53 protein-coding genes and 1 pseudogene (2 of these 54 cut by a window edge) are annotated in these 56,584 nt (G+C 65.4%); 31 read left to right on the top strand and 23 right to left on the bottom strand.

Annotation, left to right across the window (positions count from 1 at the left end):
• A protein-coding gene (gene arsC, locus XI05_RS37175; protein ID WP_271510991.1) for an arsenate reductase (glutaredoxin) crosses the window boundary here: on the top strand, window positions 1-150 show its final stretch. The gene continues 252 nt to the left of window position 1, outside the view; the window shows 150 of its 402 coding nt (coding positions 253-402); its start codon lies beyond the left edge, outside the window; its stop codon occupies window positions 148-150.
• 28 nt (window positions 151-178) lie between these two features.
• Here the strand turns inward: arsC and XI05_RS37170 are convergent, their stop codons facing one another.
• The 6 genes from XI05_RS37170 to XI05_RS37145 all read right to left on the bottom strand — a co-directional run bounded on the left by XI05_RS37170 (window position 179) and on the right by XI05_RS37145 (window position 6,461).
• Complete coding sequence (locus XI05_RS37170; RefSeq protein ID WP_271510988.1) at window positions 179-943, bottom strand: hypothetical protein; 765 nt, start codon at window positions 941-943, stop codon at window positions 179-181.
• A gap of 263 nt (window positions 944-1,206) precedes the next feature.
• Window positions 1,207-1,431 (bottom strand): hypothetical protein, encoded by a 225-nt coding sequence (locus XI05_RS37165; RefSeq protein ID WP_271510985.1) that lies wholly within the window; start codon window positions 1,429-1,431, stop codon window positions 1,207-1,209.
• Window positions 1,428-1,871 carry a hypothetical protein gene (locus XI05_RS37160; RefSeq protein ID WP_172784193.1) on the bottom strand — a complete coding sequence of 148 codons (444 nt, stop codon included), beginning with the start codon at window positions 1,869-1,871 and terminating at the stop codon, window positions 1,428-1,430. Before XI05_RS37160 ends, XI05_RS37165 begins: the two co-directional genes overlap by 4 nt.
• Window positions 1,872-1,896: 25 nt before the next feature.
• Window positions 1,897-5,319: a CHAT domain-containing tetratricopeptide repeat protein gene (locus tag XI05_RS37155; RefSeq protein ID WP_333940068.1), complete on the bottom strand. Its 3,423-nt coding sequence runs from the start codon at window positions 5,317-5,319 to the stop codon at window positions 1,897-1,899.
• Between the two features lie 175 nt (window positions 5,320-5,494).
• Window positions 5,495-6,256, bottom strand: a complete 762-nt coding sequence (locus XI05_RS37150; RefSeq protein WP_271510983.1) for a hypothetical protein — start codon at window positions 6,254-6,256, stop codon at window positions 5,495-5,497.
• 16 nt (window positions 6,257-6,272) lie between these two features.
• A complete protein-coding gene (locus XI05_RS37145; RefSeq protein ID WP_172784191.1) occupies window positions 6,273-6,461 on the bottom strand; it encodes a hypothetical protein in 189 nt (62 codons plus the stop codon).
• 251 nt (window positions 6,462-6,712) lie between these two features.
• Here XI05_RS37145 and XI05_RS37140 point away from each other — a divergent pair, with 251 nt between their 5' ends.
• The gene (locus tag XI05_RS37140; protein WP_271510980.1) at window positions 6,713-7,690 is read left to right on the top strand and encodes a DUF2336 domain-containing protein; all 978 of its coding nucleotides are present in this window, start codon (window positions 6,713-6,715) and stop codon (window positions 7,688-7,690) included.
• 181 nt (window positions 7,691-7,871) lie between these two features.
• Here the strand turns inward: XI05_RS37140 and XI05_RS37135 are convergent, their stop codons facing one another.
• Genes XI05_RS37135 through XI05_RS37125 form a run of 3 tightly spaced genes read right to left on the bottom strand, consistent with a single transcriptional unit; the run spans window position 7,872 to window position 10,834 of the window.
• The gene (locus tag XI05_RS37135) at window positions 7,872-8,216 is read right to left on the bottom strand and encodes a DUF1491 family protein (protein WP_172784189.1); all 345 of its coding nucleotides are present in this window, start codon (window positions 8,214-8,216) and stop codon (window positions 7,872-7,874) included.
• A gap of 58 nt (window positions 8,217-8,274) precedes the next feature.
• Entirely contained in the window at window positions 8,275-8,991 is a 717-nt protein-coding gene (locus tag XI05_RS37130; protein WP_271510977.1) for a peptidoglycan-binding domain-containing protein, read from the bottom strand.
• Window positions 8,984-10,834 (bottom strand): PAS domain-containing sensor histidine kinase, encoded by a 1,851-nt coding sequence (locus XI05_RS37125; RefSeq protein WP_271510974.1) that lies wholly within the window; start codon window positions 10,832-10,834, stop codon window positions 8,984-8,986. The genes XI05_RS37130 and XI05_RS37125 overlap by 8 nt, the downstream gene beginning before the upstream one ends.
• A 411-nt stretch (window positions 10,835-11,245) precedes the next feature.
• On the opposite strand from XI05_RS37125, the gene XI05_RS37120 reads away from it, so the two are divergent.
• Together XI05_RS37120 and XI05_RS37115 are read left to right on the top strand one after the other, a co-directional pair.
• Window positions 11,246-11,689, top strand: coding sequence for a DUF5330 domain-containing protein (locus XI05_RS37120; protein WP_212256963.1), 444 nt, complete (start codon window positions 11,246-11,248; stop codon window positions 11,687-11,689).
• Between the two features lie 68 nt (window positions 11,690-11,757).
• A complete protein-coding gene (locus tag XI05_RS37115) occupies window positions 11,758-12,186 on the top strand; it encodes a SufE family protein (protein WP_212256964.1) in 429 nt (142 codons plus the stop codon).
• Window positions 12,187-12,305: 119 nt separating this feature from the next.
• Here the strand turns inward: XI05_RS37115 and XI05_RS37110 are convergent, their stop codons facing one another.
• Both XI05_RS37110 and XI05_RS37105 read right to left on the bottom strand, forming a co-directional pair.
• Window positions 12,306-12,722: a MucR family transcriptional regulator gene (locus XI05_RS37110; protein WP_172784182.1), complete on the bottom strand. Its 417-nt coding sequence runs from the start codon at window positions 12,720-12,722 to the stop codon at window positions 12,306-12,308.
• Between the two features lie 145 nt (window positions 12,723-12,867).
• A complete protein-coding gene (locus XI05_RS37105) occupies window positions 12,868-13,737 on the bottom strand; it encodes a DUF308 domain-containing protein (protein WP_271510971.1) in 870 nt (289 codons plus the stop codon).
• 329 nt (window positions 13,738-14,066) lie between these two features.
• On the opposite strand from XI05_RS37105, the gene XI05_RS37100 reads away from it, so the two are divergent.
• Window positions 14,067-15,716, top strand: a complete 1,650-nt coding sequence (locus tag XI05_RS37100) for a glycosyltransferase family 39 protein (RefSeq protein ID WP_172784180.1) — start codon at window positions 14,067-14,069, stop codon at window positions 15,714-15,716.
• Window positions 15,717-15,875: 159 nt separating this feature from the next.
• Complete coding sequence (locus XI05_RS37095; protein ID WP_172784179.1) at window positions 15,876-16,655, top strand: class II aldolase/adducin family protein; 780 nt, start codon at window positions 15,876-15,878, stop codon at window positions 16,653-16,655.
• Window positions 16,656-16,947: 292 nt separating this feature from the next.
• On the opposite strand, the gene XI05_RS37090 is transcribed toward XI05_RS37095, so the two are convergent.
• From XI05_RS37090 to XI05_RS37080, 3 genes are all read right to left on the bottom strand, one after another.
• The gene (locus XI05_RS37090; RefSeq protein ID WP_271510968.1) at window positions 16,948-18,342 is read right to left on the bottom strand and encodes a M20/M25/M40 family metallo-hydrolase; all 1,395 of its coding nucleotides are present in this window, start codon (window positions 18,340-18,342) and stop codon (window positions 16,948-16,950) included.
• A gap of 25 nt (window positions 18,343-18,367) precedes the next feature.
• A complete protein-coding gene (locus tag XI05_RS37085) occupies window positions 18,368-19,696 on the bottom strand; it encodes a glycosyltransferase family 87 protein (RefSeq protein ID WP_271510965.1) in 1,329 nt (442 codons plus the stop codon).
• A 141-nt stretch (window positions 19,697-19,837) separates the two neighbouring features.
• The gene (locus tag XI05_RS37080) at window positions 19,838-21,457 is read right to left on the bottom strand and encodes a helicase HerA-like domain-containing protein (protein ID WP_271510963.1); all 1,620 of its coding nucleotides are present in this window, start codon (window positions 21,455-21,457) and stop codon (window positions 19,838-19,840) included.
• A gap of 337 nt (window positions 21,458-21,794) precedes the next feature.
• On the opposite strand from XI05_RS37080, the gene XI05_RS37075 reads away from it, so the two are divergent.
• From XI05_RS37075 to XI05_RS37020, 12 genes and pseudogenes are all read left to right on the top strand, one after another.
• Window positions 21,795-22,160 carry a DUF2267 domain-containing protein gene (locus tag XI05_RS37075; RefSeq protein WP_271510960.1) on the top strand — a complete coding sequence of 122 codons (366 nt, stop codon included), beginning with the start codon at window positions 21,795-21,797 and terminating at the stop codon, window positions 22,158-22,160.
• Window positions 22,161-22,184: 24 nt separating this feature from the next.
• Window positions 22,185-22,592, top strand: coding sequence for a DUF4332 domain-containing protein (locus XI05_RS37070; RefSeq protein WP_025035066.1), 408 nt, complete (start codon window positions 22,185-22,187; stop codon window positions 22,590-22,592).
• A gap of 192 nt (window positions 22,593-22,784) precedes the next feature.
• A complete protein-coding gene (gene folP / locus XI05_RS37065; protein WP_271510957.1) occupies window positions 22,785-23,645 on the top strand; it encodes a dihydropteroate synthase in 861 nt (286 codons plus the stop codon).
• The gene (gene folB / locus XI05_RS37060) at window positions 23,642-24,010 is read left to right on the top strand and encodes a dihydroneopterin aldolase (RefSeq protein ID WP_025035064.1); all 369 of its coding nucleotides are present in this window, start codon (window positions 23,642-23,644) and stop codon (window positions 24,008-24,010) included. Before folP ends, folB begins: the two co-directional genes overlap by 4 nt.
• A complete protein-coding gene (gene folK, locus XI05_RS37055) occupies window positions 24,010-24,501 on the top strand; it encodes a 2-amino-4-hydroxy-6-hydroxymethyldihydropteridine diphosphokinase (protein WP_271510954.1) in 492 nt (163 codons plus the stop codon). The genes folB and folK overlap by 1 nt, the downstream gene beginning before the upstream one ends.
• A gap of 81 nt (window positions 24,502-24,582) precedes the next feature.
• The gene (locus XI05_RS37050) at window positions 24,583-26,454 is read left to right on the top strand and encodes a methylmalonyl-CoA mutase family protein (RefSeq protein WP_271510952.1); all 1,872 of its coding nucleotides are present in this window, start codon (window positions 24,583-24,585) and stop codon (window positions 26,452-26,454) included.
• Window positions 26,451-26,915 (top strand): GFA family protein, encoded by a 465-nt coding sequence (locus XI05_RS37045; RefSeq protein ID WP_018647959.1) that lies wholly within the window; start codon window positions 26,451-26,453, stop codon window positions 26,913-26,915. Before XI05_RS37050 ends, XI05_RS37045 begins: the two co-directional genes overlap by 4 nt.
• A 30-nt stretch (window positions 26,916-26,945) precedes the next feature.
• Window positions 26,946-27,377, top strand: a complete 432-nt coding sequence (locus XI05_RS37040; RefSeq protein ID WP_271510948.1) for a hypothetical protein — start codon at window positions 26,946-26,948, stop codon at window positions 27,375-27,377.
• A complete protein-coding gene (scpA, locus tag XI05_RS37035) occupies window positions 27,374-29,530 on the top strand; it encodes a methylmalonyl-CoA mutase (protein ID WP_271510945.1) in 2,157 nt (718 codons plus the stop codon). Before XI05_RS37040 ends, scpA begins: the two co-directional genes overlap by 4 nt.
• Window positions 29,531-29,565: 35 nt before the next feature.
• On the top strand, window positions 29,566-29,862 hold the full coding sequence (locus XI05_RS37030) for a nucleotidyltransferase family protein (RefSeq protein ID WP_271510940.1): 297 nt from the start codon (window positions 29,566-29,568) through the stop codon (window positions 29,860-29,862).
• Window positions 29,747-30,207: pseudogene (locus tag XI05_RS39585) on the top strand (HepT-like ribonuclease domain-containing protein). The gene XI05_RS37030 and the pseudogene XI05_RS39585 overlap by 116 nt, the downstream one beginning before the upstream one ends.
• Entirely contained in the window at window positions 30,204-30,977 is a 774-nt protein-coding gene (locus tag XI05_RS37020; RefSeq protein WP_271510934.1) for an RsiV family protein, read from the top strand. Before XI05_RS39585 ends, XI05_RS37020 begins: the two are co-directional and overlap by 4 nt.
• Before the next feature lie 10 nt (window positions 30,978-30,987).
• Here XI05_RS37020 and XI05_RS37015 read toward each other — a convergent pair whose 3' ends face one another.
• The gene (locus tag XI05_RS37015; RefSeq protein ID WP_271510931.1) at window positions 30,988-31,545 is read right to left on the bottom strand and encodes an SRPBCC family protein; all 558 of its coding nucleotides are present in this window, start codon (window positions 31,543-31,545) and stop codon (window positions 30,988-30,990) included.
• A gap of 134 nt (window positions 31,546-31,679) precedes the next feature.
• On the opposite strand from XI05_RS37015, the gene XI05_RS37010 reads away from it, so the two are divergent.
• The 6 genes from XI05_RS37010 (at window position 31,680) to XI05_RS36985 (ending at window position 38,105) form a co-directional block, all read left to right on the top strand.
• Complete coding sequence (locus tag XI05_RS37010) at window positions 31,680-32,672, top strand: tripartite tricarboxylate transporter substrate binding protein (protein WP_271510928.1); 993 nt, start codon at window positions 31,680-31,682, stop codon at window positions 32,670-32,672.
• Window positions 32,673-32,835: 163 nt separating this feature from the next.
• Window positions 32,836-33,327, top strand: a complete 492-nt coding sequence (locus XI05_RS37005) for a tripartite tricarboxylate transporter TctB family protein (protein ID WP_271510925.1) — start codon at window positions 32,836-32,838, stop codon at window positions 33,325-33,327.
• Between the two features lie 4 nt (window positions 33,328-33,331).
• Window positions 33,332-34,843, top strand: a complete 1,512-nt coding sequence (locus tag XI05_RS37000) for a tripartite tricarboxylate transporter permease (protein WP_271510923.1) — start codon at window positions 33,332-33,334, stop codon at window positions 34,841-34,843.
• Between the two features lie 51 nt (window positions 34,844-34,894).
• Window positions 34,895-35,884, top strand: coding sequence for a methylmalonyl Co-A mutase-associated GTPase MeaB (gene meaB, locus XI05_RS36995; protein WP_271510920.1), 990 nt, complete (start codon window positions 34,895-34,897; stop codon window positions 35,882-35,884).
• Window positions 35,881-36,537: a pyroglutamyl-peptidase I gene (locus tag XI05_RS36990; RefSeq protein ID WP_271510918.1), complete on the top strand. Its 657-nt coding sequence runs from the start codon at window positions 35,881-35,883 to the stop codon at window positions 36,535-36,537. The genes meaB and XI05_RS36990 overlap by 4 nt, the downstream gene beginning before the upstream one ends.
• Window positions 36,538-36,734: 197 nt before the next feature.
• Window positions 36,735-38,105 (top strand): TIGR03808 family TAT-translocated repetitive protein, encoded by a 1,371-nt coding sequence (locus tag XI05_RS36985; protein WP_271510915.1) that lies wholly within the window; start codon window positions 36,735-36,737, stop codon window positions 38,103-38,105.
• 129 nt (window positions 38,106-38,234) lie between these two features.
• Here XI05_RS36985 and XI05_RS36980 read toward each other — a convergent pair whose 3' ends face one another.
• From XI05_RS36980 to XI05_RS36965, 4 genes are all read right to left on the bottom strand, one after another.
• Window positions 38,235-39,008, bottom strand: coding sequence for a TIGR03809 family protein (locus XI05_RS36980; RefSeq protein WP_271510913.1), 774 nt, complete (start codon window positions 39,006-39,008; stop codon window positions 38,235-38,237).
• A gap of 583 nt (window positions 39,009-39,591) precedes the next feature.
• Window positions 39,592-41,307 carry a S8 family serine peptidase gene (locus XI05_RS36975; protein WP_271510912.1) on the bottom strand — a complete coding sequence of 572 codons (1,716 nt, stop codon included), beginning with the start codon at window positions 41,305-41,307 and terminating at the stop codon, window positions 39,592-39,594.
• Window positions 41,308-41,323: 16 nt separating this feature from the next.
• Window positions 41,324-42,019 carry a hypothetical protein gene (locus tag XI05_RS36970; protein WP_172784160.1) on the bottom strand — a complete coding sequence of 232 codons (696 nt, stop codon included), beginning with the start codon at window positions 42,017-42,019 and terminating at the stop codon, window positions 41,324-41,326.
• Entirely contained in the window at window positions 42,016-42,585 is a 570-nt protein-coding gene (locus XI05_RS36965; RefSeq protein WP_036006024.1) for a sigma-70 family RNA polymerase sigma factor, read from the bottom strand. The genes XI05_RS36970 and XI05_RS36965 overlap by 4 nt, the downstream gene beginning before the upstream one ends.
• Before the next feature lie 439 nt (window positions 42,586-43,024).
• Here XI05_RS36965 and XI05_RS36960 point away from each other — a divergent pair, with 439 nt between their 5' ends.
• The 3 genes from XI05_RS36960 (at window position 43,025) to XI05_RS36950 (ending at window position 47,577) form a co-directional block, all read left to right on the top strand.
• On the top strand, window positions 43,025-44,182 hold the full coding sequence (locus XI05_RS36960; RefSeq protein WP_271510910.1) for a GGDEF domain-containing protein: 1,158 nt from the start codon (window positions 43,025-43,027) through the stop codon (window positions 44,180-44,182).
• A 63-nt stretch (window positions 44,183-44,245) separates the two neighbouring features.
• On the top strand, window positions 44,246-45,346 hold the full coding sequence (locus XI05_RS36955; RefSeq protein WP_271510908.1) for a DUF2336 domain-containing protein: 1,101 nt from the start codon (window positions 44,246-44,248) through the stop codon (window positions 45,344-45,346).
• Between the two features lie 209 nt (window positions 45,347-45,555).
• Complete coding sequence (locus XI05_RS36950; RefSeq protein ID WP_271510906.1) at window positions 45,556-47,577, top strand: hypothetical protein; 2,022 nt, start codon at window positions 45,556-45,558, stop codon at window positions 47,575-47,577.
• Between the two features lie 59 nt (window positions 47,578-47,636).
• Here XI05_RS36950 and XI05_RS36945 read toward each other — a convergent pair whose 3' ends face one another.
• Both XI05_RS36945 and XI05_RS36940 read right to left on the bottom strand, forming a co-directional pair.
• Window positions 47,637-48,275: a DUF1109 domain-containing protein gene (locus XI05_RS36945; RefSeq protein ID WP_271510904.1), complete on the bottom strand. Its 639-nt coding sequence runs from the start codon at window positions 48,273-48,275 to the stop codon at window positions 47,637-47,639.
• Window positions 48,276-48,277: 2 nt separating this feature from the next.
• Entirely contained in the window at window positions 48,278-48,823 is a 546-nt protein-coding gene (locus XI05_RS36940; RefSeq protein ID WP_172784156.1) for a sigma-70 family RNA polymerase sigma factor, read from the bottom strand.
• 289 nt (window positions 48,824-49,112) lie between these two features.
• On the opposite strand from XI05_RS36940, the gene XI05_RS36935 reads away from it, so the two are divergent.
• The 4 genes from XI05_RS36935 (at window position 49,113) to XI05_RS36920 (ending at window position 53,422) form a co-directional block, all read left to right on the top strand.
• The gene (locus XI05_RS36935; protein WP_271511925.1) at window positions 49,113-49,769 is read left to right on the top strand and encodes a hypothetical protein; all 657 of its coding nucleotides are present in this window, start codon (window positions 49,113-49,115) and stop codon (window positions 49,767-49,769) included.
• Window positions 49,770-49,876: 107 nt separating this feature from the next.
• On the top strand, window positions 49,877-50,656 hold the full coding sequence (locus XI05_RS36930) for an enoyl-CoA hydratase (protein WP_271510902.1): 780 nt from the start codon (window positions 49,877-49,879) through the stop codon (window positions 50,654-50,656).
• Window positions 50,657-50,842: 186 nt separating this feature from the next.
• Window positions 50,843-52,285 carry a TolC family outer membrane protein gene (locus XI05_RS36925; protein WP_271510899.1) on the top strand — a complete coding sequence of 481 codons (1,443 nt, stop codon included), beginning with the start codon at window positions 50,843-50,845 and terminating at the stop codon, window positions 52,283-52,285.
• Between the two features lie 174 nt (window positions 52,286-52,459).
• A complete protein-coding gene (locus XI05_RS36920) occupies window positions 52,460-53,422 on the top strand; it encodes an amidohydrolase family protein (RefSeq protein ID WP_271510897.1) in 963 nt (320 codons plus the stop codon).
• Window positions 53,423-53,425: 3 nt separating this feature from the next.
• On the opposite strand, the gene XI05_RS36915 is transcribed toward XI05_RS36920, so the two are convergent.
• Together XI05_RS36915 and XI05_RS36910 are read right to left on the bottom strand one after the other, a co-directional pair.
• A complete protein-coding gene (locus tag XI05_RS36915; protein ID WP_271510895.1) occupies window positions 53,426-56,542 on the bottom strand; it encodes an efflux RND transporter permease subunit in 3,117 nt (1,038 codons plus the stop codon).
• Between the two features lie 29 nt (window positions 56,543-56,571).
• A protein-coding gene (locus tag XI05_RS36910; protein WP_212259666.1) for an efflux RND transporter periplasmic adaptor subunit crosses the window boundary here: on the bottom strand, window positions 56,572-56,584 show its 3' portion. It continues 1,238 nt past the right edge of the window; the window shows 13 of its 1,251 coding nt (coding positions 1,239-1,251); its start codon lies beyond the right edge, outside the window; its stop codon occupies window positions 56,572-56,574.

Raw genomic sequence — 56,584 nt, 5'->3', positions numbered from 1 at the left:
ATCGCCCACCCGATCCTCATCAACCGTCCGATCGTGGTGACGCCAAAGGGCACGCGCTTGTGCCGGCCGTCGGAAGCCGTGATCGATCTCCTGGACGCTCCGGTCGGCCGCTTCGTGAAGGAAGACGGCGAAGTGGTGGACGCGCGATAGGCCTGCAAGCGCGCTTCGGAAGCTTCAGCTATCCCAGCAAGCCTTTCAAGCCCGCATAGATCGAGCCGACGGCGGTCGCGGCAACGCCGGCAAGCGGCCCCACGGTCTGCATGAGGTCCTGTATCAAGCGGGCGCGGCGGCGCAGTTGCTCCTCCCCGACATGCTGTCCCAATAGACGCGCCATGCGGAAGGCGAACGCGTTCGGCTTACCGCCCTGGGTCAGCACGCGCGGCAATATCTGGAAGATCACGACGCTGAGAATGTTACCCGAGACGAAGGCGAGCAGGATACTGGCGCCATATTCGAACACCTCCCGCCATTCGATCCACACCGTTGGAAGGATCGGGACACGATCGTGGATCCCGGTGATCGTCAGCATCGCCAGGATGCTGACACTCGCGGTCAGAAACGCGAGCACGAATGCCGCGAGGATGTAGACCCGGTGCAGCGGATAGGCAACGAATCCGAACAGGAGAGGTACGGCAATCGACGCGATCCGAAGCGGGATCGGCGACAGGTTGAAGGTGATGGTCACCAGCACATGCGCGATCACCAGCAGCAGCGACGGAATCGCAACATAGAGCACCGCATGCGTTCCGTAATAGCGCAACGGATTGTTGTAGCGCTCGAGACGGACGTTGACACGATCGAGATCGCGCCTGAGCTTGTCCAGCTCGGCAACGATCTCGTCGATCTCGAGAAGCGTCGGCCGTACGACGCGCAAGTCCCGCGAACAATGCTTGCACGCGATGGCTTCGTCCTTGATCGTCTCGGCGCAGAACGGGCACTCCATCGCTAAAGCGGTATGGCTTTAAGTTGAATCGATTGCGGCGGCTCGTTCACCTCTCCCGCTTGCGGGAGAGGTCGGCATAGGCGGCCCCCGGGCCGCCGTCCTATAAGACGCCGATGCTTCGCATCGGCTATGGCGCCGGGTGAGGGCTTTCGCGTCTTGGAGACAGTCCCATTGCGGATACACCCTCTCCCCAACCCTCTCCCGCAAGCGGGCGAGGGAGCGCACGTTCTTTGTTGCTGCATCAAACCTGATCTCATCTCGCTTTAGCGCGACTTCCTTCGTCTGATGATCGCTTCGATCTCGTCTCTGGCCCGCTTCAGTTCGTCGCGCAGTTCCTCGCGCTTGCGCAAGAGATCGTCGCGCTCGGCAAGCAGCGTGGCAGGAACGGCGATGTCGCGCCCGCACGAGGCACAAACCAGCGCACCCTCGACACTTTCGGACCGGCAGTATGGGCAGGTCACTTGAGAGGTCACTTGGGCAAAGCTCACTTGGGCGCGACCTTCAGGGTGAAGACGGCCGTACCTGGCCGGCCGTCGCTGTCCTTGATATCGACGCGCACCGTATATTCGCCGGGCGGCAGCTCCGCATCCTGCATGTTGATGCCATCAGCCTGCACGAAGGGCTTGACCCTGGGAGTCAGGTCGACGTTCGGCGTGCGGAGGAAGATCACCTTGACCGAGTCCGGGTCGACCTTTGCTCCGCCATAGGACTGAAATTTCAACACCAGCCGCAGCGGCGAGCTCGCCGCATCACCCGGCGAGACGAACTCGACCTTCGGGCCACGCAGGATGCCGCGCTGCTGGACTTCAACCGCTCCCTTGGGAGGCGGCAGCTTGGCTTCCTCCTCCGTGATCAACTGCGTCGCACGCGACGGCGCCGAGACCAGCAAGGCTGCAGCCGCAATTCCGAGCAAGACATTCCGCTTCATTTCCTCTGCACCCCTTCCCGTCTCGTCACCGCAAGCCGCCATCGCCGATGATCGTGTACGGCGCCCAAAACAGCGGATGCGCATAGGCGAACTCGGTCTTGCCTTCGCTGTTGAGATAACCCGGACCATCGACGAGGGCCATTGCCGCCTGGCGCAGCGCCTCGCTGCGTGACAGCTTGGGATCGTCGGCCTGCCGCTTGAACAGGTCGGTCACCAATTGCCGCGCCGACTGCGAATGCACCGACCAGTTCGTCACCAGCAGCGCGCGCGTTCCGGCGTAGAAGAAGGCGCGCCCGAGCCCGGATGCGGCCTCCGCCCCGGCGCCGGCGCCGGCCCCGGTATTGCAGGCCGACAGGACGACCCAGTCCGCATCCAGCTTGAGGCCGAGGATCTCCTCCATGGTCAAGAGGCCGTCGCCGCCCTCGCCCGTCACCGTCGGCGACGACAGAGCGAGTGCCGGCTGCGTCAGCCCGTTCAGCTCGCCCGGGACGAGCCCATGGGTGGCAAAGGCCAGGATCCTGAAGCCGGACAGGTTCATGGTCTTCACCGCGCTCTCGGTCGCGCTCTTGCCGAGGAACAACACCTTCGAGGGATCCGCCTGCAGTGCCAGCGCGATCGATTTCAACTCGTCGGCGGTGTCGGGCAAACGGGGCAACAGACCGAGCTCGGCGCTGTCGACGCCTTCGAGCTTGGGACTGTTGCGCCGCTTCAGCGGACCGCCGCGCGTGATGTTGCCGCCGGCGTCGGCGACCTGAATCTTCTCTCCGCCGCCTTCCGCCTCGGCCTGCTGCTCGCGGTTGAAATAAGGATCGCCAAAGGCCACGAGGTCGCCGCGACCGGGCTTGCCCGGCGGCAATTGCCGCAGCGTACGCAGCGCCGCGGCCGAGGGCACCGTCGACACGGCATGGCTTCGCGCCAGCCACGGTACGTTGCGATAACCGACGAAGAGCGGGTCCTCGTCCGCGGCCACCTCTGCCGGTGCCGTCGGCAACAGGGACAGCGGCAGAAGTCCGAGAGCGCCGTTGGTCACGACGATCAGGTTCTTGGCCGGCTTCCATCCGCTCTCGACTGGCTTCAGCAACAGCTCGTAGAGCTCGTGGCCGAGCTTGAGATCGAACGGCGGAATGTCCGAGATCATCGCCGCCTGCGGCTCGAGCGCTTCGCGCAGCTTACGTATCTTGGTCTCGATGTCGCCGATCCTGGCATTGACCGCGGCGAACGCCACCGGGCCCGATTTCGGCACGGCCCAGACGAAACTGCCGCTCTGGCCGAAATAGAACGACAACATCGCTTCCCCGTCGGCGAGCGTCGCGCGAATTTCGGTGACGCTTGGCGGCTTGGGAGAGACGAGATCGGCGTAGACCGGAAACTTCTGCTTGATCTCCTGGCGCGCCTTGTCGCGGTCGGTGCGCAAGGCGGCGATCGAGGCCTGGATCTGCTGCACGCCCTTCTCGTCCCGCTCGGTGGACGGAAGCGCCAGCACGTTGTTGAGCGTTCCAAGCTGCGCGTTGACCTGCTTGGTGAGGTCCTGTTCCTTGCGGACGAGATCGGCCAGCGCCGGATCCTTGGCAGCCGCCCGCGCACTCGATGCCGCCAGAGCCTGCTGAACCGAGCGGCCGCGGATGGCGTCAGCGAGACTGAAGGTCTCCTCGCCGACCCCGCCGCTTGCGGCTTCGGTACGTGCAAGCAGCACGAAATAGCTTTCAACGATGCTCTGCAGGCGCTGGCTGCGCGCGGCGACCACAGTAGTGTTCTCGTCATCGGCATTTTCCCGCGCACTCGCCATCATGATCGGGATGGCGGCCTTGAACTCGCGGATCGCTTCGGCATCGCGCCGCGCCCGCATCAGGCCGACCGCCAGCGTGCCGCGCGCCGAGGCGGCATCGAAATGATTTTCGCCGACGCGGCCGACCTGCTTCTTCACCAATTGCTCGGCCGCAGCGATGCCGGCCTCGAGCTGGCCGGAGGCGTAGAGCGAGAGAATGCGCGACGGATTGAGCTCGAACACCTGGCGACGCTGCGGCTCCCAATTCGCAATCGCCTTGTCGATCGCCGCGTACATCGCGTTGGCTTCCGGCGTCTTGCGCTGGAGCGCCAGGATGCCGGCCAGTTGCGACAGCCATTGCACGGTGGATTGAGAATCGTCGGGAACACCGACGGTCTTGTTGATCTCCAGGGCCACGCGGCCGAGTTGCTCGGCTTCTTCGTAGCGGCCCTCTTCGACCAGAATGCCCGCGAGGCCCATGACGTAGCGCGGCGTCACCGGATTGTATTTGCCAGTGTCCTTCAGTCGCGCCAGCAGAGCGCGACGGGCATCGACCTCGGCCTCGGCAAGCCGGCCTTGTCGCGCCTTCATGCGGGCCTGACTGAGCACCAGGTTGTCGATCGACTGCAGGAAGACGGTTTCCGCCGGGGGATTGTCCGACTCCATCACGCCCTTCATGCCGGCCCGCTTGCGCTGCTCGGCCACGCGATAGGCAGCCTCGGCCTCCGCGAACTGCCCGCGCGCTTCGAAGATCATCGCCCTGGTCGCTTCGAGCTCCCCTTCCCAGTTCTGCCCGAAGCGCGCATAGTTGGCGCGCCAGCCCGGAAGACCGCTGGTGCGCGCCTCCTGGATTGCGGCCTGTGTGCGACGCAGATAGGCTTCCGCCTGGGCGACATCGCCCATCTGGATGAGGTTGCCGACAACGGACCGGTTGGCGCTCAATTGGAAGCCTTTTGCGCCCGGCTGGGTGGCGGTCTCACGCAACAACTTCTGAATCACATCCATCGACCGCTTTGGATCGCCGGCTGCGGCGTATTGCAGCGAGAGGAGCTGCTGCATGCGGCCCATCAGCCGAGGCTCGACCGCGCCGCGGCCGACCTCGACGGCCTTGCTGGCATCCGCAATGGATTCAGCAAGCCGACCAAGCTGCGCACGCGCATTGGCTCGATCGAAATAGAACTGCGCGAGATCTTCGCGCGATTCCTTGCCCTTTGGCGTGGAATCGGCGTCCGCTTTCAGCTCCACGATCAGCTTCTCGTTCGGCTTCTCGCTATCGAGGATCGCCGTGATGTCGGCGATGGTGCGGGGCGGCGCGATGAAGCCCTTCGGCAGTGCGGTGCCGGGCTCCAGCTTCGGCGCCGCTTCCTTCGGCAGCTCGACGGCGACATTGGCCCGGCCATTGGCGGCGTTGAGAGCCGCCATCACGCAGGCCTTGACCTGCGGCTTGGCCTTGGCGCGGCATCCCTCGATATCGGCACCGGCCTTGCGGCCGCCTTGGGCATGCATGCAGGCTTGCACGATCGGCTTGCCGACCGTCATCCGGCAGTTCTCGATCGCGGCCTCCTGGGTCAGCGCGGCGGCCGGGCCGGCTGATCCCAAGAGAATGGCAAGAACCAGCAGCAGGTTTCGCGCAGGTGTGGAATTTCGAGGGACCTCAAGCCGCATCCCGGAATTGCTGCTCATCGCAAAAGACCTTCGTGCAAAATGACTTGGTGTAACGGTGCAATCCTATCGATGTGGCCCGGGAGAACAAGCGCCAATCGGGGCGATTCGCCCAATATGCTGCACCGCGAGGCCCGTGGCGGGCGCGCGTGCGGCAGCACGTCCCGGCGGAACTGGCAGGCGTGAGGATCGGCGCTCAGCCCTTCGAGATCACCGTGCGGCCGTAAGGCGGCTGGCCTGCGACCGGCGGGTTGGCGGTCTGGGCGGCGAGCTCGCCGATCAGGCGGTCGGCATCGGCGGCCATGCCGTCGGGGGCCTGGATCACCAGGCGTTCCAGCGCCCAGCGGTAGGACGAGACGCGCTGCTCCAGGCACTGCTGCACCCATTGCAGGATCAGCGAGTTCTCCTGCATGCGCGCGACCGCATCGTCCTTCTCCCTCGGCGAGAGCGCGGAGACGCGCGCCATGCTGGCATCGCGCTTCCTGTCGAGGTCGATGACGCGGATCGCGGAGGCGAAGAACGGCTCGAAGCGGGTGATGTCGTTGCGCACGTCCTCGATCAGCTGCGCATAGCGCGAGGAATGCGACCGGTGCGGCTCGTCGATCAGCGTGCGTCCGTACATGGTGCGGTCGAACACGATCTTCTGCCGCCACGGCGAGGGCAGCGCCTTGTAGTCGCCGAACACGCTCTTCCATGCCGGGCGCGACAGCGGCGGCTCGATCATGGGATAGGCGAGATCGCGAAGCTGGCGCTCTTCGTCGGTGAGCTGGAATTGCGAGGGCTTCAGGCCGACGCTGGAGGTGACCTCCGCACCGAGCCAGCGATGCATGTCGTCGCTGCGCATGCTCTCGCGGGTGCGGCCGAAGTCGCCGCCGCTGCACGCCGCGAGCAAGGCGCTTAGCAGCGTGAGCAGGACGGCCGATAGGACAGGCCGGATCTGACGGATGGAGCCCGGCATTGCATGAAGCCGGATGTCAGCGACGGCGACGACGGCGCCCCGGCGCTGTGCCCTGCTCCGGCCCGCGATCGCCACTGGTTTCGTCCGCCTCACGCTCGATACGGATCACGGGAAGGATCACGACCGTTCCCATGTCCGCGCGCGGAGCGACATCCCCCGACGAGCCCACCCGGCGACCGGCCGGAAATTCGATGATGGTCCCCATGTCAGCTCTCTTCAATTGCCGCGCGACCGAACGCGCCCCTGCAACATGCAATTCATTAAGATCAGCTCATGGTTAACGGGGTGTAAACGCGCCCCTTCGACCGTAACCACACGGACCGCGCCGTCCCGTTGCGGCACGACAATTGCTGAATTTGCAGGGCCGGCTTCACGCCTCGTTTTCCTTAACGAGGCTTTAAAAGAAGCTGCGCTAGGCTCGCCCCCAAGTCTCTTTCCCGAGTTGCGTACGCCTCCATGACCAAGTCGCTGTTTCCCGGATTCGACGGGCTGATGACCCTGTCCCGTCGCGAAGGTGTCGATGTCCGTCCGACGCTGCTGCGCGTGCTGACCGACCTTTACGTCCAGACGAGCACCCACAGCGACGACGAGCAGCGGCAGTTCGTCGAGCTCGCCACGCGGCTGATCGACCAGGTCGACGATGCGACGCGCGCGGCCGTCAAGGCGCGGCTCGCGGTCTATCCGCAGACGCCCGTCCCGATCCTGCAGAAGCTCGGCCTGGTCGCGACCCAGGAAGGCCGCAGGGTTCCATTGGCCCGGGAGATCCCCGCTCCGCCGCGCACGCCCGCATCGGCACGCGTGCCGACCGAGGCCGAGCAGCGCATGGCCGCCAACATGGCGATGCAGCCGAAAGAGGCGGCCGAGATCCACGAGATGTTCTTCCGCGCCGGCGCCCCCGAGCGCGCGCTGATCCTGCACAATCTGGCGCAGACCCCGCTCAAGCCCGCCCCCCCGATTCCGACCGTGCGCGCCAAGCGCGCGATCCAGATCCTGGAGATGGCGGCGATCGCGGGTGATGTCGAAAACTTCACCTTCGAGCTCGGCGACAGCCTGATCCTGCCTTCGCGCGTCGCAGCCCAGATCGTCGACGATGCCGGCGGCGAGGCGCTTGCGATCGCCGCGCGCGCGCTCGACATGCCGAGCCCGGTGTTCCAGCGCATCCTGTTGTTCTTCAAGCCGGAGATCGGAACGTCCGTGAACACGGTGTACCGGTTGTCGCGGCTCTACGACCGCCTCGCCGAGCGATCGGCGCTGGTGATGCTGGCGGCCTGGCGCGGCTCGACGCTCGCCGTCACCCGCGCGAAGTACCAATCCGCGCTGCACGACGGCGAACGGCAACGCGCCCGCGCCGGCGCGAGCCAGACGCGGCCGGGCGTGCAGCCCGGGTCCAGCCCAGCGGTGCGCATCGGCACCGGCGGATCGTCGGATCACTGATCGGCTCGCGCTAGCGCCGATGCTGAGTGTTGGGCGCGGACGTGCCCAAACTCGTCATTGCGAGGAGCACTTGCGACGAAGCAATCCAGAGTCTTTTCGCGGAAAGATTCTGGATTGCTTCGCGGAGCCTGTCATCGGGCGGCGCTTGCGCGGACCCGTTGGCTCGCAATGACGGTTGGCGCTAAGCCTTCGCCAATTCCAGAAAATGCCGCCCGGCGCGATCCTCGGTCTCGACGATCCAGGCGTCCGGATCGAACCGGATTTCCTTGGTCAGCCGCTCCTCGATAGTGTGCTCCGGCAGAGGCTGGGGCGCGACGGGCACGAAGAAGCGATCGATGGGCCGGCCGTCGTCATAGACGGTCTGCGGCGCCGGCGCGTACAGCATCGCATTGCCGTCGAGCAGCGACACCTTGACGAACACCGCGCCCGCCTCCTCGGCACCACGTCGCCGCACGGCGCCGAACACGCCCTCGGTCTGGCAGCGGCGCAAATAGGCCGCGACCCAAATGTTGGATTTCAATCGCATGAAACGCACGATAGGCCAGTGCCGCCATCAGCACCAGCCTCGCTCCAAAGCGTGACAATCATTCGACCGGGTGGCCGATCGCAGCGGCGAGCTCGCGCAGCAGGCGGTCGGAGACCTGGCCGGTGACCTGCATCTTGTGCTCGCGCTCGAATTTCTGAATCGCGGACTGGGTCTCGCTGCTCATGCTGCCCGTGATCTTCAAATTGCCGTAGCCATATTCGGACAGCGCGCGCTGCACGCCGGCAATGCGCCGCGCGGCCGGGCTTTGTGCCGGGATCGGCGCCGGCGGACGCACGGCCGCGGGCGACGTCGAGGTCGTCGCCTTGACCAGATTGGTCATCGGATCGTTGGAGCGCGTCGAGGCGGTCGCCTCGACCGGCTTTTCGGGCGCCTTCTCGGCGGCACGCTCGGCAGGCTTGGACTCGGCAGGCTTGGGCTCGACGCGGAACTCGGTCGCGCGCGGCTCGAGCGGCGAGGTATCGGCGCCGACGGGGCGCGGACGCGGCAACGGGTTCGACAGCGGCACGGAGGACGGCGCGGGAAGATTGATCACCGTGCCGAACATCGGCGCGGGGTGCCGGCCAGTCTGGAGGAACAGCGCATTGGCGACGATCGCGGCGATCGCGGCGACGGCGACGAGACCGGCCAGCGTATCCTTGGGACTGTGCAGCAGCACGCGCATCACGAGGTTGCGCTCGGTCTCGACATCGATGACCGCTGCCTTGGCGCCACGGCGGCGCGGAGCGGCTTCGTCCTTGGCAGACTTCTTAGGCACTTTTCTTCACCAGAGCGGGTTGTTCCTGGGACTGGTCGTGAGCTTGGTCTTGAATATCCTGGCGCACCGCCGGCGTCAGCGTCGCGATCTTGCGCTCGGCCGGCTTGACTTGCGGCTGCGTGTAGACGAGCGGCAGATTGACGGTGACGGCCGTGCCCTCGCCCAACCGGCTTTGTACCGTCAATTCGCCGAGATGCAACGCCACGAGGCTCTTCACGATCGAAAGTCCAAGGCCCGTGCCCTCGTGACGCCGCTGATACGTCGTGCCCGCCTGGAAGAACGGCGCGCCGATGCGCTTGAGATCGTCGGGCGCGATGCCGACGCCGGTATCGCTGATGCGCAGCGTCAGCTGCGAGCCGGACACCGCGGCCGAGACGCAGACCTGGCCGCCGCGCTCGGTGAACTTGATGGCGTTGGCGACGAGGTTGAGCACGATCTGCTTGAAGGCCCTGGGATCGCCGGTCATGACGGGCAGGTCCTGCGGCGCGTCGGTGATCAGGTCGATGCCGTTCTCCCGCGCCTTCAGCGCCAGCAGATTGCAGCAATGGAGCAGCGAGGCGCGCGGCGCGAACGGCTCGGACGCGATCTCGAAAGTGCCCGATTCCATCTTCGACATGTCCAGGATGCCGTTGACGACCGACAGCAGGTGCTGGCCGGAATCGTTGATCAGCTGGGCGTATTCCTTGCGCTGGGCCGCACCCAGCATCAGGCTCTGCTCCTGCGCTATCATCTCGGAGAAGCCGATGATGGCGTTGAGCGGCGTGCGCAGCTCGTGGCTCATGGTGGCGAGGAAGCGCGTCTTGGCGGCATCGGCCGCCTCGGCGGCGCTGCGCGCCTGGTCCAGTGCCTGCTCGAAAAGCTTGCGGTCGGTGACGTCGCGCATCACGGCGACGACTTCGGCTTCGCACGTGACGTCACGCGCCCTGTCCTGGTCGAGCGGACGGCAGCGCATCTCGACCCAGATGAAATCGACCTGACCGCGCTCGGAGACGGGCTCGCGCCGCAACCGGAACTCGACGCTGCGCACCTCGCCGCGCGCCGCATCCGACAACGCCGTGAGATAAGCCGGCCGATCGGCGACATGGACGCGGTCGAACAGGCCGTGGCCGAGCAGTTGCGCGACCTGCATGCCGAGCATGGTCTCGGCGGCCGGCGAGATGAACTGCACCGCGCCGTTGCGCTGATGCCGCGAGATGACGTCGCTCATGTTGCGCGCCAGCAGGCGGTAACGCTCCTCCTCGCGCGACAAGAGCGCAACGCTGGTCCGCGCAAGCGATTCCGCGCCGAAGGCGAGGCCCGCGGCATAGAGGGTCGCGGACGCAACTCCGAAGGCCATCAGCACGCCGCGCTCGGCCGCGCTCGGCTCCGCCACCGGCAGCCAGCCGAGCTGGCTGACCAGGATCAGCATTCCGCCGCAGGATAGCGCGAGCAGCGAGGCGAAAGCCGCGACGCGGCGCGAAGCCGACAGCGCAGCTTCGAGTGGAACCACGATCAGCCAGACCGCGGCGAAGGATTCGATGCCGCCCGTCGTGACCGCAACGGCCATGATCAGGCCGGCGAGCGCCAGCGACGACAGCACATGCGCACCCTCGTAGCGGCCGGTGCGCGACAGGAACCAGGACAACATGATCGGCGCGATCAGCCAGGCGAAGGCCGCGACCTCGATCGCGCTCGGCGCGCCGCGCATGGCGAGATAGACCGGGAATGCGGCGAAGGCGGCGAGGCTGCCGAGCAGCCGCGGTGCCATGAAGGCGCGATGGCGCGCGCGCATCAGCGCATCGTAGCGCGCGGAGGGATGCAGCAGTGCATCGAGACAATCGCGGATGATACTCAAAACTGTCACGGGTCTCGCGCTTCGGCTCAATCGTCTTGAGAAGACGCGCCGGAACGCCTCCTTGTCGTTGAGCCACCGTGTCAGAGCGACCTTAAACGAGTGCTAAGGCGGCACAGCGCGCGGCCGGACACCGCGCTATCGCGGAGCTTTTTAGACGATTTGGCGACGTCTTCGCTGCGGATGGTGAACACAGGGTTTCACTTGCTCCCCATGGTTTCGAATTGGTGGATGCGGGACGGCCGGCAAAACCACGGGCGCGGGCGTCAATTGAAAATTTACTGGAAGGTCGCTGCCAAAGAATTTTGGGTCAATTTTCCGCGAATTAAGCTCAAGGCAATCACTTGCGATTTATCGAGGATTGCTAGGTCCGACATCCGCGGGAGATCGCCGCGAGCGGACTCTAACGGACAGGTCGACAAGATGCGCTTTCTGCTCCGCATCACATTCTGGCTCGGGCTGGTGCTGGTGCTCCTGCCGCGGGACAAGACGCCCGAATCGGACAAGCTGCCGCAGATCGGCGCCGCCGATGCGGTGCAGGCCGCGACCGCGGCCGTTTCCGACATGACCCAGTTCTGCAAGCGCCAGCCGGCGGCCTGCGAGGTCGGCGGCCAGGCCGCGACCATCATCGGCCAGCGCGCCCAGGACGGCGCGAAGAAGCTCTATCAGATCATCAACGACAAGAAAGAGCAGATCACCAACGACAAGAACGACGGCAGCAAGAACGACAACAAGAAGGCGCCCGACCATACCGGCTCGATCGCGCTGGCCGGCGAAGGCGATCTTGCCGCGAGCGAGGCGCCGCGCGATACCCTGACCCAGGACGATCTTGCGCTCGAATGGCGCGGACCAGGGCCGGCGAATTAGCGCTCAAACCCTATCGATTTCAGGGCTTCGCGTCTCTATATTGGCCTTAACAGGAACTGTGGGCCGATATGACGACGATCGACGACATCAGGGACAATTTCGAGCTTCTCGACGAGTGGGACGACCGCTACCGGTACGTCATCGAGCTCGGCCGCACTCTGGAACCGATGCCGGAGGCGGAACACTCGGCCGAGAACAAGGTGCAGGGCTGCGTCAGCCAGGTCTGGCTGCAGAAGTTGGTCGACCGCGGCAATGGCGAGCCGGTCCTGAGATATCGCGGCGACAGCGACGCCCATATCGTGCGCGGGCTGGTCGCGATCGTGCTCGCGCTGTATTCAGGCCGCACGCCGCGGGAGATCCTCGATACCGACGCGATCGCCGTGTTCAACGAGTTCGGCTTTCGCGACCATCTGACGCCGCAGCGCTCGAACGGCCTGCGCTCGATGGTCGAGCGCATCAAGACCGATGCGAAAGAGGCGCTCGCGGAAGTTTCGTGACAAGCTTCCAGCGTCGTAGGGTGGGCAAAGGCGCCCTTGCGCCGTGCCCACCATTTTTCTTCGATTGCGCTGGAGCTGGTGGGCACGCTTCGCTTTGCCCACCCTACAAGATCCCCCGACTACTTCCGCTTCCGCTGCTGCTGCCCGAGGCCCATCTGCTTGGCGAGCTGCGAGCGCGCCACCGCATAGTTCGGGGCCACCATGGGATAGTCGGCCGGCAAGCCCCACTTCTCGCGGTATTGCTCCGGCGTCATGTTGTACTGCGTGCGTAGATGGCGCTTCAGCGACTTGAAGCGCTTGCCGTCTTCGAGGCACACGAGATAATCGGGCGCGATCGACTTCTTCAGCGACACGGCCGGCTTGGCAGGCTCCAGCGGCGCGGTTTCGGTGCGGCCTGACGAGACCCGCACCAGGGCGCCGTGCACCTGATTGATCAGGTTCGGAATCTCGGCCGCAGGCGTCGGATTGTTGCTGAGATAGGCCGACACGATGCTCGCGGTCAGCTCGATGAAATTCTTCGCCCCCGCATCCGACATGCGCCCGCCTTCTCCCGCTTGTGGTCACGGGATTGACGACACCGAAGTATTCCCTGTCAAGAATACATTCGGCTGAAACACGACGACTGAGGGCGATGCGCTGATTACTGGTGAAGGCCGCCGCTCTACTTGAATGCCCGCCGCCTCAACCGCGCTGGTCGAGATGGGCGCGGAGCTCGTCGATCGAGGCAAAGCGCATCATGCCCTCCGGCATCTGCGCCTCGATGGAACCATCGGAATAGAGCGAATAGGCCATGCCATCGACGATGCCGGACTTGAGCACCGTCACGGGTGGTGCGGACTCCACGGGCGGCGGCGGCGGCTCGGGCGCCGGCGCCGGAGCGGTCTCCGCGAAGGTTGACGGCGAGCGCGGCGGCGGCGGCGGACGGCGCGGGGCGGCCGGCGGCTCAGGCGGGCGCGTACGGTCCGGCTTCGGCCAGGCCACGTCAAAGCTCGCTGGCGGAAGGTTCGGGGCCTCACTGGGCTCCACAGGCGGCGGCGCAGCTTCACCGGATTTCGCCTCGGCGCGCTCGCGTTCCTTGCGCGAGGTCGAGGCGAACAGCAGGTTGCGCCGGCGCGGCGCTTCCGGAGCGGCAGGCGGGGTCTGGGCTTCCGGCTCCTGCTGCGGTGCCTCGACACGCGGACGCTCGCGCGCAGCAGCTTCGCTCTGCCACGGCGGCGGACTTGCGGGCGGTGGCGGCGCCGGCTCAGCTCTCACCGCCGCAGCGGGCACCGGCTCGGGTGCGACCGCGCCAGGCACGGCGAGGCCCGGCAGCACGGGCCTGACCCGAACCTCGGATGGCGCGACTGCACCGGCCAGCCGGCGCGCGATGCCCTTGAGCTCGAGCAGCACCAGACGCAGGCCGACCAGTAACATTCCGGAGCAGACGCCAATGGTGCCGGAGATTATGAGAGTCCCACCGAGGCTGAATTCCCTGATCGTCATGCCGAAAATGATCGCGAGGAGACCCGCCAGGACGGCGCAAATCCCCACGATCAGCAATGCCAAATTCATCGAATTCACCCCCGGCCGCGCATGCACGCGCGAGAACCGCTACGCCACGATACCGTCATACGCTGTTCCACGCCAACGGCCAATTCTGGGCGGTGTTCCTAAAGGGAAGGAAATCAGGGACTTATTCACATTCCCTTCAGCTGCGGCTCGATACTGCTAGAGCTGCTCTCAAGTCATCGGAATTGGCGCCAACCGGAATTGCTGCGTCGCATCAGGAATTTAGCCATAATGCCCAATTACTTGGTAATGGAACTGCGCTATAGGGAGTCCGGGGTTGAGGCCCGCGCGCACCAGCAGGGCCAAGAGGGGATTCCGGGGCACCGATAGCCATGACATCCATCACGACTTCGGCGATCGACACGCCTTCACGGCGCTCGGTCGAGCGGACTTGCGACGATCTCGCCATGCTGGTGCTGGCCGCGGTCGCCGTCATTGCAGGCCTGACCTTCCGCGATTACGGGCTCGGCTGGGACGACTACACCCACGCCGAATACGCCGACCTGCTGCTGCGCATGTTCGGTTCCGGCTTCAAGGACACCGCGGCGCTCTCCTTCGCCAATCTCTACATGTACGGCGGCGGCTTCGACATGGTCGCGGCCCTGCTGCACAAGGTCATTCCGCTCGAGCTGTTCGAGACGCGCCGCCTGGTCGGTGCCATCGTCGGCGTGATCGGGCTTGCCGTGACGTGGCGGCTCGGCCGCCGCATCGGCGGACCGCTCGCAGGCCTCGCCGCGCTGCTCCTGCTCGCGCTCTGCCCGATCTTCTACGGCCACATGTTCATGAACCCGAAGGATGCGCCCTTCGCGGTCGCCATGATCATCCTGATGCTCGGCCTCGTCCGGCTCGCCGAGGAATATCCGCAGCCGTCGCCGCGCACGATCCTGATCGTCGGCCTGGGGGCCGGCCTCTCGCTCGGCTGCCGCGTTCTCGGCGGGCTCGCTTTGGTCTACGCCACGGTCGGGTTCATGCCGCTGCTGCTGGAGGAATTGCGCAGCGAAGGTCTGCGCGAGTCGGTTCGCCGCTTCGCCCATGTCGTCTATGTGCTGCTGCCCGGCCTCGTGCTCGGCTATCTCGTGATGGGCCTGATCTGGCCGTGGTCGATCATGGAGCCGGGCAATCCCTTCGAGGCGCTGACCTACTTCTCGCATTTCTTCGAGAAGCCGTGGAAGGAGATGTTCGACGGCGCGATCGTGTCGGTGCCCGACATGCCCTGGTCGTATCTGCCGACGCTGTTCGCCCTGCAGCTGCCCGAGGTGATGCTGGTGCTGATGGGCGGTGCCATCGTCAGCACCTTCGCCATGCTGCCGCGGCGCGAGGTTCCGGCGCGCCGCAAGACCATCCTCCTGATGCTGACGCTGGCTGCGACGCTGCCGCTCGCGATCGCGATGGTGAAGCGCCCGGCGCTCTACAACGGCATCCGCCATTTCGTCTTCGTGATCCCGCCGATGGCGGTGCTCGGCGGCGTCGCCTTCGCCTGGACCATGGAGCGCCTGCGCGCCAACCACCGCACCTGGCAGCCGGTCGTGCTCGCCACCTTCTGCTTCGGCCTCGCGCTGTCGCTCGCCGAGATGATCCGGCTGCACCCCTACCAGTACACGCACTTCAACCACATCGCGGGCACGGTGCGCGGCGCCGACGACCGCTTCATGCTGGACTATTGGGGTCTCGCCTTGAAGCAGGCCTCCGACGGATTGCGCGAGCAGCTCGTCGAGCGCCAGGAAGTGCCACCGAGCAACCGCAAATGGAAGGTCGCGGTGTGCGGACCGCAGCGCCCGGCCCAGGTCGCGCTCGGGCCGGACTTCACCATCGGCTGGGATTCCAATGCCGCCGATTTCGCCATGACGCTCGGCGAGTTCTACTGCAAGGGCCTCACGGCGCCGGTCATGGTCGAGATCAAGCGCGACGACGTGGTGTTCGCCCGCGTCTACGACATCCGAGGCCGCGGCATTTCCAGCCTGCTTTCGATCCCGGCTCCGTAATAAATTTCTCCAGGCCGTATTGCTTCGGCCTTCGCTCTTCGAGCTACGGCGGACAAGCATGCGGGCTACGCCGAACTGCCGCGCATTGTGTACCTTGCTGCAAGCCATTTGCAGGACTAGGCTCGCTTCCCGCAACAACGACGTTCGGAGAGATCAGCCATGTCGCCAGCAGAAGCCCGCGTGAGGGAAGTGCCCTCCAACATGACGGAGGCGGAGTGGCAGCAACGGGTCAATCTCGCCGCCTGCTATCGCCTGGTCGCGCTGTACGGCTGGGACGATCTGGTCGACACCCACATCTCCGCACGCGTGCCCGGCCCCGACCATCACTTCCTCATCAATCCGTACGGGCTGATGTTCGAGGAAATCACGGCCTCCAGCCTCGTCAAGGTCGACCTGCACGGCAACCAGCTCTCCGAGAGCGAGTACAGCATCAACCCCGCCGGCTTCACCATCCATTCGGCAATCCACGAGGTGCGCGAAGACGCCATCTGCGTGCTGCATCTCCACACCCTCGACGGCACCGCGGTGTCGAGCAGCGCGGAAGGGCTGCTGCCGCTGAACCAGACCGCCCAGCTCGTCACCCACGACCTCGCCTATCACGACTATGAAGGCATCGCGCTCGACCACGAGGAGCGGCCGCGACTGCAGAAGGATCTCGGCGACCACAACCACATGCTCCTGCGCAATCACGGCACGCTGACGGTCGGCCGCTCGGTCGCGTCCGCTTTCGAGCGCATGTACCACCTCGAACGCGCCTGCTCGATGCAGGTGCGCACGCGCGCCCTCGGCACGCCGGTCTACCCGGTCGAGGAGATCGCGATCGAGAAGAACACCGAGCTGTTGTCGAACCGCGACCGCGCCGAGCTGCGCGCGAACAACCTCGTGTGGCCGCCCTTGCTGCGCAAGCTCGACCGCGTCAATCCCGGCTACAGGTCTTGAGATTTTCGGGATTTGGCGTAGAGTAACACTCAACGAACCTCTACGCCTTTTGGAATGAAACGCCGCCCAATCCCGGGCGGCGTTTTTATTTGAGGCCGGTCGTCATTGCGAGCGCAGCGAAGCAATCCAGACTGTCGCCGCGGAAGATTCTGGATTGCTTCGCTGCGCTCGCAATGACGGGGAGAGGTCTTGTAGGGTGGGCAAAGCGGAGCGTGCCCACGCCTTCTCTCGCGATCCGGGACGAATGGTGGGCACGGCGCGTTGCGCCTTTGCCCACCCTACGGCACCGTGCCTATTTCACCTCCGCCAGCGCGGCGAGGATCCTTGCCCAGGAGCGGATCCCTTTCTGGAAGCTCTGCAGGTCGTATTTCTCGTTGGGCGAGTGGATGTTGTCGTCGTCGAGGCCAAACCCCACCAGCAGCGAGTCGAGGCCGAGCGTGCGCTTGAAGTCGGCGACGATCGGGATCGAGGCGCCGGAGCCCATCAGCACGGTCTGCTTGCCCCATTCCTCCGTCAGCGCCTTGCGTGCGGCGGCGAGCGGCTTCATGGTCCAGTCGAGCGCGACCGCGGGCGCGGCGGAATGGTCGCCGAACTCGACCTTGCAGTCGCCGGGAATGCGCGCCGTCACGTAGTCACGGAAGGCCTTGCGGATCTTTTGCGGGTCCTGGCCCTGGACCAGACGGAACGACACCTTCGCCGAGGCATGTGAGGGAATCACGGTCTTGGAGCCTTCGCCGATATAGCCGCCCCAGATGCCGTTGACGTCGCAGGTCGGACGCGTCGAGGCCTGCTCGACCAGCAGCCTGCCCTTCTCGCCAGCCGGAAGCGACAACCCGACCGGCTTGAGGAAGGTCTCGGGCGTGAAATCGAGCTTCTTCCACTGCTCCAGGATGTCGGGCGGCGTGTCCTTCACGCCGTCATAGAAGCCGGGAATGGTGATGCGGTTGTCGTCGTCGAACAGGCCGCCCAGGATTTTCGTGAGCAGGCGGATCGGGTTCATCGCCGTGCCGCCGAACACGCCGGAATGCAGATCGCGATTGGCGGCGGTGATCTTCAGCTCTTCATAGAGCAGGCCGCGCAGCGAGGTCGTGATCGCCGGCGTGTTGCGATCCCACATGCCGGTGTCGCACACCAGCACGTAGTCGGCCTTGAACTCGTCCTTGTTGGCCTCGATGAAGGGCACGAAGTTCTTCGAGCCGACCTCCTCCTCGCCCTCGATCAGGAAGGTGACGTCGATCGGCAGCGAGCCCGTCACCTTCTTCCAGGCACGGCAGGCCTCGACGAACGTCATCACCTGGCCCTTGTCGTCCTCGGCGCCGCGCGCGACGATGATCTTGCGGCCATCGGCATGATCGGTGACGACGGGCTCGAACGGCGGACGGTGCCAGAGATCGAGCGGGTCGACCGGCTGCACGTCGTAATGGCCGTAGAACAGCACGTGCGGCCGTCCGCCCGCGCCGGTCCTACCGACGACGGCGGGATGGCCCGCGGTCGGCCTCACCTCGGTGGCCACACCGAGGCTGGCGATGTCCTTGGCGAGATGCTCGGCGGCAGCCTTGCAATCATCGGCGAAGGCGGGATCGGCCGAGATCGACTTGATCCGCAACAACGAGAACAGGCGCTCCAGGCTGTTGTCGAAATCCTTGTCGATGTGGTCGAGCACGGATTGGAGCTGCGCGTTGGCCATGAGTGCGAATCCTGATTGTTGGGTCTCAAGAGGTCCCGGGTTTTAGCGCCGGCGCGGCCTCGGGGCTAGCCGCAAGCGGCGGGTGCCGGATGTGCCAAGCGAGGCACCCTGCGACGACCGCCGTCGCAGCGAGGTTGTTGCCCCAGGCCTGGATCACGATGGGAAACCACGGCAGCGACAGCAGCATGAGGATGCCGGCGGCACCCAGGGCGAGCCAGGTTCCCAGGCGCACATGCGCTCGCTCGTCGAAGGCGGCGCGATGCATCAGCACCGTGATCGGGAAGAACAACCACATGAAGTAATATTGCCGGGCCAGAGGCGAGGCCACCGTCATGAGGCAGAACAAGATGCCGAGCTCCTCGGCATCCGAGCGCGCCGACCGCCGCGCTTGCCGCGGCATGATTGCGACGAAGCCGAGCCCGAGCAGCGCCGACAGCGCGAGCACGATCCAGTTCGCCGTCCTGTAGTCGACGTCGATCACGTTCATGGTGCGCGGCGGCTTCTTGGGATCGTCCTGATTGTAGTTGATCGGCCGCACCAGGCGATGCGTGACGGCAATCAGGGATTGGTTGACCCACGACCAGTTCTGCTCGCCACGCTGGCCAAAGCCTTTTTCCGAGCTCGTCCCGACCATGCCCTGGTACCATTTCGCAAGCTCGGCGGCGTTGCGCTCGAAGCCGCGGATGGGCGCCGGCACGAGGTAGAGAAGTATGCCGGTGAAGACGATCGTGCTGACAAGGGCGGCCCATTTGCGCCGCCACGCCAGATAAGGCAGCACCGCGACTGGAAACACCTTGATGGCGATGGCGAGCGCGAACATGAAGCCGGCGAGCCACGACCGCTGATGCCGCAGGCTCCAGAAGCCGTAGAGCATCATCGCCAGCAGCACGAGATTCGGCTGGCCGAGGTCGAACATGTCGAACACGAAGGACACGGTGACGACGACCGGCAGCGCCTCCAGCCACCGACCCGGCGCGCGGCCCGAGCCGGTCATGACCTGGGAGAGCGCCCCGGTGCACCACCACGCCACGGCGTTCAGGATCGACAGGACGACATAGAGCGGGATCTTGCCGAACCAGCTCGGGATCGCCAGCAGGATCGCCGGCAGCGGCGGATAGATGAAATCGAAATAGTCCTCGGGCGCGGCAGGATAGAGCGGCTCACCCTGCAACACCTGCTGTCCAGCCCAGTACCAGAGCGAATAGTCCTTGGTCTTGCCGCGTCCGAAAATCTCGGGAACGAGCACGTCGGCGGCCAGGAGGATGCAGCAGAACAGAAAAAGCAGATCCAGCGGCGCCCGAAACGACGGGCGTCTGGGCAGGTCAGGCTTGGCTAACGGGGAGGACGTGGTCACGGTGCGGTCCTGAGCGGCGATGACACAGGACGTAGCAGACCGGCAAGGGCTTGGAGAGTCCCCTCACCTGAATGTGTGACGTTCGGCCCTTCCCAGATCGCGGGAGCGGTCGATCGATTGCGTTGCCGTGGGGCGTTCTGCCTACCGCCGCAGCAATCCGCCGAGCGCGCCGCGGACCAGCGTGCGACCGATCGAGCCGCCGAGCTGACCGCCGATCGACTTGCCGAGATTGGCGGCCATCCCGCCGATCACCTGGTTGGTGACCGATCGCGTCACGTCGCGGGCGATGACCTGGCCGGTCGACAGACGGCCTCGCTTGACGTTGGTGCCGAAGATGGTGCCGACGATCGAGCCGATCTGGCCGAGAACGCCGCCGCCGCCGCCCGCGGGGCCGTCGGCGGTCGCCGCCGTGCCGGCAATGCGCTTCTGGATCATCTCGTAGGCGGACTCGGCATCGACGGCCGTATCATATTTGCCCTTCACCGGGCTTGCCGCCATGATCGCCTTGCGCTCGTCCGGCGTGATTGGTCCGATGCGGGCCGACGGCGGCCGGATCATCACCCGCTCCACCATCGAAGGCGTGCCGTTGCCCTCGAGGAAGGACACCAGCGCCTCGCCCTTGCCGAGCTCCGTGATCACCTTTGCGGTGTCGAGCCTCGGGTTGGGCCGGAAGGTCTGCGCCGCAGCGGCGACCGCCTTCTGGTCGCGCGGGGTGAAGGCACGCAAAGCGTGCTGCACCCGGTTGCCCAATTGTCCGAGCACGCGGTCGGGCACGTCGATCGGGTTTTGCGTCACGAAGTAGACGCCGACGCCCTTGGAGCGGATCAGGCGGACCACCTGCTCGATCTTGTCCATCAGCGCCTTGGGCGCGTCATTGAACAACAGATGCGCCTCGTCGAAGAAGAACACCAGCTTCGGCTTGGGCAGATCGCCGGCTTCGGGCAGCTCCTCGAACAGCTCCGACAACATCCAGAGCAGGAAGGTCGCGTATAGCCTCGGGTTCTGGAGCAGCTTGTCGGCGACCAGGATGTTGACCATGCCGCGGCCGTCGCTGTCGGTCTTCATGAAGTCCTTGAGCGTCAGCGCCGGCTCGCCGAAGAATTTGGTGCCGCCCTGGTTTTCCAGTACCAGGAGCTGGCGCTGGATGGTGCCGACGGTCGCCTTGGTGACGTTGCCGAACCCCTGAGCGGCCTTGCGGATGGCGGCAAGCGGGTCCTGCTCCGCGTCCGCAGCCTTCTTTCCGCTGTCGGGCACGATGGCGTCGAGCAGCGCCCGCAGATCCTTCATGTCCATCAAGGTCAGGCCGTTGTCGTCGGCGACGCGGAAGGCAACGTTGAGCACGCCTTCCTGCACGTCGTTCAGATCGAGCATGCGCGCGAGCAGAAGCGGCCCCATTTCCGTGACGGTCGCACGCACGGGGTGGCCCTGCTCGCCGAATACGTCCCAGAACACCGTCGAGAACTGATCGGGCTGGAATTTCAGCCCCATTTCGGTGGCGCGCTTGACGATGAAGTCCTTGGGTTCGCCGATCTGGCAGATGCCGGCGAGGTCGCCCTTGATGTCGGCCGCGAAGACCGGAACACCGGCGCGTGCAAATCCTTCCGCCATCACTTGCAGCGACACGGTCTTGCCGGTTCCGGTTGCACCCGTGACGAGGCCATGGCGATTGGCGAGCGCAAGCGTCAGCCAGGCCTGCTCGTCTCCCTTGCCGACGAAGATCTTGGCGTCGGTATCGCCGAGCTTGCTGTCCTGTGCGGTCATTATTCTCTCTGATCTCTCTGCTGAGTTTCGCGTATTGAAACTCAAATGCACCAGTTCCGTAGTTTAACGCATCTCGCGCGCCGATTAAATCGGTCAGCGGCCCCTGCGCATGCGACATTGTCGGACACCGATGGGCGAGATCAGCCGAAAGTCGGAACGCGGCGTTCGCAACGCGGCAATTTTTCGCCGATTCGTTCTAGGCTCTTGCACGGCGGCAACACTTTTCGCGCGTTCGCGACGGCGCATGCGTTCATCGCTTGTATTTCACGTCACACCGGCTCAAGATCGTTTTCGAAAGCAATATTCCGGAATGTAAACCGGCTGAGGGGCGGGTCTTATGGACGAGCTGATCGGACGGCTGGCGACAAACGCCAGCATAGATGGTGCTGTCGCTGAAAAGACCCTCGGCATCATCCTGGCCTTCCTTCGCAACGAGGGTCCTTCCGACAGCGTGCAGGCCCTGATCGACCAGATCCCCGGAGCGGAAGCTGCGATCGAAGCGTCCAAGAGCGGTGGCGCCCTGTCGCGGCTGATGGGCGGCGGCTTGATGGCCGTCGGCACGCGCCTGATGAGCCTCGGGCTCGGCATGTCCGAGATTCAAAACGTCGCCCGTGAACTTTTCCGCTACGGGCGAGACAAAATCGGAGCGGATCAGATGGGCAAGATCATTGCGGGGACGCCGGGCCTCAGCCAGTTCGCCTGAGCGACGCTTTTCATATCGAGCATCATGACATATCCGATCTCCGAGATTGAGGGCCTGCCGGCCTTTGCCGCCAACAAGCTGAAGGCGCAAGGAATCCGCACCACCGACGCGCTGCTCGAGGCGGCCTCCACGGTGAAGGGCCGCAAGGCGCTTTCGGCCAAGACGGGCATCAGCGAGCAGCAATTGCTGGAATGGGCCAACGTCTCCGACTACATGCGCATCCCCGGCATGGGCAGGGCCAAGGTCGGGCTCGTCCGCGCCGCCGGCGTCACCACCGTGCGCGAACTCGCCTATCGAAATCCGGCGAGGCTGGCGCAGAGCATGCGCGAGGCCAACGAGAAGAAGAAGCTCGTCCGCCTCCTGCCTTCCGAGAAGTCGGTCGGCGACATCATCGCCAAGGCCAAGAAGCTGCCGCCGAAGATTACGTATTAAGCCGGACGTGTCGGCGTACGACCTGCAGCATAGCTGTCGGTGTCATACCCCGCGAAGGCGGGGTATCCAGTACGCCGTAGTTCCTCCGTATCACCGCACTGCCTCGGAATACTGGATTGCCCGCCTTCGCGGGCAATGACAGGGAGGGTGTTGATCTTGACACCCTCTTCGCGACCGCGCAAAGCGGGCCGCATGAATGCCTCGCCCTCCCCTTCCGTCCCGCCGGCCGGCTCGGCCGGGATCGACGCGCTGCGGACGCTCGTGGGCCGGCCGCTTCCTGCGGTGATGGGCGTGCTCAACATCACCCCGGATTCCTTCTCCGACGGCGGCGAGTTCGTCGCGCCCGCGCGGGCGCTGGAGCGGGCGCGGGCGATGATCGCCGCCGGCGTCGACATCATCGATATCGGCGCCGAATCCACCCGGCCCTACAAGAGCGCCCGGCCGGTCACGGCGGCGGAGGAGCTCGCGCGGCTGAAGCCGGTGCTATCGGACGTCGTGGCACTCGGTGTGCCCGTCTCGATCGACAGCATGAAGGCGGAGGTGGTGGCCTTCGCGCTCGACCAGGGCGCCGCGATCGCCAACGACGTCTGGGGCCTGCAACGCGACGCCGAGATGGCGCCGCTAATCGCCGCCAGGGGCGCCCCGGTCATCGTCATGCACAACCGCGACAGCGTCGATCCCGCCATCGACATCGTCGCGGACATCAAGACATTCTTCCTGCGCTCGCTGGATCTCGCCGCAAACGCCGGCATCGCGCGCGACAAGATCGTGCTCGATCCCGGGATCGGCTTCGGCAAGACCGCCGAGCAGAGCATGACCGCGCTGGCGCGCTTGCGCGAGCTCGACATGTTCGGCCTGCCGATCCTGGTCGGCGCCTCACGAAAACGCTTCATCGCCACGGTGTCGCCGTCGGAGCCCTCGGAGCGGCTCGCCGGCTCGATCGCGGCGCATCTGATCGCCGCGCAGCGCGGTGCCAAGATCATCCGGACCCATGACGTCGCCGAAACCCTGCAGGCCCTGCGGGTGGCGCATGCCATCGAGAGCAAGCAATGACCGACACGATCTTCGTCACTGGCCTGTCGATCCATGCCCGCCACGGCGTGATGGATCACGAGACCGAGGTCGGTCAGCGTTTCGTCATCGATCTCGAGCTCTATACCGACCTGTCGGAGCCTGCGCGCAGCGACCGGCTCGCCGACACGGTGTCGTACGCTGAAGTCGTGGCGACCACGACGGCAGCGTTCAAGAACACCAATTACAAGCTCCTGGAGCGCGCGGCCGGCGCGGTGGCCGATGCGATCCTGTCGCACTTCCCGCGCATCCGCGCCGTGAAGGTCACGGTGCACAAGCCGCACGCGCCGATCGCCGCGATCTTCGACGATGTCGGCATCGTGCTGACACGCTCGCGGCATCCCTGATGGCGAGCGTGCTGATCGCGCTGGGCGGCAATGTCGGCGATGTCCGTGCGACGTTCAAAAAGGCGATCGCGCATATCTGCGGCATGGCACAGGCGGCGCTGATCGCGCGCTCGTCCGACTATACGACCCCGCCCTGGGGCGACGAGAACCAGGATCCCTTCATCAATGCCTGTATCGAGATCGAGACCAGTCTCGATCCGCACGCGCTATTGTTCGTGCTGCAGAAAGTCGAGCAGAAGTTCGGCCGCACGCGAACCAAGGCGCGGCGCTGGGGTCCGCGCACGCTCGATCTCGACATGATCGCCTACGACGATGTCTCCTTGCAGAAGCCCGACCTGACGCTGCCGCATCCGCGCCTGTTCGAACGCGCCTTCGTGCTGGTGCCGCTGGCCGAAATCGCACCGGACCGCGTGATCTCGGGCATTCGTGTGCGCGACGGGCTTGCCAGCGTCTCGACGCAAGGCATTGAGCGGCTTCCGGATACCGGTTAACGAAAAACAACCGTTTGCAGGAACGGTCCGCCGTGGCAATTTCGCCTGCGAATAACAAGACGTTCGGGAGCCCCGCGCCGCATGACCTCCGTGACTGACGACCTGCCGCTGGCGGCGGATTTTCCCAAGGCTACGCCTGAGGACTGGCGCAAGCTGGTCGACGGCGTGCTGAAGGGCGCGCCGTTCGAGAAGCTGGTCGGCAAGACCTATGACGGCATCAAGATCGAACCGCTCTATCCGCGTGCGACGGGCGTTGCGCCGGTGGTGGGCCGGCTGCCGGCCGCGCCGTGGCAGATCGTGCAGCGGATCGACCATCCCGATGCGGCGCTCGCGAATGCGCAGGCGCTGCAGGATCTGGAGAACGGCGCGACCGGGCTTGCGCTGGTGTTCGCCGGCGCCAATGGCGCGCGCGGTTTCGGCCTGGAACCTTCAGCCGACGCGGTGGCAAAGGTCTTGAAGGACATTCATCTGGACGCCGGGATCGGCATCGAGCTCGAGATCGGACCGCAATCGCGGATGGCCGCGATCCATGTCGCGGAATATGTGAAGAGCAACGGCCTCGATCCCGCCGCCTGCAACATCCGCTTCGGGCTCGATCCGCTCGCGGCCGGAGCGGTGTGGGGCCACAGCCCCTATACCTGGGACGAAATTGCCCCCGCGATCACGGGCGCCGTCAAGGGCCTCGTCGGGCTCGGCTTCAAGGGGCCGTTCGCCTCCGCCGACGGCCGCGTGATCAATGATGCCGGCGGCTCGGAGGTGCAGGAGCTCGCCTTCGTGCTCGCCTGCGGCGTCGCTTATCTGCGCGCGATCGAAGGCGCGGGCATTCCGCTGGAAGCAGCGCAGGGCATGGTCTATGCGCGGCTCGCCGCTGATGCCGACCAATTCCTGACCATGGCCAAATTCCGCGCGCTGCGGCTATTGTGGGCGCGCATCGAGACCGCTTGCGGGCTCACGCCGAAACCGCTGTTCATCGCCGCCGATACGGCCTGGCGCATGCTGACGCAGCGCGATCCCCACGTGAACATGCTGCGCGCGACCATGGCGACGTTCGCCGCGGGGCTCGCCGGCGCCAATGCCATCACCGTGCTGCCGCATACGCTGGCGCTCGGCCTGCCCGATCCGTTCGCGCGGCGCGTGGCGCGCAACACCCAGCTTCTGCTGCTGGAGGAAAGCAATCTCGCCAAGGTCAGCGATCCCGCGGCAGGCGCCGGCGGCATCGAGACGCTGACGGCGCAGCTGTGCGATGCGGCCTGGGCGCTGTTCCAGGAGAGCGAGAAAGCCGGCGGCGCGTTCGCCGCGCTTCAGCAGGGCGTGTTCCAGAGCAAGGTCGCGGCCACTCGCAAGGCGCGCGAGGCCAATATCGCAAAGCGCCGCGACGTGCTGACCGGCGCCAGCGAGTTTCCGAACTTGCAGGAGAGCGAAACCGCGGTGCTGAAGGCAACGCCTGTTACGCTCGCGCCTTACGGGGAACAGAAATACAAGTTCGATGCGCTGCCGCCGATCCGGCTGGCGGCGCCGTTCGAGGCGCTGCGCGACAAATCCGATGCGGCGCTGAAAGCGGACGGGGCGCGGCCAAAGGTGTTCTTGGCCAATCTCGGCACGCCTGCCGATTTCACGGCGCGCGCGACCTTTGCGAAAAGCTTCTTCGAGGCCGGCGGCATCCAGGCCGTCGACAGCGAGGGCTTTGCCGATCCGGCCAAGCTGGCCGCGGCCTTCAAGGCCTCCGGCGCTAGGCTTGCCTGCCTTTGTTCCAGCGACAAGGTCTATGCGGAACACGCCGAAGCTGCGGCGAAGGCCCTGCAATCGGCCGGCGGGCGACATATCTATCTGGCAGGCCGCCCGGCTGAGGCAGAGGCGGCGCTGCGGGCCGCCGGCGTCACGGGTTTTGTCTTCGCCGGGGGTGATGCGGTTGCCACGTTGCAAGACGCCTATCGACGGATGGAAATGGCATGACCGAGACCAGCAAACCCGTTCTCACCGGCGGCTGCCAATGCGGTGCCGTGCGCTTTGCGCTGACGGCGTCGCCGAACAAGATTTCGATCTGCCACTGCCGGATGTGCCAGAAGGCCAGCGGCGCGCCGTTTGCCTCCTTCGCCGACATCGAGAAGACGGACTTTGCCTGGACCAAGGGCACGCCGTCGGCGTTCCAATCCTCGTCGATCGCGATGCGCGATTTCTGCGCCGCCTGCGGCACGCCCCTGAGCTTCCGCCGCATCGACGGTCCTCGCATCGAGATCATGACCGGCGCCTTCGACCGGCCGGACCACGTGGTGCCGACCCGGCAATATGGCACCGAATCCCGCCTCGGATGGGTGGTCGGCATCGCCAATCTGCCGAGCCAGACCACGCAACAGAATTACGGACCGGAGAAGATGGCGACCATCGTCAGCCATCAGCATCCGGATCATGATTGAGCGAATGATGCGAGCAATCTTACGGACGTCATGACCGTTCAGTTCGAGGACAGCATGCGCGCAACGGAAACGTACGGAATGATGGGCCTGTGCGCGATAGCGACGATCGCCGCCGCGCTGACCGGGACACTTTTTGGCGTCATCGTGAGCTTTCCGTTTTCGCTGATCGCCATCATCATCTTTCCGATCCTGCTGATCGGCTTCATCCTGGCGGCCGTGCTGGCCACCCCCGTCACGCTCGGGCTGTTCCTCCTGGCTTATCCGTTCCTGCGTAGCCGGCCGATGCTGGCCCAGCTCGCATTTCCGTTGATCGGCTTGGTCGGCGGTGGCCTCATCATATGCGCCTGGATTGCGCTGGGCGTATTGCCCAATGCACAGCATTCCTGGGAGCTTTTTTCTGCTATCGGAATGATATCTGGACTGGTCGCCGGAGCGTTCTTCGGGCGAGGATTGCACGCATGAGCCGTATACCGAACTTTGCCGACGTCGCCTTCGAGCGGACCGCAACCACAGCGCCAGCCGGCAGCGCCGAGCCGTGGCTGACGCCCGAGGGCATTCTGGTGAAGCCCGCCTATGGCGAGGCCGATGTCGCCGGGCTCGATTTCCTCGAGACCTATCCCGGCATCGCGCCCTATCTGCGCGGCCCCTACCCGACCATGTATGTCAACCAGCCCTGGACCGTCAGGCAATATGCCGGCTTCTCCACGGCGGAGGATTCCAACGCGTTCTATCGTCGCAACCTCGCGGCCGGGCAGAAGGGCCTCTCCGTCGCGTTCGATCTTGCCACCCACCGCGGCTACGACTCCGATCATCCGCGCGTCGGCGGCGATGTCGGGATGGCCGGCGTGGCCATCGACTCCATCTACGACATGCGCACGCTGTTTGCCGGGATTCCGCTCGACCAGATGAGCGTGTCCATGACCATGAACGGCGCGGTGCTGCCGATCCTCGCGCTCTACGTCGCCGCCGCCGAGGAACAGGGCGTGCCGCCGGAGAAGCTGTCGGGCACCATTCAGAACGACATCTTAAAAGAGTTCATGGTGCGCAACACCTACATCTATCCGCCGGCGCCTTCGATGCGGATCATCTCTGATATCTTCGCCTACACCTCCACGAGGATGCCGAAGTACAACTCCATCTCGATCTCCGGCTATCACATGCAGGAGGCTGGCGCGACGCAGGATCTCGAGCTCGCTTATACGCTCGCGGACGGCGTCGAATATCTGCGCGCCGGACTTGCCGCGGGGCTCGACGTCGACCGCTTCGCGCCGCGCCTGTCGTTCTTCTGGGCGATCGGCATGAACTTCTTCATGGAGGTCGCCAAGCTGCGCGCGGCACGCCTGCTCTGGGCGAAGCTGCTGAAACCCTTCAACCCGAAGGACCCGCGCTCGCTGTCGCTGCGCACGCACAGCCAGACCTCGGGATGGTCGCTGACCGCGCAGGACGTCTTCAACAACGTGATGCGCACCACGGTCGAGGCGATGGCGGCCACCCAAGGCCACACCCAATCGCTGCACACCAACGCGCTCGACGAAGCGCTGGCGCTGCCGACCGATTTCTCGGCGCGCATCGCCCGCAACACCCAGCTATTCCTGCAGCAGGAGAGCGGCACCACCCGCATCATCGATCCCTGGGGCGGCTCGTACTACGTCGAGCGGCTCACGCGCGACCTCGCCGCCAAAGCCTGGGGCCATATCCAGGAGATCGAGGAGCTCGGCGGCATGGCAAAAGCCATCGAAGCCGGCGTGCCAAAACTGCGCATCGAAGAGGCCTCGGCCAAGACCCAAGCGCGGATCGACGCCGGCAAGCAGGCGGTGATCGGCGTCAACAAGTACAAGCCGACCGACGAGGACAGGATCGAGATCCTGAAGGTCGACAACACCAATGTCCGCCGGCTTCAGATCGACAAGCTCAAGCGGCTGAAGGCCGAACGCAAGCAGCAGGAGGTCGATGCCGCCCTCGCCGCGCTGACGCGCTCGGCCGGCGAAGGCAACGGCAATCTGCTGGCGCTCGCGATCGACGCCGCACGCGCCAAGGCGACCGTCGGCGAGATCTCTGACGCGATGGAGAAGGTGTTCGGCCGGCACCGTGCCGAGATCAAGTCCATCACCGGCGTCTACAAGCGGGAGGCGTCCAGCATGGGCACCCAGGTCGACAAGGTTCAGGCGCTGATCGACGCCTTCGAGGAGGCCGAGGGCCGCCGCCCGCGCATCCTGGTCGCCAAGATCGGCCAGGACGGCCACGACCGCGGCCAGAAGGTAATCGCATCGGCATTTGCCGATATCGGCTTCGACGTCGACATCGGGCCGCTGTTTGCCACCGCGGATGAGGCCGCGCGGCAGGCGGTCGAGAACGACGTGCACATCCTCGGCGTCTCCTCGCTGGCCGCCGCCCACCTCACCGCCGTGCCGGAGCTGAAGGCCGCGCTGAAGAAGCAGGGCCGCGACGACATCATGATCATCGTCGGCGGCGTGGTGCCGCCGCAGGATTACGATGCGCTCTACGCCGCCGGTGCGGAGGCGATCTTCCCGCCCGGCACCGTGATCGCGGACGCCGCCGAGGAGCTGATCCGCAAGCTGAACGCCCGGCTGGGGCATAGCGAGGCGGCGGAGTAGCTGATAGACTGGCCGTGTGACGGCCAGGTGTGTCCATGACGCGTGACGAAATCATCGCTGCGATACGCAAGAATGCGGACGCCATCAAAGGCAAGGGCGTGTCGAAGCTCGCCATCTTCGGCTCGCGGGCCCGCGACGATTATCGGCCTGACAGCGATATCGATGTTCTCGTCGAGATCGAACCGGACACCTCTTTTTCGTTGCTCAACTTGATCGATGTCGAGCACATTATCGAGGATGCGACCGGCTTGCAGGCACAAGCAACTGTTCGCCGCTCGATCTCTCCCGGATTTGCGGAGCGAATCGCAGACGATATCTACGAAGTATTCTAACGTGCCCCCGACTTTTGCTGACCGCGTTGGCCATATACTGGATGCAACGGACAAGATCAGGCGGGCGGTGGCTGCTCACAGCCGTAAGACCTTTGCCCAAGACGTCTTCATGCGTCTGGCAATCGAGCGATTGCTCGAGGTGATCAGCGAAGCATCACGTTCATACCTGACGATGTCAAAGCGAACAATCCCAGCATCAATTGGAGGGGATTGGCCGACTTGGGCAACTGGCTGCGACACGCCTACCATCGGACCGATGCGGACCTGCTATGGGACATGATCGAAAACGATCTCCCACCGCTGGAAACCTTTATTCGAACGATCGCCGAGGAGCCGAAGGCTTGAACTCCGTCTTAAAACTAAGCCTGGCGCTGCTGCTGATCAACATTTCCCACTCACTCGCCGCCGATCTTAAGCCCGACGCTACCGTCAAGACCAAGAGCATCGAGGCGCGCGTGTTCCTCGATGACGGGATCAAGGCGGATGCGGCGCTGGCGGCGGACTGCCTCGCTGAGGGCAGGAAATGGCTCGACAAGAACGCCCCGGAAGCCGCCGCCGCGCGCAAAGCCGATCCGCAATTCTCCAGGGAGGGCGGCTGGGAGTTTGAGCGCAAATACGAGATCCGCTCCGTCGTTGCCGACCGTTACGTCAGCATCTTGCGCAACGACTACATGAACACACGCGGCGCACACCCCAATTCGGACGTGAACACGATCCTGTGGGACAAGGCCGACAACAAGCGCATCTCGATCCGCCCGTTCTTCGCTGAGACCGCGGACAACGGCGCCACCATGAAGGCGATGGTGAAGGCGATCATCACCTCGCTCAAGGCCGAGAAGAAGAAACGCGACGCCGGCGAGACCGCAACCGACGAATGGTTCAAAGAGCTGAAACCGAGCCTGCTGAAGATCGGCGCGGTGACGCTCGCGCCGTCGACTGAAGCCGGCAAGAGCTCCGGCCTCACGTTCTACTATCCGCCCTACGCCGTCGGTCCCTACGCCGAGGGCGAGTATGTCGCATTCGTGCCGTGGGAGGCGCTGAAGCCTTACCTCACGGCAGAGGGCGCGCGCATCTTCGGCGGTGCGCGGCCGAAAGGCGACGACGACGCTCAGTAAGCGACGCTAACTATCGCGGACGGGTCCGGGCCAGGGTCCGTGCCAGTGAATCCGTCCAATCGGGAATCCAGGAGGCAAACAGGGCTTTCCAGCGCTCGGAGTCCGCAGCTTCGGTTTCGAGCGCGACCGACCATTCGATGAGGGTGCGGTCGCCTTCGACGATCGGACGCAGATGCATGGTGCCTTGATAGCGCGTCGGCGCCGGACTCGGGCCGCCGTCGTCTTGCGGGTATGGTATCGCTTCGAGACCGGCATAAGTCAGGGTGTGCTGCCGGTCCGAGTGATCGACCAGGCGCTGGCGGATCCAGTTTCCGAGATAGCAGAAGCGCCTGATGGCGCCGACTTCATCGCCGCCCTTGTCATCTTCGATCTCGCTCTCGCTCACCCCGTCGATGTAAGCGGGGTAGTTGTTGAAATCGCGGATCAGCGACCAGACGTCGTTCAGCGGATGGTCCAGCACGGCGCTGTAATAGGCTTGGGTCATACGATAGCTTGCCTTTGGTTTTTCGTTACGCGCTGAAGTTGGCTTCGCGCGCAGACAAAACCCACCCGATTTCCGAGCCCCCATTCGCGGTCGTCGGCTTTCACACAACATGGCGCTTCCAGTTGGTAGCGCTACCTTGCAGCGGTGACGCAAAGCCGACTAGAATGCCGGCGTTGACAAGAGCGTCCGACATCACGGGCGCCGCTGGGAGGCATTCAATGTCCAAGATTTCGCGCCGCACCTTTGCGGTTTCCACCGCCGCAGTCGCGGCATCCGCCGCTTTCGGCTTCAAGCCCGCACTTGCGCAAGCCTATCCGGCCCGGCCGGTCACCGTGATCGTGCCATGGGGCGCCGGCGGCGGTACCGATGCCACTGCGCGCATCGTCGCGGCGCTGCTGGAGAAGGACCTCGGCCAGCCCTTCAACGTGGTCAACCGCACCGGCGGCTCCGGCGTGGTCGGCCACAGCGCGATCGCGACCGCGCAGCCCGACGGCTACACCATCGGCATGCTCACGGTCGAAATCTCGATGATGCACTGGCAAGGGCTCACCGACCTGACGCCGAAGAGCTACACGCCGCTGGCGCTGATGAACGAGGATCCGCCCGGCATCCAGGTCTCCTCCTCCTCGCCCTACAAGACCGTCAAGGAGCTCGCCGATGCGATCAAGGCGGCGCCTCCGGGGAAGTTCAAGGCGTCCGGCACCGGCCAGGGCGGCATCTGGCATCTGGCGCTGGTCGGCTGGATGCAGGCGATGGGCCTGCCTGCCAACCAGGTCGCCTGGGTGCCGTCGAATGGCGCAGCACCCGCGATGCAGGATCTCGCCGCCGGCGGTCTCGACCTCACCACCTGCTCGGTGCCGGAGGCGCGCGCGATCATCGAGGCCGGCAAGGCCAGGAGCCTCGCCATCATGGCGCCCGCGCGCAACCCGGTGTTCAAGGACGTGCCGACGCTGAAGGAGGCCATGGGCATCGACTACGCAACCGGCGCCTGGCGCGGCATTGCCGGGCCGAAGAACCTGCCGCCGGAGATCGCAACGAAGCTCACCGCGGCGCTGAAGAAGGTCTACGATTCCGCCGAGTTCAAGGACTTCATGAGCAATCGCGGCTTCGGCACCGTGTGGGGCGATGCGGCCCACTTCACGGGCTTCATGGACAAGGGCGATGCCCAGATGGGCGAGGCGATGAAGGCCGCGGGCCTGAGCAAGGCGTGAAGGACTGAGCTCTTGCCACATCGTCATTGCGAGCGCAGCGAAGCAATCCAGAATCCCTCCGCATAACGACTCTGGATTGCTTCGCTACGCTCGCAATGACGGAGTGCATATTCGATAGGCCCGCCGCGCGCGAGGCAGAACATCTCTCACAGGGCCCCTCCTCATGCGTCTTCCCGACTCCGTCACGGGATCGTTTCTCGTCGTGCTCGGCGCGGCTGCCGCCTATGGCGGCTACATTCTGCCGCCGGTGCCGGGGCAGCCGGTCGGCCCCAACGTATTTCCGCTGGTGATCGGCTGCGGCCTTGCGCTGTGCGGGCTCGCGATCGTGTTCGGCATCGGCCATTCCTTCGAGGAGGAGGAAGAGCTGGTGCCGTTCGAGGACGGCCAGGCGGCAGCTCCGCCACCACAGGGCAGGCTCTATGGCCTGCGCGCGCTGCTGCCGCCGGCGCTGCTGCTGTTCTACGTCTTTGCCGCCGATCGGCTCGGATTCATCATCACCGCGGCGATCATGGTCTACGTCACCTCGACCGCGCTCGGAGCCAAGTGGAAGCTGGCGCTGCCGCTCGCGATGCTCTCGCCGTTCGCCATTCATCTGATCTTCGGCAAGCTGCTGCGCGTGCCGCTGCCCGCCGGCCTGTTGCCGGCGCCCTGGTGATCCCATGCTGAAGACCCTGATTGATGCCTTCGCGCTGATCTCCACCTGGGAGGTCATCATCGCGATGATCGCGGCCTCCGTGTACGGCCTCGTGATCGGCTCGCTGCCGGGCCTCTCGGCCACGATGGCGACCGCCCTGCTCGTCCCCGTCACCTTCTACCTGTCGCCGATCGCGGCGATTGCGACCATCGTCGCGGCCTCCTCGATGGCGATCTTCTCCGGCGACATTCCCGGCGCGCTGCTGCGCATCCCCGGCACGCCTGCCTCCGCCGCCTATGCCGATGAAGCCTACGCCATGACGCGCAAAGGCCAGGCGGAGCTGGCGCTAGGTGCCGGCGTCTGGTTCTCCGCCGTCGGCGGCATCGCCGGCGTGCTGTCGCTGATGATCCTGGCGCCGCCGCTGGCCGAGATCGCGCTGTCGTTCTCGACCTTCGAATATTTCTGGCTGGCGCTGCTCGGCCTGATGTGCGCCACCCTGGTGGCGCGTTCCTCGCCGGTGAAGGCGATCGCCGGCATGTTCATCGGCCTGCTCGTCTCCTGCATCGGCATCGAGAATCCCGGCGGCATCCCGCGCTTCACCTTCGGCCTCACCGATCTGTTCGGCGGCATCGAGCCGATCCCGGCCCTCGTCGGCGTGTTCGCGGTGGCGCAGGTGATGCGCGCGATGCTGACGCCGGAACCACCACCCCTGCCGCGACGAAAATTCGGGAGCATCATGGCCGGCCAGTGGAGGCTGACCAAGCTCTATCACTGGCAGATGACGCGCGGGAACATCGTCGGCATCATCATCGGCGTGCTGCCCGGCGCCGGCGCCGACATGGCCGCCTGGGTCTCCTATGCAATGTCGAAGCGCTTCTCCAAGGAGCCGGAAAAGTTCGGCACCGGCCACGTCGAGGGCCTGGTCGAGGCCGGCGCCAGCAACAATGCGAGCATCGCCTCGGGCTGGGTGCCTTCGCTGCTGTTCGGCATCCCCGGCGACACCATCGCCGCGATCGCGATCGGCGTGCTCTACATGAAGGGGCTCAATCCCGGCCCGACGCTGTTCACCGAGAAGGCGTCGAGCATGTACGCGATCTATCTGATGTTCATCATCGCGAACATCCTGATGATCCCGCTCGGCATCGCCATGATCCGGGTCGCCGCCTACATCCTGCTGGCGCCGCGCTCTGCCATCATGCCGATCATCATGCTGTGCTGCGCGGTCGGCTCGTTCGCGATCGGCAACAACATGTTCGGCGTCGTCACTGTCGCCGCCTTCGGCGTGATCGGCTATGTCATGGAGGCGAACGGCTATCCCGTCGCCGCGATGGTGCTCGGCATCGTCATGGGCACCATGGTCGAGCAGGCCTTCGTCACCTCGCTGATCAAGTCCGACGGCAGCATCCTGCCCTTCTTCGAGCGCCCCGTCGCCGCCATCCTCGCTGCCATGGCGATCGGCGCGCTGCTGTGGCCGGTGATGGTGTGGGTCTGGCGCAAGGTGAAACCAGCGCACACGGTCGCCGCAACGACCCGGTGATATCGCCCGGGCGGGCCTCGCCTGCCCCGCCCGGGCGTTGTAAAGCAGGGCATGACTGAGAAGAAGGCCTCGCTCGACATCAAGACCCTCGCCAAGGAGCTTCGCGCCGGCAGTCGCGCGGCCCTCGCCCGGGCCATCACGCTGGTGGAGAGCCGCCGCGCCGATCATCAGGCGCTGGCGCGGGAGCTGGTGCAGATGCTGCTGCCCGACACCGGCAAGGCGTTCCGCGTCGGCATCACGGGATCGCCGGGCGTCGGCAAATCCACCACCATCGATGCGCTCGGAACGTATCTGATCGAGCAGGGCCACAAGGTCGCGGTGCTCGCGGTCGATCCGTCCTCGGCGCGCAGCGGCGGCTCGATCCTCGGCGACAAGACCCGGATGGCGCAGCTGTCGGCCGCGAACGACGCCTTCATCCGCCCCTCGCCCTCCTCCGGCACGCTCGGCGGCGTCGCGGCGAAGACGCGCGAGGCGATGCTGCTGTGCGAGGCCGCCGGCTTCGGCGTCGTGATGGTCGAGACTGTCGGCATCGGCCAGTCCGAGACCGCCGTCTGCGACATGACCGACTTCTTCCTTGCCCTCATGCTGCCGGGTGGCGGCGACGAGCTGCAGGGCATCAAGAAGGGCCTGGTCGAGCTCGCCGACATGATCGCGATCAACAAGGCCGACGGCGACAATCTCAAGCGCGCCAAGATCACCGCGGCCGACTATCGCGGCGCGCTGCATATCCTCAGCCCCCGCTCCGAGCATTGGCATCCGCCGGTCGAGACCTATTCGGCGCTGACCGGCGACGGCATCGCAAGGATCTGGCAGAAGGTTCTGGATCACCGCAAGGCGATGAACGCGTCCGGCGATTTCGCCGCGCGGCGGCGCGAGCAGCAGGTGAAGTGGATGTGGTCGATGCTGGAGCAGCGCATGCTGGCGCGGCTGCGCAGCGAGGCGTCGGTACGAACGAAAGTCCGCAAGATCGAGGCCGAGGTCGCCGCCGGCCATCTCACGCCGGCGCTCGCCGCCGAGCAGATCCTGGAGTTGCTGCAATGAGCGACAAGCTCCGCATTCTCCTCACCGGCTTCGGTCCGTTTCCCGGCGCGCCCTATAATCCGACCCAAGCGCTGGTGGCGCGGCTGGCGCAATTGCGCCGGCCCGCGCTCGACGATGTCGCGCTGTCGAGCCACATCTTCCCGGTCACCTATGCCGCGGTCGACCGCCAATTGCCTGAGGTGCTCGCCGCGGAAAAGCCCGACGCGCTGCTGATGTTCGGCCTCGCCGCCCGCACGCCTTACCTGCGCATCGAGACCCGGGCGCGCAACGCCGTCACCATGCTCTGGCCCGATGCCGCCAACACCCGCTCGGCTAAGCGCGGCATCGCCGGCCATGCGCACGCGATGATGTTCGGCCCGCACACGGCAAGGCTGCTGCGCGCCGCGCGCCTCACCGGCATCGACGCGCGCCCCTCGCGCGATGCCGGCGCCTATCTCTGCAACTACCTGAGCTGGCGCGCGATCGAGCACGTGAACGCGGGCGGGCCGCGGCTTGCGGCCTTCATCCACATCCCGCTGCTCGCGCGTAGCGGCGCCGTGCGCCGCAAGGGAGCGCCACGCATCACGCTGGAGGAGCTGGTGGATGCGGGGGAAGCAATGCTGATGGAGATGGTGCAATTGGCACGGAAAGCGCGGAACGCGCCGGTCTCGTAGGGTGGGCAAAGGCGCGCAGCGCCGTGCCCACCATGCATCGCTTGGGCGCTGACAATGGTGGGCACGCTACGCTTTGCCCACCCTACGGCACCGTCTCTTGCGTAAACATTTAACCCTACCGCCAACAATCCTCACGGTCCTCGCCCTGCTGCGCTACGAAACCGCTGCGGACCCCCGCGTCCGCCGGAGGACGCATCATGGACCTCAATCGCCGTCATCTCATCGGGGCTTCGACCGCCGGCATTGCCGGTGCGCTCGCCATGCCTGTTGACGCCGCGCGCGCGGCGCCGCTGACGTCGATGCTCGGCCGCGATGCCACGCAATACGGTGTGCGGCCCGGCAGCAGCGAGGACCAGACCCGCGCGCTGCAGCGCGCCATCGACGAGACCGCGCGCGCGCAAATGCCGCTCGCCTTGCCACCGGGCGTGTACCGGACCGGCCTGTTGCGGCTGCCGAACGGCGCGCAGCTGATCGGCGTGCGCGGCGCGACAAAGCTCGTCTTCACCGGCGGTGCCTCGGCGATCCAGAGCGACGGCTCCGATGCGATCGGCCTCACCGGCATCACCTTCGACGGCGGCGGCATTGCGCTGCCGACACGCCGCGGCATGATCCACGTTCTCGGCGGGCGCGATGTGCGCATCAGCGAATGCACTATCACGAGCTCGGGCGGCAGCGGCATCTGGCTCGAGCAGGTCGCGGGCGACATTTCCGGCAATATCTTCAGCGACATCGCCGTGACGGCGGTCGTGTCGTTCGACGCCAGGGGCCTCGGTGTCTGCCGCAACACGATTCTCGGCACCAACGACAACGGGATCGAGATCCTGCGCAATGCGATCGGCGATGACGGCACGCTGGTCGCCGACAATCGCATCGAGAACATCAAGGCCGGCCCCGGCGGCTCGGGCCAATACGGCAATGCCATCAACGCCTTTCGCGCCAGCAACGTGATCGTGCGCGGCAACCGCATCAGGAATTGCGACTATTCGGCCGTGCGCGGCAACTCGGCCTCGAACATCCATATCACGGGCAACAGCGTCAGCGACGTGCGCGAGGTCGCGCTCTATTCCGAGTTCGCGTTCGAGGCCGCGGTGATCGCCAACAACATTGTGGACGGTGCGGCCGTCGGCGTCTCCGTCTGCAATTTCAACGAGGGCGGCCGCATCGCGGTGGTCCAGGGCAACATCATCCGCAACCTGATCCCGAAGCGGCCGATCGGCACCGCGCCTGATGACGATGCCGGCGTCGGCATCTACATCGAGGCGGACTCTTCGGTGACCGGCAACGTCATCGAGAACGCGCCGTCCTACGGCATCGTCGCCGGCTGGGGCAAATATCTGCGCGATGTCGCGATCACGGGCAACGTCATCCGCAAGGCGCTGGCCGGCGTCGGCGTATCCGTGGTGCCGGGCGCCGGCACCGCGCTCGTCAACAACAACATGATCTCCGAGACGCCGCGCGGTGCCGTGGTCGGCCTCGATCACGCCCGTGCGGTGACGTCGGACCTGTCGGCCGACGGCGCACAACGCTTCGCGCAGCTGGTGGTCGGCGGCAATGCGGTGCGAAGGTAGGCGTGGTTGACGGCCGGGCCCCGCATCCTTCGGGGCTCCCCATGGGACGCGCTGCGTCCCATGCCTCGCGCCTCAGGATGACGGAGCGACAGGTGCGGCTGCCTCCCGTTTTGCCCTCGCGACGGAGCGTTAGAACGCGTTCCGCAGCAGCGGGTACTTCGCTTCCAGGCCGTCGAAGCTCAAGGTGAATTCGACGACGCGCTCGGGGGCGGCGACGATTTCCTCGGCGGGCGGAGCGAACTGCGGCAGGAGCGCCGCCATCGCTGCAGGCGCGGTCTTCGGCGGCTTCTCGGCAGGCACCGGCGGCCTCACTTCCGGCGCGGTGAATGGCGCGGTTGCGGCCGGCTCCGCGCGCGGCGATCTCACGGCAGGTGCGATGAACGGTGCCTTCGCAGCGGGAGCCTTGAGCGGCGGCATCTCGGCAGGCGCGGTGAACGACGGCCAAGCCACCGGCATGGCAAGCGGCGCGATCGGGGCTTCGGTGATCTCCGCGAGCACGTCGGGCTTCGGATCGAGCCTGACCGGCGTGGCGGTCTCGGGAGCGATGTGAACGGCCTTTGGCTGCAAAGTCTTGGGCTGCAAAGTCTTGGGCTGCACGGTCTGCGCCTGCTCGCGTGGTGCCATGCGGGGCATCGTCGCCGGCGACCAACCGAATGCCGGCGTCACGCTCGCGGCCGCCTCGGCGACGTCCCCGCCGGTCGCAAGCGCGCGCCAGGTCTGGACAGCGCGCTTGGCTTCCTGGATGTTTTCGAGGAACGCGATCTCGGAATGATAGCGGCGCCAGCGGCCGGTCTCGAACATCTCGGAGAGATGTTGCAGGCGCTGTTCGGCGAGAGCGCACCAGCGCGCCGCGATTTGGCGGCTGCCAGCCGCGTCGCGAACGAACTCTTGGCGATGTGTCATGAACCAGCCCGTCAGGAGAAAACACGGACGCGGGGGACGCAACGCACACGAATCAATTTAGACGCGACATGAATATTTTGTGGAAAAGTTTTGACTTGTCCAGCAACGACGCGGCATTGGTCGTCAAACACCGTAGTCGTGCGGAGAATTGCTGTGTTTTCGAGTCAAGCTTCGCACAAGCATAACGGAGTTGCGGCGCGCCGCGCGCGCGGCGGCGACCGAGGCCGGCGCGATCTTCAACCGAAAGCTGAACGGATGCGAAGCTTCAAAAAACCGGACACTTAGAGCTTCGGCTCTGATTGAATCACAACCGAAGCTCTAGATTCCGGTTTTGGCGCGTTCTCTTCACGCGAACCGGAATCCACTTCGGTCAAAAACGCTCTGAAAAGAAAAGACCCGTCCGGGGGGACAACCGGACGGGTCGAGCCATATGGGCGCTTGGGGTGGATGGGCGCTCGCGCCTGATATGACTGATGGGGAGGGATGACCGCTCCCACATCAGTTGGTCGTGGCAGCGGGCTCAACGTTCAATGCGGGGTCTGATTTTTTGACCATCGGCGCGCGCGCAAAGTTGTCGCAGCGACTATCGCGTCGCCGGCCTATCTGCCTGAGAAATCGCGCCTTTATCGGCTGTGCTCGACAGCGAGGGCTGTTCGATCGCGCGAATGCCGGGCTCGTCGCGACGCTTGTCGGCATCTTCACGTTTTGTTGTACCCGAGGCAGCAGCGACCGGCGTCGCGCTGTCGACGGGAATAGCCATGACGGCGGCAAACGCGTCGGCCTGACCGTCGCCGAAGAGGTCGTCACGCCCGGGGGAGCCGAGGTCGCGCGCGGTCTTCACCAGTGTCATGCGCAGCGCTTCCGGCTTGAGTGCGTAATTGCGCTCGAGCAGCAGCGCCGCGACGCCTGAGACATAGGCGGCGGAGAACGAGGTTCCCGACGTCATCTGGTACTTGCCGTCGGGTGCCGGCAGGAAGATGTCGACGCCGGGGGCCGCGACGGCGATGTAGTTGCCGCGGTTGGAGGCGGCGAACAGCCTGTCCTGCTGATCCGTCGCGCTGACTGCAATCACGTTGGGGTTGGCGGCCGGATAGAGCGGCGGTGATTTCGCGCCGGCATTGCCGGCGGCCGCGATCAGCACGAGACCTCGCGCGGCCGTCGCCGCGATCGCGCGCTCGATCACCGCGTCCTTCGGACCGGCAAAGCTCATATTGACGATCTGCGCGCCGTGCTCGGCGGCGTAATTCAGGGAACGCAGGATGATGTAGGACGAGCTCTCGGCGCCGCCATTGGCACCGCCGAAGGCCCGGATGGCGATGATGCGGGCCTCGGGCGCGCTGCCCATCAGACGGGCATGGGCCGCGATCGCCCCGGCGATGCCGGTACCATGGACGTGCGGTCCTTCGGCACTGCCGAGCGCGTCGAAATTGTCGGCGATGGAATTGGCGAGCTCGGGATGCCGGGCGTCGACGCCGGAATCGATCACGGCGATCGTGACGTTGGCCCCGTGCGCCAGCGTATGCGCCTGCGGCAGGCGGAGCTTTGCCAGCGCATATTGCGCAGGATCGCCCTCGGTCGTGGCAGCCGATTTCTGGTCCTGGAGCACGTAGCGGAAGTTTGGCTGCAGCGAGCGCACGCTGCCGTCGGCCGCGAACTCGCGCCGCACGGTTTCGTATGGCCGGCCATCGGCAATGCGGAACAGGCCGAACGTGGCTCCGATCAGCGGGAAATTCTCGGAAGCGAGGCGGGTCAGGCCGTGGCGACGCGCCAGCTCGTCGGCCTCGGCGGTCGACAGCACGCCGTCGATCTCGGCGACGAATTCGCCTGCGAAGCTGCGCGAAGTCAGCGCGACCGGCGTATCGTTGCCGCGCCCCTTGCCGGCGCTCTTCTTGCCAGATTTTCCGGTGCCCTCGCCGCCGGCGTTCGGCTGCGCCAGACATTCGCCGTCGGCAGCACGGTAGGGCGCGGTGCAGGCCGGATAGAGGTTCGGCGAGTAACGCGCGTAGGGCAGCACCGGCGTCGTCGGGTGGATGCGCGACGTCGTGGTACGCGGAATGGTCGCCATTGTCCGCGGGCCGCGGTCGACGCTTACCGCGCGCGCAGCGATGTTCGGGCTGACCCGCGGGGTGATGTTGGGAGAGATGGTCGGCGTGCGCGAGGGCACACTGATCGTGGGGGTGCGCATGATCGCCTGCGCCTGCGCAACCTCGACGCCGAGACAGGAGGCGACCAAAAAGGCAACGCCGACGGATGAAACGCGGATCCCGGCGCGCACCCAGCTCTCGGATTTGCCCGTCATCGGTTCAGCGGCGCGCCTACGGCGCCGCGACGGCGAGGTTGACGAACTTCTCGCGCTGCATCCTGCCGAGCAGCGAAGCGAGCTCGTCCTGGCTCATCGCCTTGTCGAACTGGAGGCGGAACATGCCGCCCTTGGCATCGCCGATGATCGAAGCCTGGTAGCTGTCGAGCAGTGCGGTGATGTCGGCGACGCGCGCCTCGGGCGTGAAGCGCACCAGCGCACGCGCCGGCGCGGCCGCGCTGCCAAGCTCGCGTGTGATCGGCGCACTGGTCGAGAGCGAGGCGGTCTGGAAGGTCGCCGGCTGCTTCTTCATCAGCACGGCGCCGATGATGCCGGCCTGCAGCACGAGCGCGACGGCGCCGAGGCTCGCCGACCAGGCCAGCGTGCGCGGCGACAGGCTCGCGAAGAAGGTCGAGATGCGCGCCGACAGCGGCAGCGAGCCGCTCGCCCGGGCCGGCTCGGCATCGATCGCAGCGAACAGCTTCTGCATCGCGCGCGCCGACGGCGCCCCCAAACTCTCGTTCAGGTGGATGGTCTCTTCGTACTCGGCGCGGATCGCGGCATATTGCCTGGCAAGCTCGGGATCGCGCCCCAGCGCTTCCTCGACACGGCGCGCATCGCGCGCGTTCAGCGTGCCGGCAGCGTGCCAGGGCAGCAGCAGTTCAATTTCACTGGGCTCTTGCTCCAGCATCTTCTTGCTCAAAGCCATCATGGCCAGCCTCGCTCAACGCCGGCTGCCTTCAGCAGTTCGGCCAGTTTCTTGCGCGCATAGAACAAGCGCGTCTTCACAGTGTTCTCCGGTATCCCGACGATTTCGGCCACCTCTTCCACGGACTTCTCGTGGTAGTAGACGAGATCGACGATTTCCCGGTGATCCGGCGAAAGGCCCGTCAGACACTCCCGCAACGCCTCACTGGTATCCTTCTTCTGCACCACCGTTTCCGGATCGTCGGACGTATCCTCGATCGCGTTGGCGGCGTCTTCGTCCAGCTCGAAATCCTTCCTGCGCCGGAGCGCAGACAGGGCCTTGAATCGGGTGATTGCCAGCAGCCAGGTGGAAACGGCGGATCGGCCCTCGAACTTGCCGGCTTGACGCCAGACGTCGAGAAATACCTCGCTGATGAGGTCTTCCGCCGCCTGCTCGTCCCGCACGAGCCTCAGTCCGAACCTGTAAACCCTGACATGGTGCCGCCCGTACAGCACCTGCATGGCAAGCCGGTCACCTTGAGCGATCCTGGCGATCAGGATCTCGTCCGAAGCCGCCTGTGTCGCGCTCAATGGCCGTCTCGCAAAGTTGGTCGGGTCGATGCGGCGGACGGTTCGACGTAGGGGGCAAAATTGTTCAACCTACCGCAATCGTACGGCGGCCTGTGTGAGCTACCCCACATACGGGCATTTTTCTCGACCCACCCGCGGTGGTCAGTGTCGCCAATCCGAATCGGTACCATAATACTAAGATATTTCCCTGCGGAATGCTCGTCCGGGCACAGGCGGCCCGGCCTCATCCGGTTCCATAGCAGCCCTGCACCACCTTTGTCGCGCCAAGCCCTGCTTTGGCTCGACCGCAGCGCACACGATACCTGATCGCCGGTAAAAATCTTCACACTGGCTTATCGCCTTGTTCCGCGCTGCACGGTTCGGATTCGTTTTCAAAGGATACCAAACCTAAAGGCTTGCCACGTAGGTTTTTACGCTGACATCCACCATTGGCGGGACCATGAGCACGGCTGCGACGTCCTTTCCGGAGAGGAATGCCGCAGAGGTCGCGGATCTCGTCCTCGCGTCCGAGACGACGGCTCCCGAGGTCAAGGTGCGCCGCGCCTGGCAGCGGCGCCAGATGTATATCGGCCAGGTCGCAAGCTACTCGCTGGGCGGTGCGGTCCTGCTGCTCTACGCCTATGACGGCGCGGTCTCCATGGGCGTTCCGACGCTGTTCTGGCTCGGCGGCCTCCTGATCATCGGGACCTTTACCGTGCTGTCGGAAGCCGGTTTCGGCGACCGTTTCGAAGATCATTACCTCACCGTCTATCAGATCGCGGCGCATATGGCGCTGCAACTGGTGTTCCTGCTCACGGTGCCGACGGTCGGGGTCGCGTTCCTCGCCGTGTTGTTTCTGATCTTCGCGTTCGGCACGCTGCGCATGACGTCGAGCCAGGCAATGGTCACCTGGGGCCTTGCCACCTGCGGGCTCACCTTGGTTTTCCTCGGATCGGACCTGCCGATCGGACTGCCGGTCGCGACCCGGCTGCAGCGAACCGCCTCGATGCTCTGCTTCGTGCTGGTGATCGGCCAGTGCGCCTTCCTCGGCCTGTTCGGCGCCACGCTGCGCAAGATCCTGTACCGGCGCAGCATCGAATTGAAGGCCGCCTATCGGCGCATCGAGGAGCTGGCCGAGCTCGACGAGCTCACCGGCTCCTACAACCGCCGCTGCATCATGCGGCTTCTCGACATAGAGATCGAAAAGTCGCGGCAGGCATCCACACCTTGCGCGATCGCGCTAATCGATCTCGACTGGTTCAAGCGCATCAACGACGCTTACGGCCATCCCATCGGCGACGAGGTGCTGCGCACTTTCGCGATCACCATCTTCGCCAACATCCGGCCGACCGACAGTTTCGGCCGCTACGGCGGCGAGGAATTCCTGCTGCTGCTGCCGGACACGTCGGGCGACGTCGCGCGCCGCACGCTCGATCGCCTGCGCGGCATCGTCGCCGATCTGGACTGGAGCGCATTCTCTCCGGGCATGCGGGTGACCATTTCCGCGGGCGTCGTGACGCTGCGCGACGCTGATACTGCCGACACGTTTCTCGCGCGCGCCGACAGCGCGCTCTATTCCGCCAAGGCGCAAGGGCGCAACTGCATTGCAACGAGCTGACCGACTTATTTTCCTCCGGTGCGACAGAAGCCGCCGCCGGCCCGAACGCTCCAGGACAGGGCAATGAGATCAAATTCCGCAAGACCATCCGAAAACCTGATCGAGGAATTGCAGGCTGCCCTCTCGCACGGCACCGTCGCGCACCGGGTGGAGACGCTGCGCCGCGTCACCGACCTCTTCGTGGGTAACGCGGTCGACTATTCCGACGACCACATCCGCGTGTTCGACGACGTGTTCCAATGCCTGATCGAGCAGATCGAGACGTCGGCCAGGGCGCTGCTCGCCGAACGGCTCGCACCGATCGCGGCTGCGCCGCCGCAGATCATCCGCACGCTCGCACTCGACGAGATCATCGAGGTCTCCGGCCCCGTGCTGTCGAAGTCGGAACGACTGGACGAGGCGACCTTGATCGAGATCGCGCGCACCAGGGGCCAGGCGCATCTCAAGGCGATCTCGCTACGGCGGACGCTGTCGGAAGCGCTGACCGACGTGCTGGTGGCACGGGGCGATGAGGACGTGGTGCAGTCGACCGTCGGCAATCCGGGCGCGCAATTATCGGAGGAGAGTCTCGCCGACCTCGTCGTCCGCGCCGAGCGCGATGACGACCTCGCCGGCTGCATCGGCCTGCGGCCTGACCTGCCGCGCCATCACTATCTGAGGCTGGTCGCCAAGGCATCATCCAGCGTGCGCAGGAAGCTCGCGGCCGCACATCCTGAGCTCGCGGACGAGGTGTCGAGAGCCGTCGAGGAAGCGGCCCAACGGGTTCGCGCCGTCACCAGGACGAAACAGACGGAGATGGCTCGCGCACTGGTGAAGTCGCTGCACGAGGACGGCCGGCTCAACGAGCTCCAGATCACGACCTTCGCCGAACAGGGCAAGTTCGACGAGACCAATGCCGGGCTCGCGGCGCTCGCGGGCGTTGCGGTCGAGACCGCCGAGACCATGATGATCGAAAGCCGTACCGAGGGCGTGATGATCCTCGCCAAGGTCGCGGGCATGCAATGGCCGAGCGTGCGCGCGATCATCGCCATGCGCGAGAAGCTCTCCGGCGGGTCGCAGACCGACATGCTGAAGCTGCGCGACACCTACGAGGGCTTGCGCGCATCGACTGCACAACAGGTCCTGCGCTTCCACCGCATGCAGAATGCGACGACGGTGGCCTGAAGCGCGAGGAGAAAGCGTCGCGCGCTTCAGCGCCGCTTTGCTTATGATCTCCCAAAAAATGCATATCCCCCGTTTGTGACGAGGGACCAGCGTTTGCGCATTTTCAGCGAGGCGCCTCCCCAGGCGATCTGCTATTCCGGCCCGCCGCCTATCGCATCGCGGATATTTTTGCCCTACATTCGCCTCGAAATTCGTGGTCGGGGGGTTAGTTGCGTCTCGTCAAGCCAATAACACGATCAGAACTCGAGCTTTGGCGTCTTCAGAGCTTTGCAGTGTGGGGGGCTTGCGTTGGTGCGGTAGCAGCTGGCCTTTCGGCCTATCTGGTTCTGTTTACCGCCCAGCCAGACCTAGGCGCAAACCTCGCACAGGATTTCCCGGTCATTGAGCCGAACTTCTCAAGCAGCGACGCGGTCAAACGCACCGAGAAGATCTTTTACGCGCTGTTCTACGGGTTCGGCACTGCGGCAGGTTTTGCGGCTCTCAGGCTCCGACCGTCATTTGAAGGCCGCTCGCTCGTTCTGTTCTACATCTCGGCGGCGATCATTGTCACGGAGCTACATCCTTTCCTGCGGGCTACGTTTGAGCCAAGATTCCAACGGCTTGCGCTGGCCGCCATTGTCGCTGCCACCTTCATCCCGTTCGTGAAGCGCATTCCAACCTTCATACACATCAAAGGCGATGCCGAGGTCAGGCCAATCAAGTTTTCCGAATTTGGATGGGTCGATGCGGGGCTGATCGCTGCACTATTGGTCCTGATCCTTCCTGCGGACGTGCGGGGCATGGCCACACGGGCCATGGTCGGCAATCATCCCGTATCGTACCTGACGGGACCGGCGCTCTATCACTTTGCAAATGGGATGGTACCGGGGCGCGACTTCCTCTCGTTCTACGGATACGGACCGCCATACCTGTTGAGCAGGCTCCTGACCGCGGACATCAACGCATTGTATGACAATTACATCAAGCTGATTGCCGCAAGCCTCGTGATCTTCCACCTGACGGCCTATTGGGTGCTGCGGGACTTTTTCCAGAGCAGGGCAATGCCGTTTGTTTTGACGGTCGTGTTTCTTGCGCTGTGTCAATACGCCGACGGCGACGCCTATGGCGGACCGTCCGCTCTCGCGATCCGATACGCATTCGTGTTCGTTGCGATCGGCATCCTGGCGCGTCTCATGGTGCAACCGTCCGGCTGGTTATTGGCGGCACTGTCTGTCGCCTGCGCTGTCTCGGTCTTTTGGAATACCGAGACCGGAATTTACACGTGGGCGATAGCCTGTGCCGCATTGTCGGTACGGCTGCTAGAAGGACGTCGGCTTTGGGAAGTCGCCGCCTTCACCGGCATGTCACTGATGTTCCTGCTGGCCTTGTTCGTTGCGGCATACGGTCCGGCTGTCCTTTCGGCGGACTTTCTGTACGCCTTCCTCGCGCCGCTGAGCCTGCACAGCTTCTCGAATTGGGTGGGGGTGCTTCTGGTCTGGCAGCCCGGATTCGGGACGCTCTACCAGATCGTCATGCCCGTGATCGCCATCGGCACCGCCGTCAGCGTCGCCGGTGCGTGGACCGGCTCGCGCACCATCGAGCGTGCTTATCTGCTGGTTCTGTCTCTCGTCGCGCTGGTCTTCATGATGAAATGGATGAACCGATCGCTGGATGCGGTATGGCAGCAAAATGCATTTGCTTATCTTGCCGTCGGCGCGTGGTGGGGCCGATCGGCATTTCGTGCCGCTCTCGGCCGAACGACGTCGCAGCTTGTCCCGGCGATATCGTTGGCGGCGATAGCCGTCGTCTCCGTCACCGTGCTTCTGGATGCCCAGGACCGGCGTCAACCCACGACAATAGGACTGCGGTCGTATTTGGAGTTCCCGAGCATCGCCAGCTTCAGATGGAGAAAGACCTCGGGGCCGGTCCAGGTGGCACTGGACTCCAGTGACATCGACCTGGTCAACAAGATCGTGCCGCGCGACGGCCGCATGCTGCTGCTGTCGGACCAGGATTGGCTTCTTCTCCCGACTCTCGGGAGGGCCCCGAAAGGCTACTTCTTGCCCTTCCGGGACACATTCAGCCGCGAGCAGGTGAACAGGAGCTTTGCAGGAGCTGACTATTTCTTTCTGGATCGCGGCGCGACACCCCAATATGCCTGGTTGAAGGAGATGGTCGAGGGGATCCTGCGGGAGCAGTTCGAGCGCTCGGAGGAATCCACCCGGTTCATCCTCTATCGCAGAAGGTCCTGACACTGGACGCAATGCGGTTCGTCAGCACGGTCAACAACAAGAAGCGACAGGGCCGACACTCAGTATCGCAGAACCCTCGATCCCACCGCCGCGCCGATCGCCGTCACCAGCGCGGTCGCGAGCGTGTACCAGGTCGCGACGAACAGCGGGGAATCGTCGGTGCAGTGCGAGGCATAGAGGGTCGCCGCAAGTCCGGCCGACACCAGCCCGGCGAGCGCTCCGGCGAGCGCGGGGCGGGACGGCGCGCCGTGGCGCAGGCCGAACAGCGCCCCCGCAAGCAGCGGCAGCGACATCGCGGGGATCGCGACCAGGCACACCCTGGAGTTCTTGCCCATCAGGCGCATCGTCATCGGCATGGCCGGCGCCATCATCGCCTCACCGCCGATCGCTACCGCGAGCAGCCCGACGGGAAGCAGCAGCAGCCAGCCCCAGCCGCGCAGCAGGGCTTCGGGACGCGACAAATGCAGGCTGACGATGATGGCGGGGATTGCGAGCGACAGGGTCACCGCGAACTTCATGTCGAAGAACGGATTGCGCATGGCGCTCATCACGTCGGCGCGCATACCGAGGAACGTCGCGAAGATCAGGATCGACAAGGGCGCGGCCACCAGCAGCGCCATGGTCAGCACGGCGCCGACCCGTGGGGCGCGGTGCGCGTTGTCGACCGCAAGCGAGCGAATGAGTTGATCGGTGTCCATGATCAATGGTCCCGCAGTTTGGCCGTCAGCGCCGCAAGTCCGCGATGCAGCGCGACCCGGACCGCGCCCTCGCTCATCGACAACTTTGTCGCCGTATCCTTGATCGAGGCGGCCTCGACCGCGATCGATTGCAGCACGTCGCGCTGACGCTGCGGCAGGGTTCCGAGCTGGGCGGCGACCTCGCCGGCCGAAGCGGTCTCCTGCGGCGCTTCGCCCGGCAGCGTCTCGGCGAAATCGTCGATGTTGACGAACACGCGCCTGCCGCGCCGGCGGAGCGCATCGATCAGCTTGTTGCGGCCGATCGCAAACAGCCAGGGCGCGAAAGGCGCTTCGCTGTCCCAGGTATGCCGCTTCAGATGCACCGCCAACAGAATCTCCTGCACGATATCCTCGGCCTGGTCGGGGGGCTGACCTGCCCGCGCCAGGCCACGCCTCGCGGCGGCCCGCAGCACCGGCGTGACTGCCTTCAACAGGCGATGATACGCGGCATCATCGCCGGCCATGGCCGACCGCATCAGGCCGGTCCATTCGTCCTCACGTCCGCGCACCCGCGCCCCTCACCATGCAATTCGGCCGCTCTTTCAATTTGTTACGCGGGCACCGAACATATCACGAATTCGTGATCGATCCGGGCCGCGCGACCGATGCGGCCGCGAACATCTGCGACGGCTCATAACACCGATCGGTGCGTCCTGCATCGGGCGGGTGGCTGCGGGAGGGGGTTTGCCGCGTTTTTGGCGGGTGTAGCCCGAAGATTCCCCTTTTTTGCCGCGCTGTCGTCACGCCCCGGGGTCTCTGTTCGCTGCCGGGACGGGCGGAATTGGGGAGATCGTCGACATGATGAAAACCAGCGCGCGCGCGGCCCTGATCGGTTTGGCCGGGCTTGTCTTGCTGTCCGGGGGCGTCGCACAGGCGGCGCCGAACTCGGCCGCCGGCAACAAATCGGAGAGCGTGGACAAAGGGGCCGATACGGCCAAGCCCCGGCGCCATGACTCGCGCCGCACCGACAGCAAGAAGGCAGTGCAGAAATCCGACGACAAGGCCGACAAGAAGGACGCGGCGGCCAAGGCCGACGAGGCCAGCAACGACAAGACCGACAGTCAGGTGCCGGCCGCGAGCCAGATGCCCCCGGGGGTCGCCAACGCCAATGCGCAGCTCGCCGCTGAGACGCCGACTGCCGCAGCCGTCTCCGCGATGACGAACCGCGCCAACGACAACGTCCAGGCAGCCGCCGATAATACCAACGCTGAGAACCCGGAAAACCAGGTCGTCGCGCCCGATCAGCTCAACGACATCGATCGCGCCCTGCAGGAGAACCCGCCGCCGCAGAAGACGGTGATCGCCGCGACCGAGGCGCAGCCACGGCCGGCGCCGGTGATGGCCAGCGCCCAGCAGAGCTCGGCCTGGGACCAGAGCTCCCTGATCGGCAAGATCTTCATCGGCATCGGCACATTGCTCACTCTGGCCTCCGCCGCCCGCATGTTCATGGCCTGATTGGCGGTTCCGCGGGACGCGACCCGCGCGCGTCCCGCGTCCGGCCCCCTTGAAGGCACCCGCGCCAGCGGGCACATTGCCCACTCAATCAAAAGCGTGGGTGGAGCATGAGCACGTTCGAACACATCATCGTCGAGAGCATCGGTGCGGTCGGCATCGTCAAGCTGAACCGGCCGAAGATGCTCAACGCGCTCTCGTTCGGCGTCTTCCGCGAGATCGCCGCGGCGGTCGACGATCTCGAGGCCGATGACGCCATCGGCTGCATCGTCGTGACCGGCAACGAGAAGGCCTTTGCCGCCGGCGCCGACATCAAGGAGATGCAGCCCAAGGGCTTCATCGACATGTTCTCAGAGGATTTCGCCGCGATCGGCGGCGACCGCATCGCGCGCTGCCGCAAGCCGACCATCGCCGCGGTCGCGGGCTACGCGCTCGGCGGCGGCTGCGAGCTCGCCATGATGTGCGATTTCATCATCGCCGCCGACACCGCGAAGTTCGGCCAGCCCGAGATCACGCTCGGCACCATTCCAGGTATCGGCGGTACCCAGCGGCTGACACGCGCGATCGGCAAGTCCAAGGCCATGGACCTCTGCCTCACCGGCCGGATGATGGACGCGGCGGAAGCCGAGCGCTCCGGCCTCGTCAGCCGCATCGTACCCGCCGACAAGCTGATGGACGAGGTCATGTCGGCCGCCGAGAAGATCGCCGCGATGTCGCGCCCCGCGGCCGCGATGGCCAAGGAAGCGGTGAACCGCGCCTTCGAGACCACGCTTGCCGAAGGCATGAGCGTCGAGCGCAACCTGTTCCATTCGACCTTCGCGCTCGAGGACCGCTCGGAGGGCATGGCGGCGTTCATCGAGAAGCGCAAGCCGGTGAACAAGAACCGGTAGCGCACAAACCGGTCAGGCTGGTGTAAGGCACTGCGCTTTGCCGCACACATCCTGTGACGCGCCTGCAACAAGCACGGAATACATGGGGGTTTCCCCCGCGGCAGTTTGCCTGCGGGACCTCGGCTGGCTAAACAGTTAAGAGGCCATCGTCGGCGGGGGCGGACAGCCGGGGTTAAGCGGGAATACATGATTGGGCGTACCGCCAGAGCTGGTCGCGGAGGGACGCGACGTCGATCGGGCGCGGGTCCTGTGCTTGCGACATGGACCACGCTGGCGCTCTGTTGCGCGCTCTCTTGCGCCCTGCCCTCCGCGGCATCGGCCGAAGCCCTGCCGGAAGCATTGGCAAAGGCCTACCAGACCAATCCGCAGCTCAATGCCGAGCGCGCGCGCCAGCGCGCCACCGACGAGAACGTGCCGCAGGCGCTCGCCGGCTACCGGCCGCAGATCGTGGCGAGCCTCAGCGCCGGCCTGCAATCGGTCCGCAATCTGTTGCCCGACAACACCATCCAGACCGGCAATCTGAAGCCCTGGATCATCGGCGTCACCGTGACGCAGAGCCTGTTCAACGGCTTCCGCACTGCCAACGGCGTGCGGGCCGCCGAGCTCCAGGTGCAGTCCGGCCGTGAAGCGCTGCGCAATGTCGGCCAGGGCGTGCTGCTCGATGCGGTCACGGCCTACACCAACGTTCTCGCCAACCAGTCGCTGGTCGAGGCGCAGCGCTCCAACGTCGCCTTCCTGCGCGAGACGCTCGCCGTCACCCAGCGCCGCCTCAATGCCGGCGACGTCACGCCGACCGACACCGCACAGGCCGAAGCCCGCCTCAATCGGGGCCTTGCCGATCTCAACGCGGCCGAGGTCGCGCTTGCGGTCAGCCAGGCCACCTATGCGCAAGTGATCGGCAATGCGCCCTCGCAGCTCAGGCCTGCCGAGGCCGTCGATCGCTATCTGCCGAAGAGCCGCGAGGACGCCATGACGATGGCGATCCGCCAGCATCCGGCGGTGATGGCCGCCAGTTTCGACGTCGATGTCGCCTCCACCAACATCCGCATCGCCGAAGGCACGCTGCTGCCGAGCGCGACCATCCAGGGCAGCGCCAGCAAGAGCCGCAACAACGACCCGACGCTCGGCACCTTCGCCGAGGACCAGGCCTCGATCGTCGCCAACGTCACCGCGCCGATCTACGACGGCGGCCAGGCCGCGGCGCAGACCCGGCAGGCCAAGGAGATCACGGCGCAGAGCCGCCTCGTGCTCGACCAGGTGCGCAACCAGGCGCGCACGGCGGCGGTCAGCGCCTGGGTTGCCAATGAAGGCGCCAAGATCACGGTCTCGGCCTCCGAATCCGAGGTGAAGGCGGCCACCGTCGCGCTGCAGGGCGTGCAGCGCGAGGCTGCAGGCGGCCAGCGCACGACGGTGGACGTTCTGAACTCGCAAGCCGATCTGATCCAGGCCAAGGCCCGCCTGATCGGCGCGCAACGCGACCGCGTGATCGCCTCCTACACGCTGCTCAGCGCCATCGGCCATCTCGACGTCAAGACGCTGAACCTGAACACGCCGGATTACCTGCCCGAGGTGCACTACCACCAGGTCCGCGACGCCTGGCACGGCCTGCGCACGCCGTCGGGGCAGTGATTAGATCAATGCGCCGTCACGCGACGTAAGGTCAGCGTAAGGGGGCTCTGGTGGACGGCTCACGTCCGCTTGCTGGTCTCGTCGAGCAGCTATGCAGCGAAGCGGAGCGGTTGCCCGGCTGATGTGATATTCTCCTTCCCACCCGCCTACAAAAAAATAACCGGGAGCGAAACCATGCTCAGCCGACGCAGCGTCCTGCTTGCCTCCCTTGCGGCCGGAGTAGCCATGACCAGCAAAGCCCATTCCCGCGCGGCGCAGCCCGCGACGCCGATCAATTTCGACGTCCCGGCGCATGCCTGCGACTGCCATACCCACATTCATGGCGATGTCGAAAAGTTTCCGTTCTTCGCGGGACGCGTCTATACGCCGGAGCCGGCTTCGCCGGAAGAAATGGCCGCACTGCACAAGGCGCTGCATATCGAGCGCGTGGTGATCGTGACGCCGAGCGTCTACGGCACCGACAATTCCTCCACGCTGTTCGGCATGAAGGCGCGCGGCGCGACCGCGCGCGGCGTCGCCGTGATCGACGACAAGACGCCGGAGAGCGCGCTCGATACGATGCACCAGGACGGCTTCCGCGGCATCCGCCTCAATCTGGCGACCGGCGGCGTCAACGATCCCAATGTCGGCCGGCCGCGCTTCACCGCCGCCATCGAGCGCATGAAGGCGCGCGGCTGGCACGTGCAGCTCTACACCACGCTGGCCATGATCTCTGCGATCAAGGATCTCGTCGAGACGGCGCCGGTGCCGGTCGTGTTCGACCATTTCGGCGGCCTCGAGGCTTCGCTCGGGCTGGAGCAGCCGGGCTTCTCCGACCTCGTCGCGCTGGTGAAGTCCGGCAAGGCCTATGTGAAGATCTCGGGTGCCTATCGCTCGTCGAAGCTCGCGCCCGACTATCAGGACATGGTTCCCTATGCCCGCGCGCTGATCGCGGCCAATGCCGACCGCATCGTCTGGGGCACCGACTGGCCGCATCCGGATTCGAGCCGCGTCGAGGGACGCAAGCCCACCGACATCGCGCCGCTCCATCAGATCGACGACGGCCGCCTGCTCAACCAGCTTCCGGTCTGGGCGCCGGATGCCGAGGTGCGCAAGAAGATCCTGGTCGACAATCCGGCGCGGCTCTACGGGTTCTGACGATCAGCGCGCGCGGCGCGAGAAGAAGGAGATCAGGACCGGCAAGGTCACCAGGATCACGACCGGCGCCAGCATCATGCCGGTGACGACAACGACCGCGAGCGGCTTCTGCACCTGCGAGCCGATGCCTTCCGACAGCGCCGCCGGAAGAAGGCCGACGCCTGCGACGACGCAGGTCATCAGCACGGGCCGCAGCTGCAGCTCGCCGGTGCGCACCACCGCGCTCATGCGGTCCATGCCTTCTTCGATCAACTGGTTGAACTGCGACAGGATGATGATGCCGTCCATCACCGCGATGCCGAACAGCGCGATGAAGCCGATCGCCGCGGAGACGCTGAATGCCGTGCCCGAGATCAAGAGGCCGAGCACGCCGCCGAAGATCGCCATCGGGATCACGCTCATCGCGAGCAGCGTGTCGGTCATCGAGCCGAAGTTGAACCAGAGCAACACGCCGATCAGCGCCAGCGAGATCGGCACCACGATCGAGAGCCGCCGGATCGCGTCCTGGAGATTGCCGAACTCGCCGACCCATTCCATGTGCGAGCCCGGTGGCAGCTGCACCTGCGCGGCGATCTTGTCCTGCGCCTCGCGGATCGCGCTGCCGAGATCGCGTTCACGCACAGAGAACTTGATCGGCAGATAACGCTCCTGCTGCTCGCGATAGATGTAGGCAGCACCGGAAACGAGGCTGATGGTCGCGACCTCGCTCAAGGGGATCTGCGTAACGGTGCCGTTCGGCCCGGGCGCGCCGATCCGCAAATTCTGGATCGCCTCGGCGCTGCGGCGATATTCCGGCGCCAGGCGGACGATGATCGGGAAGTGGCGGTCGCTTCCGGGCTCATAGAGGTCGCCGGCGGTGTCGCCGCCGATCGCGACCTTGATGGTGGCGTTGATGTCGCCCGGCGCGAGGCCGTAGCGCGCCGCCTTGGCGCGGTCGATGTCGATCTGAACGGTCGGCTGCCCGAGCGAGGTGAACACCGCAAGGTCGGTGACGCCCTGCACGGTGGCCAGCACCGACTTGATCTTGTTGGCGGTGTCTGTCAGCGCCTGGAGGTCGCTGCCGAACAGCTTGATCGAGTTCTCGCCCTTCACGCCGGAGACGGCTTCGGAGACGTTGTCCTGGAGATATTGCGAGAAGTTGAACTCGACGCCGGGGAAGCGATCGTCGAGCTGCTTGAGCAATTGCGCGGTCAGCTCTTCCTTGTCGCGGGTGCCGGGCCATTGGCTCACCGGCTTGAGCGGCGCGAAAAACTCGGCGTTGAAGAAGCCGGCGGCGTCGGTGCCGTCGTCGGGACGGCCGTGCTGCGACACCACGGATTCGACCTCGGGCCGGGCCCGGATCACCTTGCGCATCTCGTTGACGTAGCTGTTGCCTTCCTGGAGCGAGATGGTCGGCGGCAGCGTGGCACGGATCCAGAGGTTGCCCTCCTCCAGCTTCGGCAGGAATTCGAGGCCGAGCAGCCGGGCGAGTGCGACCGTCATCAGCACGAGGCCGACCGCACCGCCGAGGACGATGCTGCGATTGGCGACCGCCCAATTCAGCAACGGCGAGTACAGCCGGTGCAGGATCAGCATCACCTTGGTCTCGGTCTCCTCGACATGCGCGGGCAGGATGATCGCGGACAGCGCGGGAGTCACGGTGAAGGTGGCAAGGAGACCGCCGGCCAGCGCATAGGCATAGGTGCGCGCCATCGGGCCGAAGATGTTGCCCTCGACGCCCGACAGCGTGAACAGCGGCAGGAAGGCCGCGATGATGATCGCGGCGGCGAAGAAGATCGATCGCGAGACGTCGGCGGCCGCGCTGAGGATGGCATGGCTCTTCATGCCGAACAGCGTTTCGGGCGACATATGCTCGGATTCCGACATCGGCGTCGTTTGCGTGAGGCGGCGGAAGATCGCCTCCACCATGATGACGGTGGCATCGACGATGAGGCCGAAATCGATCGCGCCGACCGACAGGAGGTTGGCCGATTCCCCGCGCAGCACCAGGGTGATGACGGCGAAGAACAGCGCGAACGGGATGGTGGCGCCGACGATCAGCGCGCTGCGGAGATCGCCGAGGAAGATCCACTGCAACAGCACGATCAGCAGGATGCCGATCACCATGTTGTGCAGCACGGTGTGGGTGGTGAGCTCGATCAGGTCGCCGCGGTCGTAGATGCGCTCGATGCGCACGCCGGGCGGCAGGATGCTGGAGTTGTTGATCTGCTGGACGAGTTCGTGGACGCGCTTGATGGTCGGCGAGCTCTGCTCGCCGCGCCGCATCAGCACGATGCCCTGCACGATGTCGTCGGAATCGTCGAGGCCGGCAATGCCGAGACGCGGCTTCTGGCCCACCGTGACGGTGGCGACGTCCTTGACCAGCACCGGATTGCCGCCTGTCTGCGCCACCATGGTGTTGGCGAGATCGTCGATCGAGCGGATCAGGCCGACGCCGCGCACGACGGCGGATTGCTGGCCGATATTGACGGTATTGCCACCGACATTGACGTTGGAATTGCCGACCGCCTGGAGCAGTTGCGGCAGCGTCAGGCCGTTGGCGACCAGCTTGTTGAAGTCGACCTGAATCTCGTAGGTCTTGCTCCTGCCGCCCCAGCCGGTGACGTCGATCACGCCGGGCACCGCGCGGAAGCGGCGCTGCAGCATCCAGTCCTGGATGGTCTTGAGGTCGAGCACGCTGTAGTTCGGCGGACCGACGAGACGATAGCGGAAGATCTCGCCGATCGGGCTGAGCGGCGAGATCTGCGGCTGGACGTTGCCGGGCAGCGGCGCAAGCTGCGCCAGGCGATTCAGCACCTGCTGCAGCGCCTCGTCATAGGTATAGGCGAAGGAGAACTGGATTTTGACGTCGGACAGACCGTAGAGCGAGATGGTGCGGATGGTCGTGATGTTCTTCAGGCCCGCCACCTGGGTCTCGATCGGGATCGTGATGTAGCGCTCGATCTCCTCCGCCGACAGCCCCGGGCTCTGCGTCACGATGTCGACCATTGGCGGGGTCGGATCGGGATAGGCCTCGATGTTGAGCCGGTTGAACGCGATCAGACCGCCGATCAGCACGGCGGCGAACATGCCGACCATCAGGAAACGCCGGTTGACGGCAAGGGCAACGAGACGATCCATTCAGGTCTTCAATTTTCTTGGGTCGTCGATCAGCTGCCGGAC

It is taken from the genome of Bradyrhizobium sp. CCBAU 11357 (assembly GCF_028128865.1).
In the GTDB taxonomy this organism is placed as follows: Bacteria; Pseudomonadota; Alphaproteobacteria; order Rhizobiales; family Xanthobacteraceae; genus Bradyrhizobium.
The sequence above is the reverse complement of the archived record's forward strand: the minus strand, read 5'-3'. Positions and strand labels throughout refer to the sequence as shown.

Bases quoted from the DNA above. Each gene is read 5' to 3' on its own strand.
- XI05_RS37170 (WP_271510988.1), bottom strand. From the start codon at position 943: ATGGAGTGCCCGTTCTGCGCCGAGACGATCAAGGACGAAGCCATCGCG.
- XI05_RS37160 (WP_172784193.1), bottom strand. From the start codon at position 1,871: ATGAAGCGGAATGTCTTGCTCGGAATTGCGGCTGCAGCCTTGCTGGTC.
- XI05_RS37155 (WP_333940068.1), bottom strand. From the start codon at position 5,319: ATGAGCAGCAATTCCGGGATGCGGCTTGAGGTCCCTCGAAATTCCACA.
- XI05_RS37150 (WP_271510983.1), bottom strand. From the start codon at position 6,256: ATGCCGGGCTCCATCCGTCAGATCCGGCCTGTCCTATCGGCCGTCCTG.
- XI05_RS37145 (WP_172784191.1), bottom strand. From the start codon at position 6,461: ATGGGGACCATCATCGAATTTCCGGCCGGTCGCCGGGTGGGCTCGTCG.
- XI05_RS37140 (WP_271510980.1), top strand. From the start codon at position 6,713: ATGACCAAGTCGCTGTTTCCCGGATTCGACGGGCTGATGACCCTGTCC.
- XI05_RS37135 (WP_172784189.1), bottom strand. From the start codon at position 8,216: ATGCGATTGAAATCCAACATTTGGGTCGCGGCCTATTTGCGCCGCTGC.
- XI05_RS37120 (WP_212256963.1), top strand. From the start codon at position 11,246: ATGCGCTTTCTGCTCCGCATCACATTCTGGCTCGGGCTGGTGCTGGTG.
- XI05_RS37115 (WP_212256964.1), top strand. From the start codon at position 11,758: ATGACGACGATCGACGACATCAGGGACAATTTCGAGCTTCTCGACGAG.
- XI05_RS37110 (WP_172784182.1), bottom strand. From the start codon at position 12,722: ATGTCGGATGCGGGGGCGAAGAATTTCATCGAGCTGACCGCGAGCATC.
- XI05_RS37105 (WP_271510971.1), bottom strand. From the start codon at position 13,737: ATGAATTTGGCATTGCTGATCGTGGGGATTTGCGCCGTCCTGGCGGGT.
- XI05_RS37100 (WP_172784180.1), top strand. From the start codon at position 14,067: ATGACATCCATCACGACTTCGGCGATCGACACGCCTTCACGGCGCTCG.
- XI05_RS37095 (WP_172784179.1), top strand. From the start codon at position 15,876: ATGTCGCCAGCAGAAGCCCGCGTGAGGGAAGTGCCCTCCAACATGACG.
- XI05_RS37090 (WP_271510968.1), bottom strand. From the start codon at position 18,342: ATGGCCAACGCGCAGCTCCAATCCGTGCTCGACCACATCGACAAGGAT.
- XI05_RS37080 (WP_271510963.1), bottom strand. From the start codon at position 21,457: ATGACCGCACAGGACAGCAAGCTCGGCGATACCGACGCCAAGATCTTC.
- XI05_RS37075 (WP_271510960.1), top strand. From the start codon at position 21,795: ATGGACGAGCTGATCGGACGGCTGGCGACAAACGCCAGCATAGATGGT.
- XI05_RS37070 (WP_025035066.1), top strand. From the start codon at position 22,185: ATGACATATCCGATCTCCGAGATTGAGGGCCTGCCGGCCTTTGCCGCC.
- folP (WP_271510957.1), top strand. From the start codon at position 22,785: ATGAATGCCTCGCCCTCCCCTTCCGTCCCGCCGGCCGGCTCGGCCGGG.
- folB (WP_025035064.1), top strand. From the start codon at position 23,642: ATGACCGACACGATCTTCGTCACTGGCCTGTCGATCCATGCCCGCCAC.
- folK (WP_271510954.1), top strand. From the start codon at position 24,010: ATGGCGAGCGTGCTGATCGCGCTGGGCGGCAATGTCGGCGATGTCCGT.
- XI05_RS37050 (WP_271510952.1), top strand. From the start codon at position 24,583: ATGACCTCCGTGACTGACGACCTGCCGCTGGCGGCGGATTTTCCCAAG.
- XI05_RS37045 (WP_018647959.1), top strand. From the start codon at position 26,451: ATGACCGAGACCAGCAAACCCGTTCTCACCGGCGGCTGCCAATGCGGT.
- XI05_RS37040 (WP_271510948.1), top strand. From the start codon at position 26,946: ATGACCGTTCAGTTCGAGGACAGCATGCGCGCAACGGAAACGTACGGA.
- scpA (WP_271510945.1), top strand. From the start codon at position 27,374: ATGAGCCGTATACCGAACTTTGCCGACGTCGCCTTCGAGCGGACCGCA.
- XI05_RS37030 (WP_271510940.1), top strand. From the start codon at position 29,566: ATGACGCGTGACGAAATCATCGCTGCGATACGCAAGAATGCGGACGCC.
- XI05_RS37015 (WP_271510931.1), bottom strand. From the start codon at position 31,545: ATGGGGGCTCGGAAATCGGGTGGGTTTTGTCTGCGCGCGAAGCCAACT.
- XI05_RS37010 (WP_271510928.1), top strand. From the start codon at position 31,680: ATGTCCAAGATTTCGCGCCGCACCTTTGCGGTTTCCACCGCCGCAGTC.
- XI05_RS37005 (WP_271510925.1), top strand. From the start codon at position 32,836: ATGCGTCTTCCCGACTCCGTCACGGGATCGTTTCTCGTCGTGCTCGGC.
- XI05_RS37000 (WP_271510923.1), top strand. From the start codon at position 33,332: ATGCTGAAGACCCTGATTGATGCCTTCGCGCTGATCTCCACCTGGGAG.
- meaB (WP_271510920.1), top strand. From the start codon at position 34,895: ATGACTGAGAAGAAGGCCTCGCTCGACATCAAGACCCTCGCCAAGGAG.
- XI05_RS36990 (WP_271510918.1), top strand. From the start codon at position 35,881: ATGAGCGACAAGCTCCGCATTCTCCTCACCGGCTTCGGTCCGTTTCCC.
- XI05_RS36985 (WP_271510915.1), top strand. From the start codon at position 36,735: ATGGACCTCAATCGCCGTCATCTCATCGGGGCTTCGACCGCCGGCATT.
- XI05_RS36980 (WP_271510913.1), bottom strand. From the start codon at position 39,008: ATGACACATCGCCAAGAGTTCGTTCGCGACGCGGCTGGCAGCCGCCAA.
- XI05_RS36975 (WP_271510912.1), bottom strand. From the start codon at position 41,307: ATGACGGGCAAATCCGAGAGCTGGGTGCGCGCCGGGATCCGCGTTTCA.
- XI05_RS36970 (WP_172784160.1), bottom strand. From the start codon at position 42,019: ATGATGGCTTTGAGCAAGAAGATGCTGGAGCAAGAGCCCAGTGAAATT.
- XI05_RS36960 (WP_271510910.1), top strand. From the start codon at position 43,025: ATGAGCACGGCTGCGACGTCCTTTCCGGAGAGGAATGCCGCAGAGGTC.
- XI05_RS36955 (WP_271510908.1), top strand. From the start codon at position 44,246: ATGAGATCAAATTCCGCAAGACCATCCGAAAACCTGATCGAGGAATTG.
- XI05_RS36945 (WP_271510904.1), bottom strand. From the start codon at position 48,275: ATGGACACCGATCAACTCATTCGCTCGCTTGCGGTCGACAACGCGCAC.
- XI05_RS36935 (WP_271511925.1), top strand. From the start codon at position 49,113: ATGATGAAAACCAGCGCGCGCGCGGCCCTGATCGGTTTGGCCGGGCTT.
- XI05_RS36930 (WP_271510902.1), top strand. From the start codon at position 49,877: ATGAGCACGTTCGAACACATCATCGTCGAGAGCATCGGTGCGGTCGGC.
- XI05_RS36925 (WP_271510899.1), top strand. From the start codon at position 50,843: ATGATTGGGCGTACCGCCAGAGCTGGTCGCGGAGGGACGCGACGTCGA.
- XI05_RS36920 (WP_271510897.1), top strand. From the start codon at position 52,460: ATGCTCAGCCGACGCAGCGTCCTGCTTGCCTCCCTTGCGGCCGGAGTA.
- XI05_RS36915 (WP_271510895.1), bottom strand. From the start codon at position 56,542: ATGGATCGTCTCGTTGCCCTTGCCGTCAACCGGCGTTTCCTGATGGTC.